Origin of the sequence: Lysobacter sp. cf310 (assembly GCF_900114355.1) — a bacterium.
In the GTDB taxonomy this organism is placed as follows: Bacteria; Pseudomonadota; Gammaproteobacteria; order Xanthomonadales; family Xanthomonadaceae; genus Lysobacter.
This window is the reverse complement of sequence record NZ_FOSS01000001.1, coordinates 442044-499571: the sequence shown is the minus strand read 5'-3', so window position 1 is coordinate 499571 and position 57528 is coordinate 442044. Positions and strand designations below refer to the sequence as shown.

The 57528-nt window shown below is 69.3% G+C and carries 47 protein-coding genes and 1 pseudogene (1 of these 48 cut by a window edge); 17 read left to right on the top strand and 31 right to left on the bottom strand.

Features of this window, described 5'->3' with window-relative positions:
* Nucleotides 1-869: the end of a sulfate adenylyltransferase subunit CysN gene (gene cysN / locus BMZ45_RS02155; RefSeq protein WP_091631889.1), read on the top strand. It extends 1003 nt beyond the left edge of the window; 869 of the gene's 1872 nt are visible here — the last part of the coding sequence; its start codon lies beyond the left edge, outside the window; its stop codon occupies nucleotides 867-869.
* A 408-nt stretch (nucleotides 870-1277) separates the two neighbouring features.
* On the opposite strand, the gene BMZ45_RS02150 is transcribed toward cysN, so the two are convergent.
* Nucleotides 1278-1520 carry a GlsB/YeaQ/YmgE family stress response membrane protein gene (locus BMZ45_RS02150; RefSeq protein ID WP_091631886.1) on the bottom strand — a complete coding sequence of 81 codons (243 nt, stop codon included), beginning with the start codon at nucleotides 1518-1520 and terminating at the stop codon, nucleotides 1278-1280.
* A gap of 339 nt (nucleotides 1521-1859) precedes the next feature.
* Between BMZ45_RS02150 and BMZ45_RS02145 the strand changes: the two genes are divergently transcribed.
* Complete coding sequence (locus tag BMZ45_RS02145) at nucleotides 1860-2234, top strand: VOC family protein (RefSeq protein WP_091631884.1); 375 nt, start codon at nucleotides 1860-1862, stop codon at nucleotides 2232-2234.
* Between the two features lie 157 nt (nucleotides 2235-2391).
* On the opposite strand, the gene BMZ45_RS02140 is transcribed toward BMZ45_RS02145, so the two are convergent.
* A complete protein-coding gene (locus BMZ45_RS02140; RefSeq protein ID WP_091631881.1) occupies nucleotides 2392-3882 on the bottom strand; it encodes a M20 family metallopeptidase in 1491 nt (496 codons plus the stop codon).
* Between the two features lie 199 nt (nucleotides 3883-4081).
* Here BMZ45_RS02140 and BMZ45_RS02135 point away from each other — a divergent pair, with 199 nt between their 5' ends.
* Together BMZ45_RS02135 and BMZ45_RS02130 are read left to right on the top strand one after the other, a co-directional pair.
* The gene (locus BMZ45_RS02135; RefSeq protein WP_254776506.1) at nucleotides 4082-4441 is read left to right on the top strand and encodes a ComEA family DNA-binding protein; all 360 of its coding nucleotides are present in this window, start codon (nucleotides 4082-4084) and stop codon (nucleotides 4439-4441) included.
* 250 nt (nucleotides 4442-4691) lie between these two features.
* Entirely contained in the window at nucleotides 4692-5324 is a 633-nt protein-coding gene (locus BMZ45_RS02130) for a HutD/Ves family protein (protein WP_091633959.1), read from the top strand.
* Nucleotides 5325-5602: 278 nt separating this feature from the next.
* Here BMZ45_RS02130 and BMZ45_RS02125 read toward each other — a convergent pair whose 3' ends face one another.
* The 14 genes from BMZ45_RS02125 to BMZ45_RS02060 form a co-directional block, all read right to left on the bottom strand.
* Nucleotides 5603-7258 carry a sulfite reductase subunit alpha gene (locus BMZ45_RS02125; protein ID WP_091633956.1) on the bottom strand — a complete coding sequence of 552 codons (1656 nt, stop codon included), beginning with the start codon at nucleotides 7256-7258 and terminating at the stop codon, nucleotides 5603-5605.
* Nucleotides 7259-7278: 20 nt separating this feature from the next.
* On the bottom strand, nucleotides 7279-8292 hold the full coding sequence (locus BMZ45_RS02120; RefSeq protein WP_091631877.1) for an FAD:protein FMN transferase: 1014 nt from the start codon (nucleotides 8290-8292) through the stop codon (nucleotides 7279-7281).
* Between the two features lie 10 nt (nucleotides 8293-8302).
* Nucleotides 8303-9112 (bottom strand): DUF4198 domain-containing protein, encoded by an 810-nt coding sequence (locus BMZ45_RS02115; protein ID WP_091631874.1) that lies wholly within the window; start codon nucleotides 9110-9112, stop codon nucleotides 8303-8305.
* Nucleotides 9113-9228: 116 nt separating this feature from the next.
* On the bottom strand, nucleotides 9229-9750 hold the full coding sequence (locus BMZ45_RS02110; RefSeq protein ID WP_091631872.1) for a DUF2271 domain-containing protein: 522 nt from the start codon (nucleotides 9748-9750) through the stop codon (nucleotides 9229-9231).
* Nucleotides 9751-9766: 16 nt separating this feature from the next.
* A complete protein-coding gene (locus BMZ45_RS02105) occupies nucleotides 9767-10429 on the bottom strand; it encodes a PepSY-associated TM helix domain-containing protein (RefSeq protein ID WP_091631869.1) in 663 nt (220 codons plus the stop codon).
* A complete protein-coding gene (locus tag BMZ45_RS02100; protein ID WP_056182921.1) occupies nucleotides 10426-11112 on the bottom strand; it encodes a Fe2+-dependent dioxygenase in 687 nt (228 codons plus the stop codon). The genes BMZ45_RS02105 and BMZ45_RS02100 overlap by 4 nt, the downstream gene beginning before the upstream one ends.
* A 64-nt stretch (nucleotides 11113-11176) precedes the next feature.
* Nucleotides 11177-13498 carry a TonB-dependent receptor gene (locus tag BMZ45_RS02095; protein WP_091631866.1) on the bottom strand — a complete coding sequence of 774 codons (2322 nt, stop codon included), beginning with the start codon at nucleotides 13496-13498 and terminating at the stop codon, nucleotides 11177-11179.
* 291 nt (nucleotides 13499-13789) lie between these two features.
* Nucleotides 13790-14113 carry a non-heme iron oxygenase ferredoxin subunit gene (locus BMZ45_RS02090; protein WP_091631863.1) on the bottom strand — a complete coding sequence of 108 codons (324 nt, stop codon included), beginning with the start codon at nucleotides 14111-14113 and terminating at the stop codon, nucleotides 13790-13792.
* A 46-nt stretch (nucleotides 14114-14159) separates the two neighbouring features.
* Nucleotides 14160-14708: a GNAT family N-acetyltransferase gene (locus BMZ45_RS02085; RefSeq protein ID WP_091631859.1), complete on the bottom strand. Its 549-nt coding sequence runs from the start codon at nucleotides 14706-14708 to the stop codon at nucleotides 14160-14162.
* The gene (locus BMZ45_RS02080; RefSeq protein WP_091631856.1) at nucleotides 14705-15937 is read right to left on the bottom strand and encodes a cysteine desulfurase; all 1233 of its coding nucleotides are present in this window, start codon (nucleotides 15935-15937) and stop codon (nucleotides 14705-14707) included. Before BMZ45_RS02080 ends, BMZ45_RS02085 begins: the two co-directional genes overlap by 4 nt.
* Nucleotides 15934-17142 carry a Fe-S cluster assembly protein SufD gene (gene sufD, locus BMZ45_RS02075; protein WP_254776551.1) on the bottom strand — a complete coding sequence of 403 codons (1209 nt, stop codon included), beginning with the start codon at nucleotides 17140-17142 and terminating at the stop codon, nucleotides 15934-15936. Before sufD ends, BMZ45_RS02080 begins: the two co-directional genes overlap by 4 nt.
* A gap of 88 nt (nucleotides 17143-17230) precedes the next feature.
* The gene (gene sufC / locus BMZ45_RS02070; protein WP_091631851.1) at nucleotides 17231-17995 is read right to left on the bottom strand and encodes a Fe-S cluster assembly ATPase SufC; all 765 of its coding nucleotides are present in this window, start codon (nucleotides 17993-17995) and stop codon (nucleotides 17231-17233) included.
* Nucleotides 17996-18162: 167 nt separating this feature from the next.
* Entirely contained in the window at nucleotides 18163-19647 is a 1485-nt protein-coding gene (sufB, locus tag BMZ45_RS02065; protein ID WP_091631849.1) for a Fe-S cluster assembly protein SufB, read from the bottom strand.
* Nucleotides 19648-19663: 16 nt separating this feature from the next.
* Entirely contained in the window at nucleotides 19664-20134 is a 471-nt protein-coding gene (locus BMZ45_RS02060; protein WP_091631846.1) for an SUF system Fe-S cluster assembly regulator, read from the bottom strand.
* A 429-nt stretch (nucleotides 20135-20563) separates the two neighbouring features.
* On the opposite strand from BMZ45_RS02060, the pseudogene BMZ45_RS02055 reads away from it, so the two are divergent.
* The 4 genes and pseudogenes from BMZ45_RS02055 to BMZ45_RS02040 form a co-directional block, all read left to right on the top strand.
* Nucleotides 20564-21028, top strand: a pseudogene (locus BMZ45_RS02055) (SET domain-containing protein-lysine N-methyltransferase); the annotation flags it as partial.
* Between the two features lie 502 nt (nucleotides 21029-21530).
* On the top strand, nucleotides 21531-22316 hold the full coding sequence (locus BMZ45_RS02050) for a 3-hydroxybutyrate dehydrogenase (RefSeq protein ID WP_057163961.1): 786 nt from the start codon (nucleotides 21531-21533) through the stop codon (nucleotides 22314-22316).
* Nucleotides 22317-22325: 9 nt separating this feature from the next.
* A complete protein-coding gene (locus BMZ45_RS02045; RefSeq protein WP_091631842.1) occupies nucleotides 22326-23525 on the top strand; it encodes a DUF3734 domain-containing protein in 1200 nt (399 codons plus the stop codon).
* A 258-nt stretch (nucleotides 23526-23783) separates the two neighbouring features.
* Entirely contained in the window at nucleotides 23784-26039 is a 2256-nt protein-coding gene (locus BMZ45_RS02040) for a DUF5916 domain-containing protein (protein WP_091631840.1), read from the top strand.
* Between the two features lie 12 nt (nucleotides 26040-26051).
* On the opposite strand, the gene BMZ45_RS02035 is transcribed toward BMZ45_RS02040, so the two are convergent.
* The 11 genes from BMZ45_RS02035 to fusA all read right to left on the bottom strand — a co-directional run bounded on the left by BMZ45_RS02035 (nucleotide 26052) and on the right by fusA (nucleotide 36176).
* Nucleotides 26052-27014, bottom strand: coding sequence for a DMT family transporter (locus BMZ45_RS02035; RefSeq protein WP_091631838.1), 963 nt, complete (start codon nucleotides 27012-27014; stop codon nucleotides 26052-26054).
* 55 nt (nucleotides 27015-27069) lie between these two features.
* The gene (locus tag BMZ45_RS02030) at nucleotides 27070-27894 is read right to left on the bottom strand and encodes an AraC family transcriptional regulator (RefSeq protein WP_091631835.1); all 825 of its coding nucleotides are present in this window, start codon (nucleotides 27892-27894) and stop codon (nucleotides 27070-27072) included.
* Nucleotides 27895-27943: 49 nt separating this feature from the next.
* Nucleotides 27944-28411: a putative toxin-antitoxin system toxin component, PIN family gene (locus BMZ45_RS02025; RefSeq protein WP_091631832.1), complete on the bottom strand. Its 468-nt coding sequence runs from the start codon at nucleotides 28409-28411 to the stop codon at nucleotides 27944-27946.
* A gap of 15 nt (nucleotides 28412-28426) precedes the next feature.
* Nucleotides 28427-29170 (bottom strand): hypothetical protein, encoded by a 744-nt coding sequence (locus BMZ45_RS02020; protein ID WP_091631830.1) that lies wholly within the window; start codon nucleotides 29168-29170, stop codon nucleotides 28427-28429.
* Nucleotides 29167-29874 (bottom strand): hypothetical protein, encoded by a 708-nt coding sequence (locus BMZ45_RS02015; RefSeq protein WP_091631827.1) that lies wholly within the window; start codon nucleotides 29872-29874, stop codon nucleotides 29167-29169. Before BMZ45_RS02015 ends, BMZ45_RS02020 begins: the two co-directional genes overlap by 4 nt.
* A gap of 1 nt (nucleotide 29875) precedes the next feature.
* Entirely contained in the window at nucleotides 29876-30463 is a 588-nt protein-coding gene (locus tag BMZ45_RS02010; RefSeq protein ID WP_091631825.1) for a DUF1439 domain-containing protein, read from the bottom strand.
* A 178-nt stretch (nucleotides 30464-30641) separates the two neighbouring features.
* Nucleotides 30642-31352 carry a tellurite resistance TerB family protein gene (locus BMZ45_RS02005; protein WP_091631822.1) on the bottom strand — a complete coding sequence of 237 codons (711 nt, stop codon included), beginning with the start codon at nucleotides 31350-31352 and terminating at the stop codon, nucleotides 30642-30644.
* 98 nt (nucleotides 31353-31450) lie between these two features.
* A complete protein-coding gene (locus BMZ45_RS02000) occupies nucleotides 31451-32080 on the bottom strand; it encodes a LysE family translocator (protein ID WP_091631819.1) in 630 nt (209 codons plus the stop codon).
* A 241-nt stretch (nucleotides 32081-32321) separates the two neighbouring features.
* A complete protein-coding gene (locus tag BMZ45_RS01995) occupies nucleotides 32322-32708 on the bottom strand; it encodes a thioredoxin family protein (RefSeq protein ID WP_217643135.1) in 387 nt (128 codons plus the stop codon).
* A 41-nt stretch (nucleotides 32709-32749) separates the two neighbouring features.
* Nucleotides 32750-34003: a mechanosensitive ion channel family protein gene (locus tag BMZ45_RS01990; protein ID WP_091631817.1), complete on the bottom strand. Its 1254-nt coding sequence runs from the start codon at nucleotides 34001-34003 to the stop codon at nucleotides 32750-32752.
* Nucleotides 34004-34115: 112 nt separating this feature from the next.
* Nucleotides 34116-36176: an elongation factor G gene (gene fusA, locus BMZ45_RS01985; protein WP_091631814.1), complete on the bottom strand. Its 2061-nt coding sequence runs from the start codon at nucleotides 36174-36176 to the stop codon at nucleotides 34116-34118.
* 470 nt (nucleotides 36177-36646) lie between these two features.
* Here fusA and BMZ45_RS01980 point away from each other — a divergent pair, with 470 nt between their 5' ends.
* The 3 genes from BMZ45_RS01980 (at nucleotide 36647) to BMZ45_RS01970 (ending at nucleotide 38618) form a co-directional block, all read left to right on the top strand.
* Nucleotides 36647-37075, top strand: a complete 429-nt coding sequence (locus BMZ45_RS01980; protein WP_056182992.1) for an OsmC family protein — start codon at nucleotides 36647-36649, stop codon at nucleotides 37073-37075.
* Nucleotides 37076-37115: 40 nt separating this feature from the next.
* Nucleotides 37116-37808, top strand: a complete 693-nt coding sequence (locus BMZ45_RS01975) for an alpha/beta hydrolase (protein ID WP_091631812.1) — start codon at nucleotides 37116-37118, stop codon at nucleotides 37806-37808.
* 102 nt (nucleotides 37809-37910) lie between these two features.
* Nucleotides 37911-38618, top strand: a complete 708-nt coding sequence (locus BMZ45_RS01970) for a glycine zipper 2TM domain-containing protein (RefSeq protein ID WP_091631809.1) — start codon at nucleotides 37911-37913, stop codon at nucleotides 38616-38618.
* An 87-nt stretch (nucleotides 38619-38705) separates the two neighbouring features.
* Here BMZ45_RS01970 and BMZ45_RS01965 read toward each other — a convergent pair whose 3' ends face one another.
* From BMZ45_RS01965 to BMZ45_RS01955, 3 genes are all read right to left on the bottom strand, one after another.
* Nucleotides 38706-39155: a DUF3592 domain-containing protein gene (locus BMZ45_RS01965; RefSeq protein WP_091631806.1), complete on the bottom strand. Its 450-nt coding sequence runs from the start codon at nucleotides 39153-39155 to the stop codon at nucleotides 38706-38708.
* A gap of 328 nt (nucleotides 39156-39483) precedes the next feature.
* A complete protein-coding gene (locus tag BMZ45_RS01960) occupies nucleotides 39484-40359 on the bottom strand; it encodes a PhzF family phenazine biosynthesis protein (protein ID WP_091631803.1) in 876 nt (291 codons plus the stop codon).
* A gap of 43 nt (nucleotides 40360-40402) precedes the next feature.
* The gene (locus tag BMZ45_RS01955) at nucleotides 40403-41290 is read right to left on the bottom strand and encodes a PhzF family phenazine biosynthesis protein (protein WP_091631800.1); all 888 of its coding nucleotides are present in this window, start codon (nucleotides 41288-41290) and stop codon (nucleotides 40403-40405) included.
* Nucleotides 41291-41562: 272 nt separating this feature from the next.
* On the opposite strand from BMZ45_RS01955, the gene BMZ45_RS01950 reads away from it, so the two are divergent.
* From BMZ45_RS01950 to BMZ45_RS01935, 4 genes are all read left to right on the top strand, one after another.
* Nucleotides 41563-44172, top strand: a complete 2610-nt coding sequence (locus BMZ45_RS01950) for a bifunctional aspartate kinase/diaminopimelate decarboxylase (RefSeq protein ID WP_254776505.1) — start codon at nucleotides 41563-41565, stop codon at nucleotides 44170-44172.
* The gene (gene murL / locus BMZ45_RS01945) at nucleotides 44172-45533 is read left to right on the top strand and encodes a UDP-N-acetyl-alpha-D-muramoyl-L-alanyl-L-glutamate epimerase (RefSeq protein WP_091631795.1); all 1362 of its coding nucleotides are present in this window, start codon (nucleotides 44172-44174) and stop codon (nucleotides 45531-45533) included. Before BMZ45_RS01950 ends, murL begins: the two co-directional genes overlap by 1 nt.
* The gene (gene murD / locus BMZ45_RS01940; protein ID WP_091631792.1) at nucleotides 45514-46902 is read left to right on the top strand and encodes a UDP-N-acetylmuramoyl-L-alanine--D-glutamate ligase; all 1389 of its coding nucleotides are present in this window, start codon (nucleotides 45514-45516) and stop codon (nucleotides 46900-46902) included. Before murL ends, murD begins: the two co-directional genes overlap by 20 nt.
* 74 nt (nucleotides 46903-46976) lie before the next feature.
* Nucleotides 46977-47762 (top strand): dienelactone hydrolase family protein, encoded by a 786-nt coding sequence (locus BMZ45_RS01935; protein ID WP_091631790.1) that lies wholly within the window; start codon nucleotides 46977-46979, stop codon nucleotides 47760-47762.
* A 236-nt stretch (nucleotides 47763-47998) separates the two neighbouring features.
* On the opposite strand, the gene BMZ45_RS01930 is transcribed toward BMZ45_RS01935, so the two are convergent.
* A complete protein-coding gene (locus tag BMZ45_RS01930; RefSeq protein ID WP_091631787.1) occupies nucleotides 47999-48997 on the bottom strand; it encodes a polyprenyl synthetase family protein in 999 nt (332 codons plus the stop codon).
* A gap of 567 nt (nucleotides 48998-49564) precedes the next feature.
* On the opposite strand from BMZ45_RS01930, the gene BMZ45_RS01925 reads away from it, so the two are divergent.
* Nucleotides 49565-50896, top strand: coding sequence for a prealbumin-like fold domain-containing protein (locus tag BMZ45_RS01925; RefSeq protein ID WP_175488889.1), 1332 nt, complete (start codon nucleotides 49565-49567; stop codon nucleotides 50894-50896).
* Nucleotides 50897-50914: 18 nt separating this feature from the next.
* The coding region (locus tag BMZ45_RS01920) for a CARDB domain-containing protein (protein ID WP_139215361.1) at nucleotides 50915-57528 on the top strand (6614 nt) is incomplete at its 3' end.

The window sequence follows — 57528 nt, the reverse complement described above, 5'->3', positions numbered from 1 at the left end:
TGGGCGAGAGCCCGCTGCTGCCGGGGCGCCCGTATTGGCTGAAGATCGGCGCGCGCACGGTCAGCGCCACCGTCACCGAGATCAAGCACAAGATCGACGTGAACACGCAGGCCCAGCTCGCCGCCAAACATCTGGAGCTCAACGAGGTCGCCTACTGCAATCTCAACCTCGATCAGCCGGTCGCGTTCGAGCCCTATGCCGACAATCGCGCGCTGGGCGGTTTCATCCTGATCGACCGCGAGGACAACGCCACCGTCGCCGCCGGCACCCTCGACTTCGCCCTGCGCCGCGCCGGCAACATCCATTGGCAGCACGTCGACGTCGACAAGGCCGCGCGCGCGCGCAGCAAGGCGCAGACGCCGCGCTGCGTGTGGTTCACCGGCCTGTCCGGTTCGGGCAAATCGACCATCGCCAATCTGGTCGAGAAGCGCCTGCACGCGCTCGGCCATCACACCTACATCCTCGACGGCGACAACGTGCGCCACGGCCTCAACAAGGACCTGGGCTTCACCGACGAGGACCGCGTCGAGAACATCCGCCGCGTCGCCGAAGTCGCGCGCCTGATGACCGACGCCGGCCTGATCGTGCTGGTCAGCTTCATCTCGCCGTTCCGCGCCGAACGCCGCATGGCGCGCGAACTGTTCGGACCGGACGAGTTCGTCGAGGTCTACGTCGACACGCCGCTGGCGGTGGCCGAGGAACGCGACGTCAAGGGCCTGTACGCCAAGGCGCGCGCGGGCAAGATCCCCAACTTCACCGGCATCGATTCGCCCTACGAGGCGCCGGAAGCGCCGGAACTGGTGTTGAACACGGTGGAGCAGGACGCCGAGGACCTGGCGCAGCGGGTGATCGATCGCTTGTTGGGCTGACGCGCAGCGTTTGCCGGCCATCGGCCTTTCACGCTTAAGCCCCTCTCCCGCCTGCGGGAGGGGGGTTGGGGTGAGGGCCGCGCCACTCCCACTTGATCCTGTTGCCCTCATCCGCGCTGCGGACACCTACTCGGCGTTGCACTTTGGGCTGACGCGCAGCGTTTGCCGGCCATCGGCCTTTCACGCTTAGGCCCCTCTCCCGTCTGCGGGAGAGGGGTTGGGGTGAGGGCCGCCGCGCCACTCCCACTTGATCCCGCCGCCTCATCAGTCCCGTGGGCACCTGCTCGGCGTTGCACTGCCTGCGGTCGCCGCAAGCGGGAGCAGGGGCGTCGAGGATCTGGGCGCTCGCCCCCAAACGCAAACGCCCCAGCCTAAGCCGGGGCGTCCTCTCGCACGACCGAAGCCGGATCAGCGTTTGGCCGTCTTGCTGCGGATGATCTCGTAGAGGAACAACAGCACGATGGCGCAGATGATCGAGACGATGAAGCCGATCATGCCGCCGCCCGCGTACAGCAGGCTGCCGACATAGGCGCCGGCGATGCCGAGCAGGATGGTCAGGATCCAACCCATCGGATCGGCGCCCGGTTTGAAGAAACGAGCCAGCACACCAATGACCGCACCGATGATGATCGTATAAACGATACCGCCCATAGCGTTCCCCTCCTCAGGGTCGTGGTGACGCCCGGGAATCCTAGCAGTCGGGGGAGTGAGCGCCGTGTCGCGGCGCAGCAGGGGGAGGACGCTTGCGGGCGGCCGGCGCTGAGTCGGCGCTCGGCTGCGGCGCCATAGGCGGTGGCGCGGTCCGATGGACGAACGACATTCCCGCGGGGCGTCGCTGCCCCGGCGACGTGGGTAGGCGGGCCGACGACGACGATCCAATGTCGCGCTCGCGGCGTGCGCCGCTCCTGCAGGGGCGGTGGCGGCGCTGCGGGGCGCTCGGCCGGCGCCGCCGATTCGGCGCTAAGCTGCGCGCGAGCACGGGAGACCGTCATGCCACAGCTATATCGCGTCACCCCCTTCCTGCGCGTGCCGGACATCGAAGGGGCGATCGCGTTCTTCTGCGGGACCCTGGACTTCCGGCTCGGCTTCAGCGGCGGCGGCTACGCCTATGTCTGGCGCGATGGCGTGGCGTTCCGGATGGTCCAGGACCGGCCCTTGCCGCCGCGCGGCGAAGGCCGTTACACCTCCTACGTCGACGTCGAGGATGTCGACGGCCTGTACGCGCAGCTCAAGCCCAAGCTGGATCTGCTGCCGGCGGGCTCGGTGTGTGCGCCCTTCGATCAGGCGTACGGCCAACGCGAGTTCACCGTGATCGGCCCGGACGGCGATCTGATCGCGTTCGGCATGGAAATCGCGAGCGGCTAGCGCGCTCGCCCGCGCCCGTTGAGCGCGGTTCGCTTTCCTGTCTTCGATGCGCTCGCCCGCGCATGGGCGGCGCGTGTCTGTTCGAGGCACGGATCGGAGCGTCGAGCTCCGACCCGCGCTGCGCCGACCGATCCGCGATCGGCCGGCGCGTTCGCGATCAGCAGCAGCCGTGATCGCCGTGCTGTTCGCCGCCGGCGACCGCGGCCACGCCGCTGGTTTCGCCGCGCTGGCTGGCGGCGTGATGTTCGGCCACCACGCGCGCGACGCAGGCGGTCACGCGCTTGCCCATCGGGATGTGCAGGAACTCGTTCGGGCCGTGCGCATTGGAGTGCGGGCCGAGCACGCCGGTGATCATGAACTGCGCGCCCGGGAACTTCTCGCCGAGCATGCCCATGAACGGAATCGTGCCGCCTTCGCCCATGTACATCGCCGGCTGGCCGAAGAATTCGCGGCTGGACGCGTCGATCGCGCGGGTCAGCCAGGGCGACTGCGCGGGCGCGTTCCAACCGGTCGAGGCCTTCTCCAGCTCCATCGTCACCTGCGCGCCGCTGGGCGGATCGCGTTCCAGCACTTCCTTCAGCAGTTCGCCGGCGCGCTTGCCGTCCAGGGTCGGCGGCAGACGCAGGCTGAGCTTGACCGAGGTGTGCGGGCGCAGCACGTTGCCGGCCGACGACAGCGGCGGCATGCCGTCCACGCCGGTCACCGACAGCGCCGGGCGCCAGGTGCGGTTGAGCACCAGCTCCGACAGTTCGCTCGCCATCGGCTTCATGCCCGGCAGGAACGGGAACTTGTCGTAGACCGCGTTGCCCAGCACCTTGGCGGCCTGGCGCGCCTGCTCCAGGCGCTCCTCGGGCACGTCCACGTACAGGCCTTCGACCAGGATCTTGCCGCTGGTCTCGTCTTCCAGGCGCGACAGCAGCTGGCGCAGCAGGCGGAAGCTCGAGGGCACGATGCCGGAGGCGTCGCCGGAGTGCACGCCTTCGCTGAGCACCTTGACCGTGAAGTTGCCGCCGGCCAGGCCGCGCAGCGAGGTCGTGCACCACAGCTGCTCGTAGTTGCCGCAGCCCGAATCCAGGCAGACCACCAGCGAGGGCTTGCCGATCCGATCGGCGAGGTGATCGACGTAGGCGGGCAGGTCGTAGCTGCCGGATTCCTCGCAGGCCTCGATCAGGATCACGCAGCGCGCGTGCGGCAGTTGCTGTTCCTGCAGGGCCATGATCGCGGCCAATGAGCCGAAGATCGCGTAGCCGTCGTCGGCGCCGCCGCGGCCGTACAGGCGATCGCCCTTGATGACCGGGGTCCAGGGGCCGAGGTCGGCGTCCCAGCCGGTCATCTCCGGCTGCTTGTCGAGGTGGCCGTACAGCAGCACGCAGTCCTCGTCGCTGCCGCCGTGCGCGGCCGGGATGTCGATGAAGATCAGCGGGGTGCGGCCTTCCAGGCGCACCACCTCGACCTGCATGCCCGGGATGGTCTGGGCGCGCGCCCAGGTCTCCATCAGCTTGACCGCGTCGTCCATGTAGCCGTGCTTGACCCAGTCCGCGTCGAACATCGGCGATTTGTTGGGAATACGAATGTATTCAACCAGTTGCGGGACGATTTCATCGTCCCATTTTTCGCCGACGTAGCGGTCGACCTTGCTGGCGTCCATCGAAGGGCCTCGAGCTGGGGGTAAGACCCGCAAGTTTACGCCTCCCGGCCGTGTAGGACTTTTCCTACCCTGCGACGCGGCGTCCGCTGGCTTTTTCCGCAAGGCCGCGGCGCTACGCTGACCCCATCGAGTCGAGGAGACCGAATCCCCCGGCGAATCCCTCCCCAACGCCCGCCGGCATCGGAACGGAATCCACTCCATGGAGCTGAACAAGATGAACGTCCTCGCGCTTGCCGCCCGCGCGCTGCTGCTGTCGCTGCTGTTCGTGGGCAGCGCCCTGGCCGCCGAGAAGGTCAATATCAACAGCGCCGACGTCGCCACCTTGGACCGCGTCCTGCTCAACGTCGGCGCCTCCAAGGCCGAGGCCATCGTCGCCTACCGCAAGGCCAACGGCGCCTTCCGCAGCCCCGAACAGCTGGCCCTGGTCAAGGGCATCGGCCTGAAGACCGTGGAAAAGAATCGCGACCGCATCGTCATCGGCGAGGCAGCACCGGCGCGCAAGCCCGCTGCGCCGGCCGTCGGCGGCGGCAGCGCCCAGCGCGCGGCCAACCGCCGCTGACAGACCGTCGGTCCCGCAAGGATGCGGTGGCCGACAACGCACGGGCAGGGACGTCCGACGAATGCAGGGGGAGAGCCCTGGACAAGGAAGTGAGCCGCCCGTCCGTGGATGGATCCGCGGGCGGCGGCGCTTTTTTTAGCGCCGGTTCGGTCGCGCCGATAGCCGGCAGCGGGACCGGTGCCCGTGGGGCCGCGCTCGGCCGCCGCGCTGGTTAGACTTTGCGCCATCGGAACGGATCACAGCGATGGCGATGACAGACGAAGCGGGAGCCGCCCAGGGCGGCCGTTGCTGGGCGATCCCGGCCAACGAGTACCGGCGCGAGCGCTGGCGCAACCAGCTGGGCTGGACCCGCGAAATCCTGCGCCTGGACGCGGCCGCGCGGCCGGTGGACGGCGACGATTGGGATTGGCGGTTGTCGATCGCCGAGATCGAGCGCGACGCGGCGTTCTCGGCGTTTCCGGGCATCGATCGCGAACTGGTGCTGCTCAGCGGCAACGGCCTGCGTCTGCGCTTCGACGACGGCGAGCTGCACGAACTGCTGCCCCCGCACGACAAGCTGCGCTTCGCCGGCGAGCGCGTCGTGCACGGCGAACTGATCGACGGCACCACCCACGACTTCAACCTGATGTGGCGGCGCGAGCGCGTGCAGGCGCAGCTCTGGCATCGCCCGCTGGTCGGACCGATGGTGATCTTCGCCGAACCCGGCCAGACCTGGGCCGTGCACCTGATCGCGGGGCAAGCCCGCTTCGCCGACGACACCGGCCTGCCGCCGCTGGCGGCGGGCGATACCGCGGTGCTGGCGGCGGGCGCTGCGCGTTTGCGCGCGGTGCTGGAGGGCGGTGGCGAGGTGTTGCTGGTGCGGGTGGCGCCGGTTGTCGAGTGATGCGTTCGCCTGGTGCGCTGCCCGAGCTGTTCGTGATGGGCTAGTCGAACCGTGAGTGGCGAAGTTGCGCGTTCCTAAGAGCAAATCCCCCTCAATCCCCTTTTTCCAAAGGGGGAAGAAACGCGGGGCGGCGTAATGAGACGAGCCGTGCAACGACACGAGTGGCGCAACGTCACGAGCCGTTCATGGTGAGCTAGTCGAACCATGGCCGGCGACCCGCCCGACCCCAGTAGCCAACAACCGACGCGCCACTCCACCGGGTTAGGCGCCCGAGTGACTCAGTACACGTCGCGCCGATACCGCCCATCCAGCGCCATCGCTTCCAACGCCTCCAATCCCACGATCTCGCGTAGCACCGCATCCACCGCCGGCGCCATGCCTTCCAGGCTGCCGCAGACGTAAACCGCCGCCCCGCCGTCCAGCCATTCGCGCACGCGCGCGCTGTGCTCGCGCAGGCGCTGCTGCACGTACACGCGTTCGCTGCCGTCGCGCGAGAACGCCAGGTCGATGCGTTCGATGGCGCCGTCGCGCAGCCAGGCTTCGAGCTCGTCGCGATAGTGGTAGTCGTGCGCCGCGCTGCGTTCGCCGAACAGCAGCCAGTTGCGCGTATGCCCGGCGGCGGCGCGGGTCTTCAGCAGCGCGCGCAGGCCGGCGATGCCGGTGCCGTTGCCGATCAGGATCATCGGCCGTGCGTCGGCCGGCGCGTGGAAGGAGGGATTGGCGCGGATGCGCAGGTCGATGCGTTCGCCGACGCCTGCGTGGGCGGTCAGCCAGCCGCTGCCGCTGCCCAGGCGTCCGTCGGGCTGGCGCATCTGCCGCACCAGCAACTGCAGGCCGCCGTCGGCGGGCAACGAGGCGATCGAGTACTCGCGATGCGGCAAGGACTGCAGCGCATCGGCGACGGCCTGCGGCGCCAGCGCCTGCATCGCCGTCGCGTCCGGCAAGCGCGAACGCCGCAACAGCGCGGCCAGCGTGTCGGCTTCGCCGTTCGCGTCGACCGTGGCCGTGCCGTCCTGATTCGCGGCGAGCAGCCACGCGGCCACATCGGCCTCGCCGTTGCGCGGACCGATCTCGGCGATATCGCCGGCCTGCCATTGCAGGTCGGCCGCATTCTCGGGCGTGAGCGCGACATGGAACGCCGGGCCGCCAACGCTGCCGGGATTGAGCTGCGCGCGTTCGCTCAGACGCCACGGCCGATATGAAGGCGCGCTCCAGTCGGGCAGTTCGGTATGCCCCGCGAGCAGGCCCAGATGATGCTGCCAATGGCGCAGCGCGCCGGGGTCGCCGTCGTCGACTTCGACCAGGTCGAACATCGGCTCGGCGCCGGCGTGGCGCAGCCAATGGTCGAGGCGGTGGCCGAAGCTGCAGAACCGTTCGTACTGACGGTCGCCCAGCGCCAACACGCCGTAGCGCAAGCCGGGCAGGGCGGCGGAGGCGCCCAACACCACGCGCACGAAGCGCGCCGCCGTGTCCGGCGCATCGCCCTCGCCGGTGGTGCTGACCACGAACAAAACCTGGTGGTAGCGCGCGAGCGCGGACGCGTCCAGCGTGCCCAGCATGCGGATATCGGCGCCGACGCCGCTGTCGGCCAGGGTCTGCCAGCTGCGGCGCGCCAGGAATTCGGCGTGACCGGTCTGGCTGGCGAACGCGACCAGCCAATCGTGGGCGCCGTCCGCGGAGGCGCGCGGCAGGGCCTGCGCACGCGCGCGGCGCGCGCGCACCCAGGCGATGCCGCCGACGAAACCGGCGTAGGCCGTCGCCAGGCCGGCCGCCCACAGCAGGCGCGCGCGCTCCGGCGCGAGCCAACGCACCGGCTCGGCCTGCCAGCGCAGCAGCAGATAGGCCAGCACCATCAGCGCGATCAGCACCAGCGCGTTGCCGAGGGTGCTGGCGCCGAAGCGCCGCGTGCGTAAGGAGGATTCGGACGGATGCATCTGCGACTTCGTATGCGTGTTCAAGCCGCGCGCTGGCGCGCGATGAAGGCCGGCGTCATCCGGGTCAGGAAGCCGTCGCCGTCGTGCAGCACGAACATCGCCGCGAGCTGGCGACGGTTGGCATAGGCCATGCCGGCCTGCGGGCCCAGCACCGCCAGCACGGTGGCCAGGCCGTCGGCCTGCATGCATTGCGGGTGCAGCACGCTGACCGAAGCCAGGGCATGCGTCACGGGTCGGCCGCTGCGCGGATCCACGGTGTGCGAATAACGGCGGCCGTCGTGATCGAAGTAGCGGCGGTAGTCGCCCGAGGTCGCGATCGCGAAACCGTCCAGCGCCAGCACCGCGGTGCCGTCGTCGCCGGTGTCGTCCGAGGGGCGCTCGACCGCGATCCGCCAGGCGCCGCCGTCGGGCTTGCGGCCGCGGCCGTAGAGTTCGCCGCCGACCTCGACCAGGAAGGCGCCGATGCCGCGTTCGCTCAGCCACTCGGCCACGCGATCGACACCGTAGCCTTTGGCGATCGAGGAGAAATCCAGATAACTGCCGCCGGCCTGGGTCGCGGTGCGCGCGTGCGGATCGAAGCCGACCCGCTGCCAGCCCACGCGCGCCTGCGCCTGGGCGATCTCGGCGTCCGACGGCGCGGACTCACGTCCGCCGTCGGGGCCGAAGCCCCACAGATTGACCAGCGGCCCGATCGTGGGGTCGTAGGCACCGCCGCTGTCGGCGGCGAGCTTCAAGGCCGCGTCCAGCACCGCATGGAAACCGTCGGGCAGGGCCTGCACGCTGCCGGCCTCGGCGCGGTTGTAGCGGCTGAGGTCGGAGTCGGCCTCCCAGGTGCTCATCTGGGCCACGACTTCATCCAGACGGGCCTGGATGCCGCGCTCCAGTTCCGGCAGCGCGGCGGCGTCGGCCACCAGCTTCACCGACCATTGCGTGCCCATGCTGTGCCCCGCGAGCGCATGCACGGCGCGCGCGGCCGGGGCGCTGCCGCCCCAGCTCGCGCCGCTCCAGCTCATGCGGATCGGAGGCGGTTGCATGCCGGTCGGTTTACTGCGACAGCACTTCGAACACGGCGACGTAGCTCAGGCGGCGCTGCTTGGCGTCCGGCAGCGTGGTCTTGGCGTCCTCGCTGGCGGTCTCCAGCCAGTACATGCCGGCCTGCGGCCAGTTCACTTCGAACTTGCCGTCGGCGCCGCTGGTCAGGTGGATCTCGTTCTGCTGATCGCGGTAGCGGGTCGCGCCCGGCACCACTTCGATCTTCAGGCCCGCGGCCGGCTTGCCGTCGACGAGCAGCTGGAAGGTGGCCTTCTCGCCGGCGAACAAATCGTTGGGGTGGGTCACCGGCACCAGCTCGATGCCCTTGCCGCTGGCCTTGAACACGCCGGTGGTCGGCGAGCCGACGGTGGCGAAGGTCTCGACCCGGCCCAGGCTTTCCGAGGCGCTGACTTCGGTCGCGCCGGCCGGGATGCCGGCCTTGAAGTCCTCGGCCTTGCCGCGCCAGCGCTTGGCTTCGCCGCCGAGCTTGTAGCTGGCGAACATGCCCTCGTTGACCATCGCGATCTTGTAGGTGCCTTCCTGCGCCAGCTCGACGTCGAACACGCTGCGCAGCTTGCCGGTGGACGCGTTCTGCGCCTGCACCGCGCTGCCGTCCGGCGCGGTGATGCGCAGGCGTTCCAGCGGCAGCGGCACGTGGTTGAAGTAGAACAAGTCGTTGGACACGGCCGCGTCGACCGTGAGCCAGGCGCCCTTGTCGGAGAACACGGTCTGCGACGGCTGCAGCCAGGCCTTGTGCGCCTGCGCCGAGGTGGCGAAGCCGAGCGCGGCGATCGCGGCGGCGGCGATGAGTTTGATTTTCATGGTTGAAATCCGGGATTGGAGAATAGGGATTCGGGATTCGTAACAGCGATGGCGTGGAATGCGGGTCGAAACCGGGAGCGCGATTTAGCGCTTACGCGAATCTCGAATCCCGAATCTCAAGGCTTGACCGCCAGACGCACCGCGCCCAGTTCGGTCTTGCCCTGCGCCGACAGGGTCTGCGCGCCGCCCTTGGCCGGCCACTGGAACGGAATGCTCAGCAGTTCGCGGCCGCCGACTTCGCGCGCGGCCTCGACCACCAGGGTGTACTGGCCCGGCGCGAGGCCGGCCAAGGGCTTGCTGCCGCCCTTGAAATTCAGGGTGTGCTGACCGACCGCGCGGGTCGCGCCGCTGACGCCGTCGACCGGCATCTTCAGGCTGCGGCCGCTGCGCCGCCACCACTGGCGGATGTCCTTCAGCCACTTGGTGCCTTCGCCGTTCTTCATGTCCACGTCGTACCAGACCGCCAGGTCGGCGGCGACGCTGTTGTCGGGACGTTCGATCCAGGCCGCAACGTAGGGACGGTGGTATTCGGCGACCTTCAGGCGCGGGATTTCGATGCTGAGGTCGAGGTCGGCGGCGAACGCCGACACCGGCATCGCCAGGGCGACGATCAGTGCGGTGCGGGGCAACAACTTCATCGCGGTCTCCAGGGGTTCAATGCATGAAAAGGACGATCAGCAGCGCCGGTATCGCCACGCCCGCGGCGACCAGCGGCCAGGTCTTGCCGCGCTGGCGCGCATGCAGCTGCAGCAGCCACAGGCCGGTGAGCGCGAACAGCAGGCAGGCGACCGCGAACAGATCGATGAACCAGCGCCAGACCGCGCCGGTGTTGCGGCCCTTGTGCAGGTCGTTGAGCCAGGCGATCCAGCCGCGGCGGGTGACTTCGTATTCGATCGCGCCGCTTTCGCGGTCGATGCTGAGCCAGGCGTCGCCGCCGGGACGCGGCAACGAGACATAGACCTCGCCGTCCGACCATTCCACGCTGCGGCCTTCCGTATTCACGCCCAGCTGCGCTTCGATCCAGTCGCGCGCGCCGGCCGGCAGCGGCGCATCGGCCGCGCGCTCGCCTTGCAGGCCGCGCAGGGCGCTGGCCGGCAGGGTGTCCTTGACCGTGACCACCTGCGGCTCGGCCTCGATCTGGGCGGCGTGGTTGAGGGTGATGCCGGTGGCCGCGAAGATCAGCAGCGCGAACAGGCTCAGCGCCGCGCTGATCCAGTGCCAGCGGTGCAGGGTCTTGAGCCAGTACGCGCGCCGATTCGGATCGCCGGCCTTGACCGCGGATTCGCGCGCACGCGTGGCGGCGTCGCTGGCGCTCAAGGTTCGCTCCAGCGGCGCAGCAGGTTGTGGTACACGCCGGTCAGTTGCACCAGCGCCGGATGCTCGGGCACGTCGGCGGTCAGGCGGCGGATCGAGACGTCGAGTTCGAACATCAACCGGCGTTGCGCGTCCTCGCGCAGCAGGCTCTGGATCCAGAAGAACGAGGCCAGGCGCGCGCCGCGCGTGACCGGGGTGACCTTGTGCAGGCTGGTGCCGGGGTAGAGCACCAGATCGCCGGCCGCCAGCTTGATGCTGTGGCTGCCGTAGGTGTCCTCGATCACCAGCTCGCCGCCGTCGTATTCCTCCGGCGCGCTCAGGAACAGGGTCGCCGACAGATCGGTGCGCACGGTGTCCATGCCGCCGCGGCTGCGGTCGTAGCGGATCGCGTTGTCGACATGGAAGCCGAAGGCCTGGCCGCCTTCGTAGCGGTTGAACAGCGGCGGGAACACCCGCTGCGGCAGGGCCGCGGAAAAGAAGGTCGGGTTCTTGGCCAGGGCGTCGAGGATGATCGCGCCCAGCTCGCGCGCGACCGGGTCGTTCTCCGGCAGCTGCGCGTTGTCCTTGGCCTTGGCCGACTGGTAGCCGGCGGTGATGCGGCCGTCGGCCCAGCCGGCCTGCGCCAGCCGCTCGCGGCAGTGCGCGACCTGTTCGGGGCTGAGGACTTTGGGCACGTGCAGCAGCATGGTCTTCCTCAATGCGGCCGCCCGGGAGGTCCCGGGCGGCGCGCGCGGACTATGGAAGTCCGGATTAGAACGTGAAGTTGGCGCTCAATACCACCTGGCGCGCCTCGCCCGGCGTGGCCCAGCCGTTGTTGCGGATGCGGGTGTAGTACTCCTCGTCGGCCAGATTGCTGACGTTGAGCTGGAGGGCGGCGTTGCGGTTGATCTTGTAGTTGACCATCGCGCGATGGGTCCAATAGCTGTCCGCGGTCACCAGCGGGCCGTTGAGGTTGGTCGCGCTGTGCTGGGTCAGCCAGATCTTGCCCTGGTAGGTCGCGCCGTAGCCGATCTGCCACTTGGGCGACAGGTCGTAGGTGGTCCACAGGCTGAAGGAGTGCTCCGGCACGTTCAGCAGGCGATCGCCCTTGGTGTAGTCCAGGCCCAGGCCGGCCTGACGGTCGGACACGCCCTGCACCACTTCGCTGTCCAGGTAGGCGTAGTTGGCGTAGACCGCCCAATGGTCGGTCAGCAGGCCGGACACGCCCAGCATCGCGCCGTCGACGCGCGCGCGGCCGTCGAGCTGCTGCGCGCCGGTCGGATTGTTCGGGTTGCCCGGGTCGGAGACCTTGTAGTTCTCGCGATCGTTGCGGAACAGCGAACCGGTCAGCGCCAGACGACCCTCGAACAGATCCCACTTGGCGCCGATTTCGTAGTTGACCGCGGTTTCCGGATCGACCGTGCAGTTGGCGGTGCCGGTGGTGCTGGTCAGCGTGCAGGACCCGTTGACCGAGGCCTTGGACGGCGTCTTGGAGTTGCCGTAGGCGGCATACACGCTGACGTTCTCGACCGGCTTGTAGACCAGGCCGGCGCGGTAGGAGAACAGATCGTCGGTGTTCTTGGCCGGCACGCCGTAGCCGGTGACCGTGCCGATCGGCTGCGCCGGCAGCGGCGCGCCCACGGTGGTCGGCGCCAGCACCACGTTGGCGGTGTTGGTCTTGCCTTCGTTGTGCTCGTAGCGCGCGCCCAGGCTCAGCAGCCACTGTTCGCCGAACTTGATCGTGTCGAAGACGTAGACGGCCTGATTGTCGAGTTCGCCTTCGGTGCGGCCGGTCAGGGTGCGGTTGATCGGGCCGCGGTAGACGTTGTCCGGATGGAACATGTCCATCGTCGGTAGGCCGTTGATGTACGGGTTGGTGCCGTTGGCGTTGCGGAAATCGCTGGTGGTGTCGAGGTCGAAGCTCTCGTGCATCACCGAGAAGCCCGCGACCAGGGTGTGCTGCATCGAACCGGTGTTGAACTCGGTGGTCAGGTCGGTCTGGGTGTAGAGGGTGGTATTGCGCGTGTCGCGACCGAAACCGCGCGGGCCGCTGGGCAGGTAGCGGCCCGGGGCCACGCCGGCCGGGCAGGCGACGCCGAGCGGAGTCAGGCCGTTGGGCATGCACCAGGTGCCCTGCACCGCGTCCACCAGCGAGAACTGGTCGACCTGTTGCCAGCGCGTCAGGTTGCGCACCTTCATGGTGTCGCTGAAGCGGTGCTCCAGGATCGAGGTCAGCGAGTCGTACTCGATTTCCTGCTTGTCGATGTTCTTGTAGCCGTAGTAGGTCGACGGATCGATGCCGGGCAACGGGCCGCCGTTGAAGAACGGCACGCCGTATTCGGGGATGTTGTCGTCTTCCTGGTGGACGTAGTTCAAGGTCCAGGTGGTGTCGCTGCCCAGGCCGAAGCTCAGCGAGGGCGCGATGCCCCAGCGCTCGTTGCGCTCGACGTCGCGGCCCGGGATGTCGTTCTGGTGCGCCATCACGTTGATGCGGAACGCGCTGCTTTCGCCCAGCAGGAAGTTGCTGTCGGCGGTGACGCGGGCGTAGTCGTCGGTGCCGGCGGCGATGCTGGCGCGGTTGAATTCGGTCGCGCCGGCGGACTTGCTGACCAGGTTGATGGTGCCGGCCACCGAGCCCGCGCCGGAGTAGACCGAGTTGGCGCCGTTGATGACTTCCACCGATTCCAGGTTGAACGGATCGGTGCGGCTGTACAGACCGCTGTCGCGCACGCCGTCGACGGTGATGTCGTTGCTGGCGTCGAAGCCGCGCAGGTTGATCTTGTCGCCGAAGCCGCCGCCGCCTTCGCCGGCGCCGAAGGTGATGCCGGGCAGGGTCGCGAGGATGTCCTGCAGCGACAGCAGGTTCTGGCCGTCGATGGTGCTGCGGTCGATCACGGTGATCGTCTGCGTGGTGTCGCGCAGCGGCGCGGTGTACTTGCCCGAACTGGCCTTGAGCACCTTCACGCCATGGACTTCGACGCCGTCCAGATCCTTGGCTTGGGGATCCGGCGCCGGCGCCGCGATGGTGGGAACGCTGAGGGCGAGGGCAAGTGCACCGGCGAGCGGCGACACGACGAACTTCGTGGTCGACATGAGGAATCCAGGAATGACGATGGGGGTGCGGCCGGCTAGGGCTGCGTCAACCGGGAATATTAATGAGAGCGATTCGCATTTGCAACGAAAAGTGAACGCGCAGTTCGCAATTCGCGTGCGAGCTGGGCAAAAAGCGGCGCTGGGGCGCGGCTGGACGACCGCGCAAGCGGACCCAAGCGCGGGCCCGAAGAGGCCGTCAGGATGGCGTGGTGCGCGGGATGCCGCAGTGGCGGCCGGGGATCAGGGCGTTGTGGGACGGGGCTCAGAGCCCGGTGGGCATCCGCTGTCGCCTCAGGCGCGGTCGTCGCGGGTCCAGACCCCGTCGTTCTCGACCTTGACCGGGAACTTGGTCACCGGACTGTAGGCGGGCGCGCACAGCGGGCGCCCGTCGCGGATGTCGAACTTGGCCCCGTGCAGCACGCACTCGACCGTGGCCTCTTCGCCGTCGTAGTTGCCGGCCGAGAGCTCGAAGTCCTCGTGCGAGCACTTGTCCTCCAGCGCGTAGTAGTCGCCGTCGTAGTTGCAGACCAGGATCGGCGTATCGCCGTCCCAGGCCACGGCGGACTCGCCCGGCAGCAGTTGCGAAGTGGCGCAAACGAAAACCCAGTCGCCCATGGCGTGTCTCTCTAGTGGCTGGCCGATGGCCTGGCTGGTGCGGCGCTCAGAACAGTTTTTCCAGAACTTCGAAACGCAGATCGTCGCGCTTGGGGTCGCCGAAGCGCGCGTCGCCGTAGGGGAACGGCTTGATGATGCCGGTGCGGCGGTAGCCACGGCGCACGTAGTACGCGATCAGTTCCTCGCGCACGTCGATCACGGTCATGCGCATGGCCGGCAGCTTCCAGTCCTCGCGCGCGATGCGCTCGGCCTCGTCGATGACGATCTTGCCGATGCCGCCGCCCTGCAGGTTCGGGCGCACCGAGAACAGGCCGAAGTAGCCGGCGCCGTCCTCCACCGCGACATGCGCGCAGGCCAGCAGCTCCGCGGCGCCGCCGTCGGCGCTGGCGCGCTCGGCGATCAGCAGCACGCTCTGCGGGCGGTCGATGCACTCGGAGATGTCGTCGGCGCCGGTGCGGCGGCCGCCGAGCAGGTCGGCCTCGGTGGTCCAGCCGACCCGGCTGCTGTCGCCGCGGTAGGCGGACTCGACCAGCGCGATCAGGGCCTCGGTATCGGCATGGGTGGCGGGGCGGAAACTCAGGGGCGTGTCGTTCATGCGAGCAGCGTGCGTACCTTGGTCAAAGCGGCGACGAAGGCGTCGACCTCGTCGAACGTATTGTAGTAAGCCAGCGAGGCGCGGCAGGTCGCGGGCACCCCGAAATGATGCATCAGCGGGTGCGCGCAGTGGTGGCCGGAGCGGATCGCCACGCCTTCCAGATCCAGCAGGGTGGCCAGGTCGTGCGCGTGCGCGCCCTCGACCAGGAAGCTGATCACCGCCGCCTTCTCCGGCGCGCGGCCGAAGATGCGCAGGCCGGGCACCTCCGACAGCGCGCGGGTGGCGTAGTCGAGCAGGGCCTGTTCGCGCGCTTCGATGTGGCTCATGCCCAGCGCCGACAGATAGTCCACCGCCGCGCCCAGGCCGACGAAGCCGGCGATGTTGGGGGTGCCGGCCTCGAACTTGTGCGGGGCATCGTTGAACACCGTGCCTTCGAAGCGCACTTCCTTGATCATCTCGCCGCCGCCGAGGAAGGGCGGCATCTGCGCCAGGTGCTCGCGGCGCGCCCACAGCGCGCCGGTGCCGGTCGGTCCGTTCATCTTGTGACCGGTGATCGCGTAGAAATCGCAACCGATCGCGGCGATGTCGAGCGCACGGTGCGGCGCGGCCTGCGAGCCGTCGATCAAGCTGACGATGCCGCGCTTGCGCGCCTCGCGGCAGATCTCGCGCACCGGATTGACCGTGCCCAGCACATTGGAGACATGGGTCAGGGCCAGCAGCTTCACTTCCGGGGTCAGCAGCGAATACAGCTGGGGCAGATCGAGCTGGCCGAGCTCGTCGATCTCGGCGACCTTGATGGTGGCGCCGGTGCGTTGGGCCACCAACTGCCAGGGCACGATGTTGGCGTGGTGCTCCATGCGCGTGAGCACGATCGCGTCGCCCGGGCGCAGCCGCGGCAGCGCCCAGGAGTATGCGACCAGATTCAGCGCGAAGGTGGTGCCGCTGCACAGCACCAGCTCGTCGGCGCGCACGTTGAGGAACTTGGCCAGCTTGGTGCGCGCGCCTTCGTAGGCCTCGGTGGCCTCGGTGCCCAGCGCGTGCACGGCGCGGCTGACGTTGGCGTTGTGGCGGCGGTAGAAGTCGTCGACCGCCGCGATCACCGCTTCCGGTTTCTGGCCGGTGTTGGCCGAGTCGAAATAGATCAGCGGCTTGCCGTGGACTTCGCGCGTGAGCAGCGGGAAGTCGGCGCGTACGGCGTTCCAGTCGATGGCGACGGCGGGGGCGTTCATGCGGCAGCGCCCTCGTCCAGGCCGTTCAGGGCCGCGTCCAGACGCGTTTCCAGGGCGGCGCGCAACTCGGCGTCGTCGAACACGGACAGGGTTTCGCGACAGAACGCCGCCGTCAGCAGGGAGCGCGCCTGCTCGGCGGGCACGCCGCGCGAACGCAGGTAGAACAGGGCGTTGGCGTCGAGTTGGCCCACGGTCGCGCCGTGCGCGGCCTGGACCTCGTCGGCGTGGATCTCCAGCACCGGTTGAGTGTCGATCTCGGCGCCCTCGGACAGCAGCAGGTTCTTGTTGGACAGCATCGCGGCGGTGCCGTCGGCGCCTTCGCGGATCAGGATGCCGCCGTGGAAGGCGGCGCGCGAGCGGCCGGCGCCCATGCCGCGCCAGACCAGGTCGCAGCGGCTGTCGCGGCCGACGTGGTCGATGCCCAGACGGGTATCGAGGTGGCGCTTGCCGGTGGCCAGCAGCACGCCGTTGGCATGCAGTTGCGCGGCCTCGCCGTGCAGGGCGACGTTGAGTTCGTGACGCGACAGCGTGGCGCCCAGCTCCAGATCGAGGCGGCGATAGACCGACTCGCGCGAGAGTACGGCGTCGGTGCGCGCGATCGACACGGCGCCAATGGCTTCGTCCTGCACCCGCGCATGCGCGAGCGTCGCGCGCGGCGACAGGTGCACGTGGCTGAGGCTGTTGCCCAGGTGGCTGTGCTCGCCGCCGCCGAGCTGGTGCTCGATCACGGTCAGGGAGGCGCCTTCCTGCAGTTCGATCAGGTTGCGCAGGTGCCAGGCCGCATCACCGCCTTGCGTCGGAGCACCCACGAACACCAAGCGCACCGTGCCGCCTTGCGCGCCGCTGTCGACCTTGAGCACGGCGCCGTCTTCGGCCAGGGCGGCGTTGACGCGGGCGAACACTTCTTCCGGGCGCTCGTAGCGGCGTTCGAGGAAGTTGGAGGCGCGCGCGTCCTCGTCCGCCAGCAGCTGCGACAGCGGCTGCAGGGTGACCCCGGCGGCCAGGCCGCTGAGGTCGGACAGCGCGGCGTCGTAGCGGCCGTTGTTGAACACCAGGCGCGGCGCCGGGATCGTCGCCAGCAGCGCGGCATCGAACACGCCGGGCTGCGGCGCAGCGTAGCGGCGGCGCTCCAGGTTGCGCAGCGGGGTGTACTTCCAGGCTTCGCTGCGCGCATGCGGCAGGCCGGCCTGAAGCGCGGCTTCCATCGCCTGCACGCGGCGCAGGCCGTGGTACTGCTGGCGCTGCAGCAGCGGGTTCAGCGCGTCGGAGAAGGAGTCGAGCAAGGCGCTCATGTCAGGCCACCGCGGTCGGTGCGATGCGGTCCTTGAGCCAGGCGTAGCCGTGCGCTTCCAGCTCCAGCGCCAGCTCCGGCCCACCGCTCTCGACGATGCGGCCGTCGGCGAGCACGTGCACCACGTCGGGCTTGATGTAATCGAGCAGGCGCTGGTAGTGGGTGATCACCAGGAAGGCGCGGTCGGGCGCGCGCAGGGCGTTGACGCCCTCGGCCACGTTCTTGAGGGCGTCGATGTCCAGGCCGGAGTCGGTCTCGTCCAGGATCGCCAGCTTGGGCTCCAGCACCGCCATCTGGAAGATCTCGTTGCGCTTCTTCTCGCCGCCGCTGAAGCCTTCGTTGACGCCGCGGTTGAGCAGTTCGTCCTTCAGATGCAGCACGGCCAGCTTCTGGCGCACCAGCTTGAGGAACTGGATCGAGTCCAGCTCGGTCTCGCCGCGCGCCTTGCGCTGGGCGTTGAGCGCGGCGCGCAGGAAATAGGTGTTGTTCACGCCGGCGATCTCGACCGGGTACTGGAACGCCAGGAACACGCCTGCGGCGGCGCGCTCTTCCGGCTCCAGCGCCAGCAGGTCGCGGCCCTCGAAAGTCACCGAGCCCTCGACCACCTCGTAGCCCTCGCGCCCGGCGATCACATTGCCCAGGGTCGATTTGCCGGCGCCATTGGGGCCCATGACCGCATGCACCTGGCCCGGCTGCAATTCCAGCGAGAGGCCCTTGAGGATGTCCTTGCCGGCGACGCGGACGTGGAGGTTTTCGATCTTCAGCATCTTTTCGTATCCAGTGGTTGAGCGGCGCCCCGATTGCCGAGAGGCCGCTTTTAGCCCCTCTCCCGCGTGCGGGAGAAGGGTTGGGGTGAGGGCTGCGGGGTCCGCTTGCCCTCATCCGTCCTTCGGGCACCTTCTCCCGCGGGCGGGAGAAGGGCAAAGCAACATCGTCAGCCGACCGAGCCTTCCAGGCTCACTTCCAACAACTTCTTGGCTTCCACCGCGAACTCCATCGGCAGTTCCTTGAACACCGACTTGCAGAAGCCGTCGACGATCATCGACACCGCGTCTTCCTGGCCGATGCCGCGGCTGCGGCAATAGAACAGCTGGTCGTCGCTGATCTTGGAGGTGGTGGCCTCGTGCTCGACGGTGGCGTTGGGGTGACGCACCTCGATGTAGGGGAAGGTGTGGGCGCCGCACTTCTTGCCGATCAGCAGGCTGTCGCATTGGGTGTGGTTGCGCGCGCCCTCGGCGCTGCGCTCGACCTTGACCAGGCCGCGGTAGGTGTTCTGGCCGCGGCCGGCGCTGATGCCCTTGCTGACGATCTTGGACTTGGTGCGCTTGCCGACATGGATCATCTTGGTGCCGGTGTCGGCCTGCTGGCGGTGATGGGTCAGCGCGACCGAATAGAACTCGCCGCTGGAGTCGTCGCCCAGCAGCACGCAGGACGGGTACTTCCAGGTGATCGCCGAACCCGTCTCGACCTGGGTCCAGCTGATCTTGCTGCGCGCGCCGCGGCACTCGCCGCGCTTGGTGACGAAGTTGTAGATGCCGCCGACGCCGTTCTCGTCGCCCGGGTACCAGTTCTGCACCGTGGAATACTTGATCTCGGCGTCTTCCAGCGCGACCAGCTCGACCACCGCCGCGTGCAGCTGGTTCTCGTCGCGCATCGGCGCGGTGCAGCCTTCCAGGTAGCTGACGTAGCTCTTGTCCTCGGCCACGATCAGGGTGCGCTCGAACTGGCCGGTGCCCATGGCGTTGATGCGGAAGTAGGTGCTCAGCTCCATCGGGCAGCGCACGCCCTTGGGGATGAACACGAAGCTGCCGTCGGAGAACACCGCCGAGTTGAGCGCGGCGAAATAGTTGTCGTGGGTCGGGACCACGCTGCCCAGGTACTTGCGGACCAGGTCCGGGTACTCGCGGATGGCTTCGGACATCGAGCAGAACACGATGCCCTTGTCGGCCAGTTCCTTGCGGTAGGTGGTGCCGACCGAGACCGAGTCGAACACCGCGTCCACCGCCACGCCGGCCAGCTTGGCGCGCTCGTGCAGCGGCACGCCGAGCTTGTCGTAGGTGTCGATCAGCTCCTGCGGCACCTCGTCCAGCGAGGCGTACTTGGCCTTGGGCGCGGAGTAGTAGCTCACGCCCTGGAAGTCGATCGGGGCGATGTTGAGCTTGGCCCAGTGCGGCATCGGCATGGTCAGCCAATGCCGGTATGCGGCCAGGCGCCATTCGGTCATCCACTCCGGTTCGTCCTTCTTGGCCGAAAGCGCGCGGATGATGTCCTCGTTCAAACCCGGCGGCAGGCTGTCGGATTCGATGTCGGTGACGAAACCGGCCTCGTAGCGGCGGCCCAGCTGCTCGTGGATCTCGCGGTTGGCGAGATCCGCTGCGGCGGGCGCGGCGGAGGTCTGTTCGATGATGTCGGTGGCCATGGGGGCTGCCTACTGTCTATGCGTTGGCCAGGCGCAGAGCGATGCGCCTGGTGTCGGGTTCGGGCGGGGGCGTCGGCGGGCTCAGCATCTGCGCCAGCGTCACGCTGCGCAGGGCCTCGACCACGACGTCGTTGATGCGGCGCCAGTTGGCGCGCACGCCGCACTGCTGTTCGATGCCGCAATTGCCGGCGTGGACGCTGCACTCGGTCATGCCGAGCGGACCTTCCATGGCCTCGACGATTTCGATCAGGCCGATCTGGTCGGCCGGGCGGGCCAGGCGGTAACCGCCGTTGGCGCCGCGGAAGCCTTCGACCAGGCCGGCCTGGGCCAGCGGCTTGAGCAGCTTGCTCACGGTCGGCGTCTCCAGGCCGGCGCGTTCGGCCAGCTCGGAGGCGCTGAGCACGGCATCGGGCACGCCGTCCAATTGGGCGGCGAGCACGGTCAGAACGACCGTCGCGTAGTCGGTGAGCTTGGTGACGCGGAGCATCGGCGTGGGTGTCGGTTTAATCCGTACCGGAATTGTACGGTTTCCGGCCCGACGGAGCCAGCGCCCGCATTCAGGCGGTTCAGGGGCGGGGCCGCGCACCCGCCGGACGGGGCCCTGGGGTGCTCCGACGGGCAATCTGGTTGGGCGCGCGGCGCGCGGCGGGCCGTGGGCGAGGGGCGATGGAGCGGCGGCGCCCGGGCGCAGGTCCGGTCGCGCCAGGCCGGGCGGCAAGCGCGCGTCGAGGCGGCGCAGCCGGCTTGCGGCGGCCTGGGCATCGGCCCGGTCGACGCGGCGCGGCGCGCTGCTCGGGGCGGCGCACGGGGTCGCGCTGTGCGGCTTGCGTCGCGCTCGCGCACGCGTCCACGACCGCGATGGCCGCGGACGCGCGTTTGCGGTCAAAATGCGCGGACGTCTCTTCTGGATTACCGCATGCCGCGCAAGATCGCCGCCCGTCGTTCCGCCATCCACGGTAACGGCGTATTCGCCGTCACCCCGATCGCCAAGGGCGAACGCGTAATCGAATACAAAGGCCGCCGCCGCACCCACGAGGAGGTCGACGCGGGCGATTCCGGCGACACCGACTCCGGCCACACCTTTCTGTTCACGCTCAACGACGAGTACGTGATCGACGCCAACTTCGAAGGCAACAGCGCGCGCTGGATCAACCACAGCTGCGCGCCCAACTGCGAAGCCGTGCTGGACGAGGACGAGGGCGACGACCGCCGCCAGGACCGGGTCTTCATCGAGGCCATCCGCGCGATCGCGCCGGGCGAGGAGCTGTCCTACAACTACGGCATCACCCTGGCCGAGAAGCACACCAAGCGCCTGAAGCAGATCTGGGAATGCCGCTGCGGCTCGGAGAACTGCACCGGCACGATGCTGCAGCCGAAGAAGGATAAGAAAGACAAGAAGGACAAGAAGAAAAAGAAGAAGGACAAGGACAAGAAGAAAAAGAAGGACAAGAAGAAGTCCAAGAAAGATTGAGCGGGCGCGCGTCGGCCGGTATTGCCTGCTTTGGGGTAGGAGCGGCATGAGCCGCGACCGCGCCTCCTGGCCAGCGACGAATGCGCGATGTCGCGCCCGCAGCCATGCCTGCGACGCGTTCGCGGATTCGCGATCGCGGCTCACGCCGCTCCCACAGGAAGCGCGCTCGCCTGGCGCCGCTCCCACAGGAAGCGCGTTCGCCTGACGCCCTCCCGTAGGAAGCGGGCCTCGCTCCTGCGCCGGACACGTCCGTGGCGCGGGCCGGCTGGTACCAATGGCCGATGGCCGCCCGCGCCGCGCTCGCGGGACACTGCGGTCCCGCGCCGCAACGCCGCGATAACGCAGGGCGGCGACAATGGCCGCTCTCGCGTCCGCCGCCGTCGCGCCCCCATCCGCATTCCCAGGAGCCATCATGAGTTCGATCCAAGGCCAGGTCGCCGTCGTCACCGGAGCCGCCAGCGGCATCGGCAAGGAAATCGCCCACGAACTGGCCCGCGCCGGCGCCGCGATCGCGATCGCCGACCTCAACCAGGCCGGTGCCCAGGCCGTGGCCGACGAGATCGTCGCCGCCGGCGGCCGCGCGATCGGCGTGGCCATGGACGTCACCGACGAGGCCGCGGTCGACGCCGGCATCGCGCGCGTGGTCGCTGAACTGGGCGGCGTCGATATCCTGATTTCCAACGCCGGCATCCAGATCGTCAATCCGATCGAGAACTACGCCTTCGGCGACTGGAAGAAGATGCTGGCGATCCACCTTGACGGCGCCTTCCTGACCACCAAGGCGGTGCTGCCGCACATGTACCGGGGCGACAAGGGCGGCACCGTGATCTACATGGGCTCGGTGCATTCGCACGAGGCCTCGCCGCTGAAGTCGGCCTACGTGACCGCCAAGCACGGCCTGCTGGGGCTGGCGCGGGTGCTGGCCAAGGAAGGCGCCAAGCACGGCGTGCGCAGCCACGTGGTCTGCCCCGGCTTCGTGCGCACCCCGCTGGTCGACAAGCAGATCCCCGAACAGGCCAAGGAACTGGGCATCAGCGAGGACGAAGTGATCCGCAAGGTGATGCTGGGCAATACCGTCGACGGCGTGTTCACCACCGTCGAGGACGTGGCCAAGACCGTGCGCTTCCTGTCCGAGTTCCCGAGCGCGGCCCTGACCGGACAGAGCATCGTGGTCAGCCACGGCTGGTACATGCAGTAAGGTCGCCCGATGGCGACCACCCCAGGCAAGCGTTCCTCTTCGGCGCCGCGCAAGCCCGCGGCACAGCCGGCGGTGCCGCCGCCGCAGCGCCGTCCCGAGCGCACCGCCCTGGTGCTGCAGGGCGGGGGCGCGCTGGGCGCCTACCAGGCCGGGGTCTACCAGGGACTGGACGAGGCCGGCATCGCGCCGGACTGGTTGGCCGGCATCTCGATCGGCGCCTTCAACACCGCGATCGTGGCCGGCAATGCGCCCGGGCGCCGGGTCGAGGCGCTGCGCGAGTTCTGGGACACGATCTCGCAGCCGACCCTGCTGCCGGCGACCACCCTGGGCCAGGAGGCGCGCTATGCCGGTCTCGGCGACGACCTGCGCGCCTGGCTGGACACCTGGGAGGCCTGGCGCGCGCTGGTCGAAGGCCAGCGCGGCTTCTACCGGCCACGCGGCTGGAACCCGCTGGCCGCGTCGGGCCCGGACACCGCCAGCTGGTACGACACCACGCCGATGGTCGCGACCCTGGAGCGCATGGTCGATTTCGACCGCCTCAACGACGGCGGCATCCGAGTGTCGGTGGGTGCGGTCAACGTGCGCACCGGCAACCTGGAGTACTTCGACAACACCCAGATGCGCCTGGACGCGCGCCACATCCTCGCCTCCGGCGCGCTGCCGCCGGCGTTTCCGGCGGTGGAGATCGACGGCGAGTACTACTGGGACGGCGGCCTGGTCTCGAACACGCCGCTGTCGCAGGTGCTGGCCAGCGAGCCGCGCCGCGACACCCTGGTGTTCCAGGTCGACCTGTGGAGCGCGCAGGGCGAGCTGCCGCAGACCCTGCTGGACGTGGCCGAGCGCCAGAAAGAGATCCAGTACTCCAGCCGCACCCGCCTGATCACCGACACCCAGCGTGTGCAGCAGCACTACCGCCGGCTGCTGCGCGAGTTGCTGGAAGAGATCCCGGAGGACGTGCGCCTGCGCAATCCGTGGGCGCAGTATGCGACCCAGCTGGCCTGCGACCGCCGCTACAGCGTGATCCACCTGATCTATCGCGAACGCGCGCGCATCGGCCACTTCAAGGACTACCAGTTCGGCCGCGTCGCGATGCGTGAACACTGGCTGTCCGGCCAGGCCGACATCGCGCGCGCTTTGGCGCATCCAGAATGGCTGGAATTGCCGACCGGCGAAGTCGCTTTCGTGTCCCACGACGCCACCGCGCCTTGATCGCAGCGCCCAGCGTGGCGCCCACGGCGACGCGGCAGGATCCGTGCCAACAGCGGATGCGCAAACCCTGCGAAAGGTTGCCATGACTTTTGCCATGCGGTAACCGGACGCGCGAGGTCTAGGCTTCGCCACGCTCGGGCGCCGCGACCGCCTGGGCACGCACTACGCAACCTTTGTGCAGGCCTGCGCATCCCACCGATGCCGCACGTCCGCGCCGCGTCGCGTGGCGGCCAACCCCATCAGTACCGAGGCACCGCAATGCGCGCACCCCTGACCCTGGCCATCCTCGCCGCGCTAGTCGGCGCCGCGCCGCTCGCGCAGGCGGTCGAAATCGACGGTCGCATCGATCCGGCCGAATGGGAGGGCGCGCAGCGCATCACCGATTTCCGCCTGACCCAGCCGCTGTCGCGCGCGCCGGCGCCGCAGCCGACCGAGGCGCTGTTGCTGGCCACGCCCGAGGGCCTGGCGATCGGCTTCCGCAACACCCAGCCCACCAGCATCCCGCGCCGGCGCCAGTTCGCCCAGCGCGACCAGGGCGGGCCGATGGACCGCGTCAACCTCTACGTCGATTTCGACGGCGACGGCCGCAACGGCTACAACTTCACCGTGCTGCTGTCCAACAGCATCATCGACACCACGATCACCAACGAGAACCAGTTCAACGACGACTGGGACGGCGACTGGCGCCACGCCACCAGCGAGGACGAGCAGGGCTGGTACGCCGAGCTGCTGATTCCCTGGCACATCGCGCCGATGCGCGCGGCCAGCGAGGGCAAGCGCACCATCGGCGTGTCGCTGGACCGCGTGATCGGCGCCACCGGCGAACGCGCCTCGTGGCCGGCGGTCGGCTACACCGAAAGCCGCTTCCTGACCGCGTTCGAGCGCGTCGAGGTGCCGGCCTACAGCCAGTCGCTGCTGGCGATCACGCCCTACGTGTCCGGCGTCTACGACGCGGTCGGCAAGGACAACGATTTCGACGGCGGCGTCGACCTGTTCTGGAAGCCCAACGGCCGCTTCCAGCTCAGCGCCACGGTCAATCCGGACTTCGGCCAGGTCGAGAGCGACGAGCTCACGGTCAACTTCAGCGCCACCGAGACCTTCTTCAGCGACAAGCGCCCGTTCTTCACCGAGAACCAGGGCTTCTTCGACGTGCCGTTCGGTTCGCTCAACAACAACAGTCGCCTGATCTACACCCGCCGCGTCGGCGGCCGCAACGACGACGGCGTCGGTTCCGGCGACGTCACCGCCGCGATCAAGGTCAACGGCAGCGCCGCCGGCTTCAACTACGGCGTGTTCGCGGCCAACGAGGCCGACGAGGTCGGGCGCGACTTCTATGCGGTGCGCGCCACCCGCGACTTCGCCGAACAGGGCGTGGGCGCGATGGTCACGCGCGTGAACCGGCCGTTCCTGGACCGCGAGGCCACGGTGTACGAGTTCGACCACCGTTGGACCCCGAATTCGCAGTGGTCGATCCGCAGCACCCTGGTCGGTTCCAGCGTCGATCAGGGCGGCGTCGGCGTGCGCGACAGCGGCGCCCAGCTGCGCATGGATTACGACATGGGCAATAGCTGGCGCCACCAGTTGTACATGGTGCATCTGGGACGCGACCTGCAGCTCAACGACTTCGGCTATCTCGAGCGCAACAACTTCAACTACCTGCGCTACGACCTCGGCCGGCGCGTGACCGACCTGCCGGCCTCGTCGCCGTACGCCGGCCACGACTGGCACTACGCGGTCTCGCGCCGTTACAACGACCAGGGCACGCACATCGCCGACGCCGGCGCGATCAACCGCCGCAGCGACCTGCGCGACGGCGGCAACGAGTTCGTCGAGATCGCGGCCTGGAGCGCCGGCCACGACGACCTGATCACCCGCGGCAACGGCGTGGTCGACGTGCCGTCCAAGCTGTATCTGTACTACGAACGTTTCCGCCCGCGCCAGAACGAGGGGCGCTGGGCCCTCTACGGCGAGGCGCAATACGCGGCCGAGGGCCTGGGCGGCATGGACGAGGGCAAGTCGCGGCTGTACTTCGAGCCGCGCTACCACGTCAGCGACCGCCTGAGCTTCTTCAGCGGCATCGAGATTTCGCACAACCCGGACTGGCTGCTGTGGCGCGGCGGCAATCTGCTCGGCAGTTTCCGCTCCGACATGATTTCGCTGAACGCGGGTTCGGTGTGGCTGATCGACGACAAGCAGGAGCTGCGCGTGCGCCTGGAGGCGATCGGCCTGGACGCGCACAGCCGCCAGGCCTATCGCGTCGCCGCCGACGGCCGTCCGCTCAAGGTCAACGAGTCGATTCCGAACTTCAATCTGCGCAACCTCGGCTTCCAGATCCGCTACCGCTACGAGCTGGCGCCGCTGTCGCACCTGTACATCGCCTACGTGCGCGGCGGCGACCTGTTCGAAGAGGGACTGAACCTGGAAGGCAGCGCCGGCAGCGAGTTCCGCGACGCGTTCGATCTGCGCGACAGCGAGCAGTTGCTGGTCAAGCTGTCGTACCGCTTCGAGATCTGAGCGCGCCCGGCCTCAGGGCGCGGGCGCGGCGACCGGCACCGGTTTCACCCGCAGCGCCCACAGCACGCCGGCGATCAGCAGGCCGATGCCCAGCAGGGTCAGCGGGCGCGGCATCGCGCCGCGCAGGATGAAGGCGTAGGCCAGCGCGAACAGGGTCTCGAACACGATCAGCTGCCCGGCCAGGGCGGTCGGCAGGCGCTGGCTGGCTTCGTTCCAGCACAAGGTGCCGACCCAGGACGCGAGCAGACCGATCGCGACCATCAAGCCGATGAAGAACGCCGGGCGAGGGCCGAACGGCATCGCGAAATCGCTGCCGATGGCCGCGCTGCCGCCCCACAACACGGCGTAGCCCGCCAGCGCCAACGGCAGGGTCGCCAGCCCCTGCGCGGTCGCCCAGGTGCGCGGGTGGCGGCCGGGGTGCGCGCGCAGCCAGTCGGCGTTGCGCAGCGGGTACCAGGTCCAGCAGATCAGCGCGCCGATCGCGAGCAGGCTGCCGCTGAGATAACGCGTGAGGTCGGCGTCCGCATCGTTGAGCAGTGCGTCGAGTTCGACCTGATTGACGCAGGCGATGCCGGCGCCGATCAGCAGCAGCGACGGCGCCAGCCGCGCCCACGGCAGGCGGCCGTCGCGCTGGGCGTTGCGGCGATTGGCGGCGATCGCGATCACCACCGGCAAGGTGCCGATGATCATGGTCGGCAGCGGCCCGCCCGCGCGCTGGATCGCGCTGGCCAGGCACAGGTAATAGAGCAGGTTGCCGACCGCGCACAGCTTGAGCGCCTCGATCCAGTCGGCGCGGCCGAGCTGACGCAGCGCGGCGCGGTCGAACCAGGCCAGGGGCAGGGCGATCAGGCCGAAGGCCAGATAGCGACCGACCGACTGCAGGGCGGCCGGGTACTCCGGCAGCAGCAGCGGGCCGACGAAGACCAGGCCCCAGATCAGGCCGGCCAACAGCGCATAGAGGGTTCCGATCAGCATGGCCGCAGCATGGCGCGGGCGGGGCGGCGATTCTTGTACGAGATTGCGGCCGCGCTCAGCCGCGCAGTTGCCTGCGATAGCGCGCCGGGGTGATGCCGTAGCGGCGCACGAAGGCGCGGGTCAGGTGGGCCTGGTCGGCCAGGCCGGTCTCGGCGGCGACCTGGGCCGGCGCGATGTTCTCGGCCAGCCGGCGCTTGGCCTGATGCAGGCGCAGCGCCATCAGCATCTGCTGCGGGGTGACGTGGTAGTGGTCGCGGAAACGGCGCAGGAAGTGGAAGGGGCTGAGGCCGGCGACGGTGGCCAGTTGTTCCAGGCTCAGGCGTTCGGCCAGATGGCTGCGCAGGTAGTCCAGCACCGGCGCGAAGCGCGGCGCGGCCTCGGCGCGCTCGCGTTGCGGCACGCGCGCATGCACGCGGAACTCGTCCAGCAGCGCCGCCAGCTGGCTGTCGAAGGCCAAAGGCTCGCGTGCCTGCCATAACGCGTCCAGGCGCGCGCCGATGCGGCGCGCGCGGGCGGGGTCGTGGCGCACCGCCTCGTCGAACCACCAGCCGCTCTCGCCGGTGACCTCCGCGGCCAGGTCGGGATCGACATAGGCCATGCGGTAACGCCAGCCGCCTTCGGTTTCGGCGCGGCCGGTGTGCAGCACGTCGGGGTTCATCAGCACCAGCGAATCCGGCGGCGCCAGATGATCGCTGCCGCGGTAGCGGAAACGCTCCACGCCCGATTCGATCGCGCCCAGGCCGTAGGCTTCGTGGGTATGCGGTTCGAAGGCGTGGCGCACGATGTGCGCGCGGTACAGCTCGATGCCGCGGCGATGCGCGGGCTGCCGGAACTCGGCGGCGTCGTGGGCGTGGACGAATTGCTCGGGTACGCCTTGCATGGGCCGAGTATCGCATGCGCCGTCGTGCCGGCGCGTGGCGGTCGCGCGGCTAGGCGCGCGCGCTGCGGAACGCGTCCACGCCGGCCCAGGCCTGCGGCGTCATGATCTCGAACAGGCCGGCGCGGGCGTTGCGGCGGCCGAGCACGGTGAGCGCATGGTCGCGGCTGAGCAGGCAGCTGGCATCGGCGGCGTACGCGAGTTCGAGGAACTTCTGATCGTCCGGATCGGCGCAGCGCGGCAGCGCGCGCTCGGGCGGCGGGCGCCGCTCGCTGTCGGCCAGGACCCGCACCAGCGCGTCGTAGGCGCGCAGCGCGTCGGCCTGCGTCTGCGCATCCAGGCCGAGCTGCGGATAGGCGAGCACACGCTGCCATTCGTCGCGGCAGTCGGCGTCGCTGACCGCCTCGACGCGGCCGCTCGCGAGCGCCTGCGCGAGCGCGGCCGCGTGCGGATCGCGGAACACGAACAGATCGAGGCAGACGTTGGTGTCCAACACCAGCCGCGGTCGCGGTGTCGTCATCGCATGCGCCACCGCTTATAGATCGTCTTCGCCCGGGAACGAGACCGACAGTTCCGAGATCACGATCCACTGGCCCTGCTCGGGGTACTTGGGATCGTCGCTGGAATACGTGCCTTCGCCGACCGGCGTCTTGCCCTGCGGCACGCCCCGATCGCCGTTGTCGCGCAGGCCCAGGCTGGCGCTGCGGCCGACCTGTTCGTCCTTGCGCGCATCGAGCTTGCCGCCGTGGTAATCGACGATGGTGCCGCCGTAGTCCCACTCCAGGCCGTAGAACGAAATCGGTTTGCCGTTGAGGGCGACCATCTCCGGCAGCGGCATGCCCAGGCGCAGGCCGTTGTCCAGCGTCCACTTCGACTGCGTGCCGAACACGCGCACCAGCGACAGGCCCTGCAGGGCCTCTTCGTTCTGGAAGTAGAGGTAGGCGCGACGGTTCGGGTCGTCGGGGAACAGGATCACGCCGGAGAATTCCGCGCCCTCGGCGCCGGGCACCTTGCCCAGGCGCACATTGGCGGCGCCATAGCGCTTGCGCAGTTCGTCGGGGCCGGTGTCGGGCGCGAAATCGCCGGGCAGCACGAAGTCGGCGGCCGTGGCGCTGTCGGCTTGCGCGCTCGTGGCGGGCGCATTCGTGGACGCGGCTGCGGCGGCCGCCGGTTGCGCCCCGGCCTGCGCGGCGGGCGCGTTCGCGGCCGGCGCGGGACGCTCGCAGGCGCTCAGCGCCACCAGCAGCAGGGACGGAACCAGCAAGCGGCGCAGTTTCATGGCTTCACTTCCCTGAGATCGGCGCTGCCGATGCGCCAGGCGTGTTGCTCCGGCGTGGCGCCGTCGACCACGGCGCGGCGCAGCACGTATGCGCCGACGTACTTGCGTTGGCTGCCGTCGCGCTGGCTTGCGGTCAGCGCCACCGGCACTTCCAGATAGCGCGAGCCGGCGGCCGCGTCGACGCGGCCCGGCGGCAGGATCTCGACCGAGACGCCGGTGGTGTCGGCGAAACCGTCGGCGAACTGCTGCGGCGACTGGCCGCTGGCGCGGCCGCCGTCGGACCACAGCGCATAGGCGCGCGCATAGCTGCGCGCGTTGATCGCGGCGTAGTAGTCGCGCACCACCGCGACCGCGTCCTGCGGTGTGGGCTCGCCGGGCACGGCGGTGCCGTCCTCGACCAGCGGCGTGCCGTCGTCGGCGACCGGCAGGCTGCCGTCTTCGGGCGTGGCCGGCAGGATCGGGTTGCCGTTCTCGTCCAGCATCGGCGCTTCGACGATGGCGGCGTTGGGCGGGCCGACCTGGCCCGGTCCCGGCTGCGTGGGCATGCCGGTCACGCCGCCGCTGGCGCCCTGCGGCGCCGGCAACAGCTCGCCGGCTTCGCCGTTGGCGGTGCCGGCCTGGGGATCGTCGTTCTTGCCGCAGGCGCCCAGCGCGAACACGAGCAGGCAGGCGGCGAGCAGGCGGTGAGAGCGGAAGGTTCGCATGTCAGCGGTCGAGGTGGACGACGACGCGGCCGTGTTCGATCTGGGTGCTGCCGATGCGGCGCGAACCCAGCTTGTCGAGCAGGCTGTTGTCGAAGCGGTAGACGGGTTCCTGGCGCGCATAGTCGCCGAGCCAGGCGTTGAGCAGTTCGCGCGAGGCGCCGGTCATCACCCCGCCCAGCTGCGGCACGTCGACGTAGTCGATGCGCGGGTCGCGCAGGTGCAGGCCCTGGGTGGCGGCGTCGTAGCGCAGGGCGCTGGTCAGGGTGAAACGCCCGGACGGGCGCTGCGAGGAACCGCTGCCGAGCGCGGCCAGGCCGATGTCGAAGTCCAGGCGCAGGCGATCGCCGTCGTCGGGGATCGACAGGCGCGGGTTCATCAGGGTCACCGCCACCAGCCCGCCGAGCTTCTCATAGCGCTTGGGAAAGTTGCGGTTCAAGGACTGCTGCAACTGCGGCGCGGTGAACGCGACCTCGTTGCCGAGGTAGGCGCTGACGGCATTGAGGGTGGAGCAGGCCGCCAGCGTCAGCAGCGCGGCGGCCAGCAGCAGGGAGCGCACTAGGGCGGGGCGGAGGCGGGCTCGGGCGGACATCGGCAGGTTCCGTGGGCGATGCGCGCACGATACCCGGACCGCATGAACGGCGACACAGGGGGGAGGCGTGGCCCATCCCCACCCCCGGGTAGGAGCCGCGCAAGCCGGCGCCGCTTGCTTTGGCGACGCGGGCGCTCGGTCGCGGCTTGCGCCGCTCCTACCCCAGGGTTCTCGGGGCTTAGCTCTCGCGTGCGTCCTGCAGCTGCGCTTCCAGGCGCGCCTTGAGGGCGTCGTCGATCTTGAGCTGGCGCGCCAGCTCGTCCAGGTAGGCGCGTTCCATGAAGCTCTGCTCGTCGGCCGCGAGCAGGCTGGCCAGGTACATTTCCGAGGCCATCTCCGGCGTGCTGGCGGCGCGCGCGACTTCGGCCGGGTCCAGCGGCTTTTCGAGCTCGGCGTGCAGCCACTGGCGCAGGCCGGGGTCGTTGTCGATGCGGGTGAACTCACCTTCGATCACTTCGCGTTCGCGCGCGTCGATGTGGCCGTCGGCCTTGGCCGCGGCGACCAGGGCCTGGAGGATGGCCTGACTGTGCAGCTCGGCCTGCGGCGGCGGCAGACGGTCCACCGTCTGCGGTTCGGCGCTGCTGCCGTCCTGTTGCTTGCGGTATTCGCCGTAGGCTTTGTAGGCCAGCACGCCAACCGCGGCCACGCCGCCGTACAGGGCCAGCTTGCCGCCCATCTTGCGCATCTTCTTGTTGCCCAGCAGCAGGCCGAGGGCGCCGCCGGCGAGCGCGCCCTTGCCGAAATCCGCATTCAACAGGCCGCGCTTTTCTTCCTTGCCCTCGTAACGCGCCGGCGCTTTGCCGCCGCCCAGCAGACTCTCGAGCCCGCCGCCGCCGAGGCTGCTCTGGGCGGTCTTCAGCAGCTGGTCGAGCAAGCCCTGGGTCTTCATGCGCGCAACTCCGTCATTGAGGTCGTGAATCAACGACCTGAGGGCGGAGGATGCGGGCTTCAAGCGCGTCGACGGCGGCCGGCGCGGCGCGGTTCACCTCAGCCGCGTTGCTGCACCGCCAGGCGCAGGCCCAGGGCGATGAACACGCTGCCGGTCACGCGCTGTTTCCAGCGCCCGGCGCCGGTGGAGTAGCGTCGGCCGAGGCGGCCGACCGCGACGCTCAGCATCAGACTGTGGCAGAAGCCGATCAGCGACAGCAGCGCGCCCAACACCAGGAACTGCAGCCAGACGTAGCCGCGCTCGGGGTGCACGAACTGCGGCAGGAAGGCCAGGAAGAACAGCGCGACCTTGGGATTGAGCACGCCGGTGATCACCGAGCGCAGGTAGATGTTGGGCTCGGCCGCGGCCGGCGCGTCGCTGGCCGCGGCGGGCGCGGTGTCCGCCGGCGCGCGCCAGGCCTTGATGCCCAACCAGATCAGGTAGGCGGCGCCGGCGTACTTGAGTACCTCGAAGGCCATCGCCGAGGTCGCCAGCAGCGCCGACAGGCCCAGGCTCGCGGCCAGGGCGTGGATCAGGGTGGCGGTTTCCAGCCCGAACGCGGCGCGCACGCCGCGCGCGGTGCCGCCGGACGCTGCCTGGGTCAGGATCCAGGCCGTGCCCGGGCCCGGGATCAGCACCAGTACGGCGGCGGCGACCAGATAGGCGGCGAGGGTGGCGGTATCGAACATGGCGGCGGGGTTGCGGGGGGCGGAATCCGCAGTCTGCGCCGCGTATGCGCGCGCGCCAAGTGCGCGCCCGCGGTCCGGCGCGGGACTCAGCGTTGCACGCGCCGTACGCCTAGCCTTGGGTAGGAGCGGCGTAAGCCGCGACCGCGAAACTACGCCTGCTACCGAATCTGCGCCGGCTCGTATGGTGGCTGGTCGCGGCTTACGCCGCTCCTACCCCAAAGCGAGTGCCCCAAGCGAATGCTTAGCCGGTGGCCGCGCTGGCTTCGGCCGCGCGCTGCTTTTCGATCGCCGCGACGAAGGCGTCGGGGCCGGGCCACTGGCCGATGCGTCCCAGTTTCCTGGCGCCGCGGAACACCAGGAAGGCGGGGATGCCGTGCAGGCCGAAGCGCGTGCCCATCTGCGGGTCTTCGTAGACGTTGTCGTGCAGCCAGTCGACGTCCGGCCAACGGAAACGTTCGGGCGTGAGTAGGATCTGGCCCTTGGCGATGTCGCAGTTCGGACAGTCCTTGCCCCACAGGAACAGGATGCGCAGGCGTTCGTCCTCGGCCAGCACTTCGTCCAGGCGCGCTTCGCGCACCAGCCGCATCGGGAAGGTCCAGAAGAAGCGCGGGATCGTGGTGTCGCTCACGGCTTCATCCTACTCCTGGAACCGGCCTGTGCGCCGGCCGCCTAGGGCACCGCCAGTTCGATGCCCTGGGCGCGGAACTCGGCCAGGGTGGCGTCGTAGATGTCCGACAGCAGGGCATGCTGGCCGTTCTCGATGTCGGCGATCCACAGCTGCGCTTCCAGCACGATGCCCTTGTCGGTGACCGTACTGACGTAGACCCCGGGTTCGGGCGTACGCAGCACGCGCGGCTGGGCGGCGACCGCGCGCAGGAAAATGGTGCGCGCGGCCACGGTGTCGGTATCGCCCTTGACCAGCAGGGTCGAGGTCAGGCGCACGTTGCGGTCCGACCACGACTGATTGAGGATGGTGTTGCCGGTCAGGGTGTCGTTGGGAACGATCGCTTCCAGGCCTTCGCGGGTGCGGATCACCGTATAGCGCACGGTCATGCGCGTGACCTTGCCGGTCACGCCGCCCACCGAGACGTTGTCGCCGACCCGCACCGACTGCTCGAACAGCACGATCAGGCCGCTGACGTAGCTGGCCGCCAGCTTCTGCAGGCCCAGGCCCAGGCCGATGCCGAGCGCGCCGCCGAAGGCGGCCAGCGCGGCCAGGTTGATGCCGCTGGCGCTGAAGATCAGCATCAGCGCGACCAGCCACACCAGCACGCCGGCGATGCGCGACAGCGCCAGGATGTGATTGGGCGCCAGGTGCGGGCTGCGCTGGATGGCCTTATCCAGGGTCCGCGTGGCCCAGTACGAAACGATCACGATGATCACGCCGACCACCAGGCCGCTGACCACGTCCTCGGTGCTCAGCGTGATGTTGCCCAGCGTGAGCTTGGAGGCGAACAGCTTGGCGACCAGCGGGTAGCGCGCACCGAACACCGCCAGCATGGTCATGGCCCAGGCCAGCACCGTGGCCACCCGCATCAGGACCTTGAGCAGGGGCGTCGGCCGGAACAGCAACTCGACCAGGGCGCCGGGGATGCGCACCAGCACGAATACGCCCAGGGCCAGGAACACCAGCGAGATCGCGGCGCGGCCGAATTCGTTGACGATGCCCAGCGGCCCGGGGATGGCCAGCAGCAACAGCGCCAGCGTGGGCGTGAACAGATAGTCCAGCAGGATGCGCAGGCGCGGCCGGTCGCTCAGGCGCGGGCGCAGGCGCTGTTTCAGGTAGTGGGACAGCAGCAGCGCCGCGACCACCAGCGCGAGCGCGATCACCGCCTCGACCGGGTGCGCGGTCACGGACAAAGCCGTGTCCAAGGTCTTTTCGAGCTCTGGATCGACCGCCGCGGCGGGGTTCTCGGGCTTCATGCGCAGGCTCGGCTGGGGGAAAGGCCGCGCCCGAAGCGGCGCGGCCTGCGAAGATTGTGGACATCGCAAGGCTCCCGCGCCAGCGCGCGGGAGCGCCAGGGGGAACGCGCGCTCAGTCCTCCTCGGCCCGCGGCTTGAAGGCCTCGACCAGCTTCTGTTGCACGTTCGCCGGTACCGGCTCGTAGTGGCTGAAATCCAGCGAGTAGCGTCCGCGCCCGGCGGTCACCGATTTCAGTTCGGCCGCATAGCCTTCCAGCTCCGACAGCGGCACCTGCGCCTTGACGATGATCTCCTGGCCGCGCGCGGCGTCGGTGCCGTTGATGCGCGCGCGCTTGCTGGCCAGGCCGCCGCTGATGTCGCCCATGTGCTGCTCGGGCGCGTTGACCTCGAGGTCGACGATGGGCTCCAGCACCTGCGGGCGGGCTTTGCTGATCGCGTCCAGGAAGGCCTTCTTGCCGGCGGCCACGAACGCGACCTCCTTGCTGTCGACCGGATGGTGCTTGCCGTCGTAGACGATCACGCGCACGTCCTGCATCGGATAGCCGGCCAGCGCGCCCTGATGCAGCACCTGGCGCACGCCTTTCTCCACTGCCGGCAGGAACTGGCCGGGGATGGTGCCGCCCTTGACCTCGTCGACGAACTCGAAGCCGCCGCCGCGCGGCAGCGGTTCGACGCGCAGAAACACCTCGCCGAACTGGCCGGCGCCGCCGGTCTGCTTCTTGTGGCGGTGATGGCCCTCGGCCTTGCCGCTGACGGTTTCGCGGTAGGCGATGCGCGGCGGGCGCGACTTCACTTCCACGCCGTATTTGTCCTTCAGGCGATCGATGTTGATGCGCAGGTGCAGGTCGGACAGGCCGCGTATCACGGTTTCGTTGGTTTCGGTCTCGTGCTCGACGTGGAAGCAGGGATCCTCTTCCGACAGCTTGTGCAGCGAGGTCGCCAGCTTCTGCTCCTGGCCCTTGCTGGCCGCTTCCACCGCCAGGCCGAACATGGGCTTGGGGAAGTTCAACGGCGCCAGGTGGATCTGGTCCTCGTCGTGGCTGTCGTGCAGCACCGCGTCGAAATGCAGCTCGTCGACCTTGGCCACCGCGGCGATGTCGCCGGGGATCGCCTGCTCGATCTCGACATGGTCCTTGCCCTTGAGCTTGAACAGATGCCCGACCTTGAACGGCTTCTTGCCGTCGTCGACGAACAGCTGGGTGTCGCGCTTGAGCGTGCCCTGATAGACGCGGAACACGCCGAGCTTGCCGACGAAGGGGTCGTTGACGATCTTGAACACGTCGGCGATCACGTGCGCCTTGGGATCGGGCGCGGCCACGATCGGCTGCGCGTCCTCGCCCACGCCCTTCACGAACGGCGGCGGATTGGCTTCGGCCGGATTCGGGAACAGCGCCTCGGCCGCATCCAGCAGTTCCTTGACCCCGACCCCGCTGCGCGCCGAACAGAACAGCACCGGCACCAGATGGCCTTCGCGCAGGCACTGCTCGAAGGCGTCGTGCAGCTCCGCGCCGCTCAAGCCGCTTTCGCCCAGGTCCAGGTAGTGCTCCATCACGGTCTCGTTGATCTCCACCACCTGGTCGATGATCTTCTGATGCCAGTCGCCGACGCTGCCCAGGTCGCTGGCCTCGGCGCTGCCGGCCGCGGAGGCGGCGTAGCAGTCGACCACGCGCTGGCCGCGGTCGGCGGACAGGTTCAGGGGCAGGCATTCGGGGCCGAAGCTCTCGCGCAGGTCCTCGAGCACGCGCGCCGCGTCGGCGCCCTCGTGGTCGATCTTGTTGACCACCAGCACCCGGCAGAGATTGCGCGCCTTGGCGTGCTCCATCATGCGGCGGGTGCCGTACTCGACCCCGGTATCGGCGTCGACCACGATCGCGACCGTCTCCACCGCCGCCAGCGCCGACAGGGTCGGGCCGCGGAAGTCGGGATAGCCGGGGGTGTCGATCAGGTTGACGTGGATGCCCGCGTGATCGGTGCTGGCGATGGCGGCGTCCAGCGAATGGCCGCGCTGTTTCTCGATCGGATCGAAGTCGGAGACGGTGCTGCCGCGTTCGATGCTGCCTGCCGTCTGGAGTGCGCCGCCGGCCTGCAGCAGGGCTTCGAAGAGCGTTGTTTTGCCGGCGCCGGGGTGGCCTGCCAAGGCCACGTTGCGGATGGATTGAGTGCTGTAGGACATGAGCGGACTTCTCCCTGGGTGAGGGTGGGAAGGCCGTCATGGCTGTCCGCGCTGCGCGCCCGAGCGTGGAGCGCTCGGCGGGCGGTCATGGCGGGTGCCGGCATTCGGGGGGCCGGGAATCAAGACTCCCGCAGGCGAGGGGGCGGGTCAAGCCCGGCTTGGGTTGCGTTGCAACATGGGGCGTGAAAGCAAATCTCCCTCAGTCCGTCCGGCCAGCGGGCACAGCCCGCTGGCGTTCAGTCGCGCACGAACCTGCGGTTCGTAGGCCGCGCGCCCTCACCCTTCTCCAAAGGGGGAAGACCAGCCCTTGGCAGGCGGAAGGACCAGGCCTTTGCGAGGCAGGTCAGTCTCCCCGCTTCGCTGCTTGCTGTTCCCCCTTTGTTGAGGGGGTAGGGGTGCTCTTAGCCGCAATACAGAACTAACACCCCCACGGTTACCCTGACCGCCCCTCATTCCACCGGAGTCGACACATGGGCATCTCGCGTCACGCCACCGCACATTGGGAAGGCGATCTCAAAAGCGGGCAGGGCCGTCTGAGCAGCCAGAGCGGCGTGCTGGACAACACCCGCTACGCCTTCAACACCCGCTTCGGCGACGAGAAGGGCACCAACCCGGAAGAGCTGATCGCGGCCGCGCACGCGGGCTGCTTCACCATGGCGCTGTCGGCCAAGCTGACCGAGGCCGGACATCCGCCGGCGCGCCTGGACACCCGCGCCGAGGTCGATCTGTCGATGGAAGGCGGCCCGAATTTCTCGCAGATCCGGCTCAAGGTCAGCGCCGACGTGCCCGGCATCGACGCCGCCAAGTTCCAGGCCATCGCCGAGGATGCCAAGGCCAACTGCCCGGTGTCGAAGGCCTTGAGCGCGGTGCCGATCAGCCTGGAGGCGACGCTGGCTTGAGGCCGCGCGTGCGACGCCCGCCGATGCGCGGCCCGCGTTGATGGCGGCGCGTGCGCCCATCCGCCACCTGCTGCTGGTTCACGGCGCAGGCGGCGGCGCCTGGGAATGGAGCCGGTGGTGCGAGGTCCTGCGCGCTCGCGGCCTGGCCGCGCAAGCGCTCGAGCTGCACGCCGCCGACGCCGGCCTGGCCGCCACCGGCTTCGACGATTACGTGGTGCAGGTGCGCGCGGTGTTCGAACGCCTGCCGCGGCCGCGTGCGCTGATCGGCGCCAGCCTGGGCGGCCTGCTCGCCTTGCCCTGCGCCGACGCCGCCGACGCGCTGGTGCTGATCAATCCGTTGCCGCCCGCGCCATGGGCGGCGCGCCTGCCTGCGCGCGCATGGCCGCCGATCGTGCCTTGGCATCGCGACGCGCGCCTGGCCTCGACCCGGCGCGCGCTGCCCGACGCCGACGAAGCCGCCGCGCTCTACGCCTACCGGCGCTGGCGCGACGAGTCCGGCGCGGTGCTGCGCGCCGCCCAGGACGGGATCGCGGTCGCCGCGCCGGTCTGCGCGACCTTGTGCGTGGCGTCCGCGCAAGACGAAGACGTGCCGCCCGAGCTCACCGCCGAGCTGGCCGCGGCCTGGGGCGCCGACTGCCTGCAGGCGCCATCGCCCAGCCACGTCGGCCCTCTGCTGGGGCGCGGCGCGTCCGAATTGGCCGGCCGCGTCGCCGACTGGCTGTCGGCCAGGTAAACGCCGCCAGGGCCGGCACCGAAACCACGGCCGGATTCAGCCAGCGTTGACCGCGCCGACCCGACGATGCGATCCACGCCATCCCGGCGTGTGGAGCCCGACATGAAGCGCCTGTCCGTTACCGCCCTTAGCCTGGTCCTCGCCGCCGCCACCGGCGTCGCCTCGGCGCAGTCCTATCCGCAGAACGGTTACGGTTCGGCCTACCCGAACAGCTATCCGGCCTCTTCGGGTTCGCAGGTCGACTACGCGCGCGTGCTGCGCGTCGATCCGGTGTTCGATTCCTACAACAGCGGCCAGTACGGCGCTCAGCGTTGCTACGAGCGTCCGACCTACGTCAACGGCGGCGGCACCTACGACGGCTACGACGATCGCGGTTACGACGACAACTACCGCCGCGACGACGGCTACACCGACCAGTACGGCAACTATCGCCGCTCCGCCGGCACCGAAACCGGGCGCACCGTGGCCACCGTGATCGGCGGCATCCTCGGCGCCGCGGTCGGCAGCCAGGTCGGCGGCGGCAGCGCGCGTTACGCGACCTCGGCGGTCGGCTCGATGGTCGGCGGCATGGCCGGCCGCAGCGTGTACGAGCAGAGCAAGCGCAACAGCAGCCGCGACCGCGTCGGCTCGGTGCGCGTCTGCGATCCGGTCCAGAATACCGGCTACGGCAACAATGGCTACGGCGGCGACGACCGCGCGGTCAGCGCCTACGACGTGACCTACGAGTACGGCGGCCGCAGCTACCGCACGCGCACCAACTACCACCCCGGCGACAAGATCCGCGTGCGCGTGGACGTGCGTCCGGAGTGAGGCGGTCGGGACGGTGGGCGTCGAGATGACGCGCTCCACTGTTCCGATCCGCGCATCGGAGAGGGCCGGCGAACGCCGGCCCATCTTTTATCTCTTCTTCAGCGCGGCGGCGACCACGGTCAATGCCAAGGCCGCCGCGGCCAGCAGAATCAGTATGGCGTCCAGCGTCAGGCCGTACCCGTCGATCTTCGCGGTTCGGGCGGGCGCTGCGCGCAGGTACAGCACAACGACCGATTGACCTTCCGCCAGGCGACGAAAGCCTCGGCCTGTGGTGGATTGGAAACGATGTTCGCCGCCGGACGGGTCGTAGAAACCAATCAGTGGGAACTGCGCGCAGACGGCCCTGTTCAAGAATCGGCTGCGCGCCCGACACTCCGAGCGCAAGGCCAGGACGGTGCCTTCGGCGCGGCTCATCCGCGCCTCCGTCGAGACCCGGTCCGTACGCACCAACCAGGCCGCCGCCGCGAGCGCGACGCTGATGGCCAGCAGGCCGACGACGCGGCGGTTCCTCGATAGCCACGTGGAGCGATTGTTCATGGGGTCTGATCTTAGAGGCACAGGCTATGCATCGAATCGAACGCTTAGGGCCTGAGTCAGCTACCGGTCGATACGCCCGCGATAGATTTCGAGGGAGCGGCCCTGACTTCGCGCCCGATCCATCTTGAAATGCCTTCCAGCTCGAGGGTAATCGTTGTTGTTCACCCAGGCCGCGAATTCCTTTGCGAGTTCGCACACGTCCACGCGGTCGGAAACGTACTCTTCGACGGTCGCAGCCGCGGTCGGCAGGAGCAGGCTGCGACAAGGATGAGAAAGACGGTCGCGTTGCGCATGGCGCCCCGTTCGTTGTGTTGCCTGTTAGGCAACTCTACCAATCGATATGCCCGCTCACGATCGGATGCACCTGGCCGCCCGACCAGACGTCGCCGTCGGCGTCCACGTGCAGTTGCAGGCGCGCGTCGAAACCGACTTCGCGGCCCTGGCTGACGGTGTAGCGGCCGTCGCGGCCGGGCAGGGCGTGGTTGTGCTGCAGCCAGGCCGCGAGGGTGGCGTTGGCGGCGCCGGAGGCGGCGTCTTCGAACTGCGCGGGCGCGCCGACGAAGGCGCGCACCACCAGGTCGTAATCCTTGCCCGCATCGGCGCGCGCGAATGCGCACAGGCCCATGCTCTCGGTGCGTTCGGCGAGCTCGCCGATCGCGTTCCAGTCTGGGGTCGCGGCGCGCAGCGCGGCTTCGTCGCGCAGTTCGGCCAGCCACCAGCGCCGGCCGCCGTCCATCAGCGCCGGCGGCAGCGCGCCCAGGGGCAAGCCGTCGAGGGCGGCGCTCAGGCGTGGATCCTGGGCGCCGGCGGTTTCCAGCACGCGTGCGCGCGGCGTGCGCACCGCGATCGTGCGCGCGGCGCCTTCGCCGTCCACCGCCAAGGGCAGCAGGCCGGCCACGCCTTCCTGCAGCAATCGGCCGTCGACGGGCGCGGCCAGTCCGGCGTCCAGCACCACGTGCGCGGTGCCGACGCTGGGATGGCCCGCGAACGGCACCTCGCGGCGCGGACTGAACATACGGATGCGGTAGCTCGCGCCCGGCGCGGTCGGCGCGAACACGAAGGTGGTCTCGGGCAGGCGGGTCCAGCGCGCGATCGCCTGCATGGCGGCCTCGTCCAGGCCCTCGGCATCCAGCACCACCGCGAGGGGGTTGCCGGCGCCGGGACGGTCGGCGAATACGTCCAATTGCAGGTAGCGGCGTTTCATTGTCGGATCGCGTCGCGGCGTGGGGTCCGCTGGGTCGCGCAGCTTACCAATCGGCGCGGCCGCGGATAACCGCCTGGACCCGGCCGCCGATCCAGATCTCGCCCTGCTCGTCCAGCGCGACCTCGACCCGGCCGTCGCGGCCGAGCTCGCGGCCCTGGCTGGCGACATAGCGCGTGGCGCCGCCCGGGAAGCCGCCGTCGGCGGCGAGCTGGGCGCCGATGGCGGCGTTGACGCTGCCGGTGACCGGGTCCTCGGGGATGTTGTCGGCGGGGCAGAAGGCGCGCACCGCGAGTTGGTGGTCGGGCGCCTCTGCAGGCGCGTAGACCGCCAGGCCGACCGCGGCGCAGGCCCGGGTCAGGGTCGCGATCGCGGGCAGGTCCGGCTGCAGCGCGCGCACCGCGGCGGCGTCGGTCAGCTCCAGCACCCACCAACGCGCGCCGTTGTCCCATAGCGCCGGCCCACGCCCGCCCAAGCTCAGCGGTGCGCTCACCGTGGCCAGCGCGGCCGCGATCGCGTCGGGTTCGGCCAGGCTGGCGATGTCGATGCGCTGCGCGCGCGGCGCCCGCACCGATACCAGCGCACGCGCGCCGCTGCCGGCCACGCGCACCGGCAGCAAGCCCGCCGCGCAGTCCTGGACCAGGGCGCCGTCGCGCGGGCTGGCCAGGCCGGCGTCGATCGCGGCCCAAGCCGCGCCCACACTGGGATGACCCGCGAAGGCCAGTTCCTGGCGCGGGGTGAAGATGCGCACCCGGTAGTCGGCGCCTTCGACCGGCGGCAACAGGAAGATGGTTTCGGACAGGTTGGTCCAGGCCGCGAAGGCCTGCATCGCCGCGGTGTCCAGGCCGTCGGCGTTCAAGACCACACCCAGCGGATTGCCGGCGCCCGGCCGGTCGGCGAACACGTCCAGTTGCAGGTAGCGGCGCAGGGTCATGGCGGTCTCGGGCGCTAGGCGGGCGGGTCAGTAGAACCGTTCCGCCGTGGGCGTTCCAGTGTTGCGCGCGCCAGCGGCCTGCGCCGGGGCTTTCCCGTTTAGAATCGCAGGCTCATGCCCGCGGCGCGGGCGAGCGCGACTCTTCAGACCCGGCTCCGGCACGTCCGCGGGCCCGGTGGTCGCGCCCGACGGCCGCGGCATGGTGCCCGAACACACGCCCGGCCGCAGCCGGGTATCGATCAGAGCGCGACAACAAACCGGAGACAGTGGCGGTGGCGGAAGCATCTCGTTGGGTAGTACTCAAGTTCGGCGGCACCTCGGTGTCCCGCCGCAACCGTTGGGACACCATCGGACGCCTCGCCTCCAAACGCATGCACGAGGACGGCGTACGCGTCGTGGTCGTGGTCTCGGCCTTGTCGGGCGTCACCAACGAACTGCAGGCGATCGCTAGCACGCCCGAAGGCGCGCAGGACGAGATCGGCGCGCGCGTGCAGGCCCTGGTCGAACGCCATCGCGCGTTCTGCGCCGAGCTCGATCTCGACGCCGATGCGGTGCTCGGCGAGCGTCTGGCCGCGCTGCAGGCGCTGGCGGTCGACCCGCGCGTGGCCGACCGCGCGCTGGATTGGCAGGCCGAGGTGCTCGCCCAGGGCGAGCTGCTGTCCTCGACCATCGGCACGGCCTATCTGCGCAGCCAGGGCCACGACTTCGGCTGGTGCGATGCGCGCGATTGGCTGGACGCGGTCTCGCTGCCGAACCAGAGCGCCTGGGCGCGGCGTTTGTCGGTGAACTGCCGGCGCGAACCCGATCCCGAGTTCGCCGCGCGCTTCGCCCGCCAGGCCGCACCCATGCTGCTGACCCAGGGCTTCATCGCGCGTCACGACGACGGCGGCACCGCCATCCTCGGCCGCGGTGGCTCGGATACCTCGGCCGCCTACTTCGGCGCCCTGCTCAAGGCGCAGCGGGTCGAAATCTGGACCGACGTGCCCGGCATGTTCAGCGCCAATCCGCGCGAAGTGCCGGACGCGCGTCTGCTGACCCGTCTGGACTATGCCGAAGCGCAGGAAATCGCGACCACCGGCGCCAAGGTCCTGCACCCGCGTTCGATCGCGCCATGCCGCGACGCCGGGGTGCCGATGGCGATCCTCGACACCGAGCGCTTCGACCTGCCGGGCACCCGCATCGACGCCAGTGCGGCGACCGTGCCGGGCGTCAAGGCGATCAGCCGCCGCAACGGCATCGTGCTGGTGTCGATGGAAAGCATCGGCATGTGGCAGCAGGTCGGCTTCCTCGCCGACGTGTTCGAGCGCTTCAAGCGCCACGGCCTGTCGATCGACTTGATCGGCTCGTCGGAAACCAACGTCACGGTGTCGCTGGATCCCAGCGAGAACCTGGTCAACAGCAACGTGCTGGAGGCGCTGTCGGCCGATCTGGCCGAGGTCTGCCGGGTCAAGGTGATCGCGCCCTGCGCAGCGGTCACCCTGGTCGGGCGCGGCATGCGTTCGCTACTGCATCGCTTGTCGGACATCTGGGCCGCGTTCGGCCGCGAGCGCGTGCACCTGATCTCGCAGTCCTCGAACGATCTCAACCTCACCTTCGTCATCGACGAAGCCGATGCCGATGGCCTGCTGCCGCATCTGCATCACGAGCTGATCCGCGGCGGCGCGATGCCGGTGCGCGACGACAGCGTGTTCGGCCCCAGCTGGCGCGAGATCGCGCACGGCAAGCCCACGCGCGCGCCGGCCTGGTGGCGTGGCGACCGCGCGCGCCTGCTCGACGCCGCCTCCGCCGGCACCCCGCGCTACGTCTACGACCTGGCGACGGTGCGCGAACGCGCTCGCTCGCTGCGCGAGACCCCGTCCATCGATCGCTGCTACTACGCGATCAAGGCCAATTCGCACCCGGACGTGCTGCGCGCGATCGCCGACGAAGGCTTCGGCCTGGAGTGCGTGTCGCTGGGCGAGATCGAACGTGTGTTCGAGACCCTGCCGCAGCTCGATCCGGCCCGCGTGCTGTTCACGCCCAGCTTCGCGCCCAAGCGCGAGTACGTCGCCGCGTTCGCGCGCGGCGTCACCGTCACGCTGGACAACCTCGAAGCTTTGCAGAACTGGCCCGAGGTATTCCGCGATCGTTCGATCTGGCTGCGCATAGACCTGGGCCACGGCGAAGGCCACCACGAGAAGGTGCGCACCGGCGGCGTCGCGGCCAAGTTCGGCCTGCCGATGTCGCGTTTCGACGCCTTCGTCGAGCAGGCGCGCCGTCTCGGCGTGCGCATCGCCGGCCTGCATGCGCATCTGGGCAGCGGCATCGACGATCCGCGCCACTGGCGCGGCGTGTACGCGCAGCTGGCCGGCCTGGCCGACGGCATCGGCACCATCGAGACCATCGACATCGGCGGCGGCCTGCCCATCGCCTATACCCCGGAAGCGCGGGAGTTCGACCTCGCCGCCTGGCGCGCCGGACTGGCCGAGATCAAGGCCGCGTACCCGCGCTACGGCCTGATCGTCGAGCCCGGCCGCTACCTGGTCGCCGAGAGCGGCGTGCTGCTGCTGACCGTCACCCAGGTGGTCGAGAAGGACGGCGTGCGCCGGGTCGGCGGCGACGCCGGCATGAACGCGCTGATGCGTCCGGCCATGTACGAGGCCTACCACGGCATCCACAACCTCAGCCGCCTGGACGACGCCGACAGCGTCGCCTGCGACGTGGTCGGGCCGATCTGCGAGAGCAGCGACGTGCTCGGCCGCGGCCGCCCGCTGCCGCGCGCGACCGCCGAGGGCGACGTGCTGCTGGTCGCCGACGCCGGCGCCTACGGCATGGCGATGGCGCATACCTACAACCTGCGGGCGCTGCCCGCCGAGCAAGTACTGCAAGAAGGTGATCTGTAATGACTGACTGGCGTTTCCAGCGCGATGCGATCCGCGCGTTCCGTTTCGTGCGTTGCGGTTTCGACGCGGCGAGCGGCGTGGCGCAGCTGGTCTACGCGTTCGACGACGGCCCGGAGCTGATCGAAACGATCACCGTGCCGGGCGCGCCGTTCGACCTGGATGCGCAGCGTACGGCCGCGGTCGAGCGCGCGCTGCGGCTGCTGCACCTGATCGCGGGCGTGAGCTACTACAAGGCGGCGGTGCCCGAAGAGATCCGCATCGACGCCTATCAGATCGATGCCGACACCGCGGCCCTGCTGGAGCTGATCTACGTCAACGGCCTGGGCGAGTTCGCCTACCGCAACGGTCTGAACCTGCACGGCCGCATCCGCTTCCCGCACGCCGCGGCGGCGACCGCGCAGGCGCCGGCCCTGGGGTTGCGCGAGCACGCCCTGGTCGCGATCGGCGGCGGCAAGGATTCGCTGGTCAGCATCGAAGCCCTGCGCAGTCTGGGCGTGGAGCAGACCGTGACCTGGATCGGCGGTTCCCAGCTGATCGCCGCCTGCGCGCAGCGCACCGGTTTGCCGACGCTCAACCTGGGCCGCGCGCTCGCGCCGCAGTTGTTCGACTACAACCGCGAAGGCGCCTGGAACGGCCACATCCCGGTGACGGTGGTGAACTCGGCGATCATGGTGCTGGCGGCGCTGCTGCACGGCGTCGATCAGGTCGTGTTCTCCAACGAACGCTCGGCCAGCTACGGCAGCCTGATCGAGGGCACCGGCGAGGTGAATCACCAGTGGTCCAAAGGCTGGGCCTGCGAGCAGGCCTTCGGCGACCACGTGCAGCGCCAGGTCGCGGCCGATCTGCACTACTACTCGCTGCTGCGCCCGCTCAGCGAACTCGCGGTGGCGCGGCAGTTCGCGCGCAGCGACCGTTACGACGCGCACTTCAGCAGCTGCAACCGCAATTTCCATATCCTCGGCGAGCGCCCAGCCAATCGCTGGTGCGGCGTGTGCCCGAAATGCCACTTCGTGTTCCTGGCGCTGGCGCCCTTCATGCCCAAGCCGCGCCTGGTCGGCATCTTCGGCCGCAACCTGCTCGACGACGTCGGCCAGATCGGCGGCTACGACGCGCTGCTGGAGTATCAGGACCACAAGCCCTTCGAATGCGTGGGCGAGGGCCGCGAATCGCGCGCCGCGATGGCCGCGCTGAGTGAGCGCCCCGAGTGGCGCGAGGACACCTTGGTCGAACGTTTCGCGCGCGAGATCCGGCCGCAGTTGAGCGCCGAGGATCTGCGCATCGAACCGCTGCTGGTGCTGGACGAGGAACAGCGGCTGCCGCCCGCCTTGTGGGAGCGCCTGCGTGCGCATTTCGCAGCTTGACGGACGCCGCGTAGCGCTCTGGGGCTGGGGCCGCGAAGGCCGCGCCGCCTACCGGGTGCTGCGCGATCGCCTGCCCGGGCAGACCCTGACCCTGTTCTGTTCGCAGGACGAGGCCGCCGATGCGCGCGCGCTAGGCGATGCGCGTCTGCTGATCGAAACCGCGGCCAGCGCCGAACGTCTGGGCGCGTTCGAGTACGTGATCAAGTCGCCCGGCATCAGTCCCTATCGCACCGAGGCGGTGGCGGCGACGGAGCAGGGCGCGCGTCTGCTGGGCGGCACCGCGCTGTGGTTCGGCGAGCATCCCGAGGCGCGCACGATCTGCGTGACCGGAACCAAGGGCAAAAGCACCACCACGTCGCTGCTGGCCCATCTGCTGCGCGCGGCCGGTCGTCGCACCGCTTTGGCCGGCAACATAGGCCTGCCGCTGCTGGAACTGATGGCGCCGACGCCGGCGCCGGAATTCTGGGCGATCGAGCTGTCCAGCTACCAGACCGGCGACGTCGCCGGCGGCGGCGTGCGGCCCGAGGTCGCGATCGCGCTCAACGTGTTCCCCGAACACCTGGACTGGCATGGTTCGCATGCGCGCTATGTCGAGGACAAGCTGCGCCTGCTGACCGAGGCCAAGCCGCGCATCGCCGTGCTCAACGCCAACGACGCCACCCTGGCCGCATTGGCGCTGCCCGACAGCGACGTGCGCTGGTTCGGGCGCGAGGACGGCTGGCATCTGCGCGGCGATGCGCTGTATCGCGGCGATGTCGAGATCATGGATACCTCGGCGCTGCCGTTGCCGGGGCGCCACAACCGCGGCAACCTGTGCGCGGTGCTGACCGCGATAGAAGCGCTGGGCCTGGACGCGGCGCCGCTGGCCGCGCACGCGGCGAGCTTCCGTCCGCTGCCGCACCGTCTGCAGCCGATCGGCACGCGCGACGGCATCGCCTACGTCAACGATTCGATCAGCACCACGCCGCACGCCAGTCTGGCCGCGCTGGACTGCTACGACGGCCGTCGCATCGCGATCCTGGTCGGCGGTCACGACCGCGGGGTGGAGTGGGGCGTGTTCGCCGATGCGATGCGGCGCAAGGCGCCGGTCGCGATCGTGACCATGGGCGAGAACGGCCCGCGCATCCATGCCTTGCTGTCGCCGCTGGCGGCGCAGTCGGATTTCCGCCTGAGCGCGGCGCAGGACCTGGCCGAGGCCATGACGCAGGCGCGTGCCGCCCTCGGCGACGACGGCGTGATTCTGCTGTCGCCGGGTGCGCCCAGCTTCGGCCCGTATCGCGACTATGTGGCGCGCGGCCGGCATTTCGCCGAGCTCGCGGGCTTCGACCCCGACGCGATCAGCTCGATCCCGGGCCTGGGCGTCGCCTGAGCCGCGGACCGATTTCACATCTCGGCGTCATGCCGCGGAGGTAGGCTGCGCGCTTACCTCAGGGAGAATCCGCCATGCGCCGTCTCGTAGCCGCGATCGTCCTCGTTCTTTGCGCCTCGCCGGCGCTGGCCGCGATGCAGGCCAAGCCGGTGAAGTGGAAGGTCGGCAAGGATTCCTTCACCGGGGTGCTGGTCTACGACGACGTCAACGCGATCAAGCGCCCGGGCCTGGTGATGGTGCCGAACTGGAAGGGCGTGACCCCGGCCGCGATCGAACGCGCCAAGCTCATCGCCGGCGACGACTATGTGGTGCTGGTCGCCGACGTCTACGGCAGCAAGATCCGTCCCAAGGACGACAAGGAAGCCGGCAAGGTCGCCGGCCCGCTGCGTGCGGACCGACCTAAGCTTCGCGCGCGCATCCAGGAAGCGGTGAAGGTGCTCAAGGCCCAGGCCGGCAAGGCGCCGGTGGACGCGGGCAAGATCGGCGCGCTGGGCTACTGCTTCGGCGGCAGCACCGTGCTGGAACTGGTGCGCGGCGGCAGCGAACTGGCCGGCGTGGTCAGTTTCCACGGCGGCCTGTCCACCGATCTGCCGGCCCAGGACGACGGCGCGCGCACGCCGGTGCTGGTGCTCAACGGCGCCGACGACCGCGGCATCACCGATCAGGACATCGCCAGCTTCGAGAAGGAAATGGACGCGGCCGGCGCCGACTGGCAGTTCGTCAATTTCAGCGGCGCGGTGCATTGCTTCGCCGAGCCGGAAGCCAACAATCCGCCGGGCTGCGTCTACAACGAACGCGCCGCCAAGCGCGCCGAGCGCATGATGCGCGACTTCTTCGCCGAGCGTTTCGCGGCGGAGTGAGCGGTGTGCGGGTAAGTGGGGCTGTGTCCTTCGAGCGGAACGCAAATCTCCCCTAACCCCTCTTTTGCAAAGAGGGGGACTGCATTCGAAAGGGGGGCGCACTCGAAAGAGGGCTGCATTCAAAGCGGGACTGCGTTCGAAGCGAGAGCCGCGCGCGACGGCATCGAAGCGCGCCGCTCTTAACCTCCCCCTTTGAAAAAGGGGGATTGAGGGGGATTTGCTTTCCCCGCCGGAACTCAGTGATCCCGACTGACCGCGTACCTCGCCAGCCCGCGCAGCGCCGCCGTGTAGTCGTTCTCGTCCAAACCTTCCAGCGCGTTTTCGGCCGCATCGGCGTAATCGCGCGCACGCTGGCGGCTGTAGTCCAGCCCGCCGGTGGCGTGGATCGCGGCCATGACGTCGGGCATGGCGTCGGTGTCGCCGTGTTCGACCGCCGCGCGCAGGCGCGCGCGCACCGCATCGTCGCTGTGCGCGATGGCGTGGATCAGCGGCAGGGTGGCCTTGCCCTCGGCGAGATCGTCGCCAAGGTTCTTGCCCAGGGTCTGCGCGTCGGAGGCGTAGTCGAGTACGTCGTCGGCGATCTGGAAGGCATAGCCCAGGGCCATGCCGTAGTCGTGCAGGCGTTGCTGAGTGGCCGCATCGGCGCCGGACAGCAGCGCGCCCAGGCGGGTCGCGGCCGCGAACAGCACCGCGGTCTTGCGCTCGATCACGCGCAGGTAGGCGCCTTCGTCGGTGTCCGGGTTGCGCACGTGCAGCAGCTGCAGCACCTCGCCCTCGGCGATGGCGTTGGTGGTGTCGGCCAGGATCTTCATCACTTCCATGCGGTCCAGTTCGACCATCAGCTGGAAGCTGCGCGAATACAGGAAGTCGCCGACCAGCACGCTGGCGGCGTTGCCCCAGACCGCGTTGGCGGTCTTGCGGCCGCGGCGTAGATCCGATTCGTCGACCACATCGTCGTGGAGCAGGGTGGCGGTATGGATGAACTCGACCACCGCCGCCAGTTGGTGCGCGTCCGGGCCTCGGTGGCCCAGTGCGCCGGCCGCCAACAGCAGCAGCATCGGGCGCAGGCGCTTGCCGCCGGCGCCGACGATGTACTCGGCGACCTGGTTGATCAGGACCACGTCCGAGGCCAGCCGGCGCCGGATCAGGGCATCGACCGCCGCCATGTCGTCTCGGGCCAGGGATTGGATGGTCGCCAGGTCGGGGACGGACAGGGACGGTGCGCTGGAGGGCATGGGACGGCCGATGCAGTGGGGACGGAAAGTATAGGGCGCGGCCGTGTTCAGCCGAATCCTCGGCGTTTCGCCGCGGCGGCGGAGCCGGCGCCCCCGGCGTCGGGCCCGTCGTGGCAATTGCGCATGAAAATCACACTTTGTATGTGTGTTTTAAGCCACGCACTTTGCGTAATCAGTGGCTTATGGGGGATTTCCCTATTCAATAGGTCACAAAAGTGACGTACAACGGCCGCATCTGACCTGTGGGTCTGGCACGCATGTCGCGGATTCCATCTGAGCGTTAGTGTGCGGTTGGTTGCAGGTGTTGTGTGATGGATGGCACACTATTTGCAACGTACTCCCGGAAGCCAAGGCGGACGGGGACGCGTAGTGCGGAAGGGGATACAGGGAAAGGTCGCTAATTGCGTCCGCGCGAACCGGGGCTCAGGCAAAGGGCTGAGCACGGCATTGGCACAAGTTGGGTACCTATTTGGTACCTGGGGGCTTCAACCAAAGTCACGCAGCTCGAGCACGCACGACCAGGAGTCGGGCGCGGTCGGCGCGATGGCGCGCAGCGCAAGAAATCTCATGACCGAAGCAATGCCTACTTGCGTCGTAACGCGCGACAGCGCCCGCCGCACCCTCCGTTCGCTCGCGCTGTTGGCGTCGTGGGCCTTGCTGTTCGTCGCCGGTTCGGTGTCCGCCGCGACCACCGGCACCTGGGCCACCCCCGGCAATTCGGCCAACGCGACCGCCGTGGGCGTCACGGTGAACTGGGCCGGTGCGATCGGTGGCGGCAGCCCCTACGGCAACGACACCTTCAACACCACCAACTTCTGGAACAACCCCTATACCGGCACGGTCGCCGGCGCCAACGCGCTGGTCATGACGATCCCGCCCAACACCTACACCATCACCGTCACCTTCAGCAAAGCCGTGGACAACCCGGTCTTGCACATGGACCGCATCGGCGGTTCCTCGGGCGGTCTGAACAACTCCTCGCTGTGGACCCTGAGCAGCAGCGTGTCCACCGGCGGCACCGTCGGCCTGACCCGGCTCAGCGGCAACTCGGTCTTCACCGTCACCGGCAATACCTTCCAGCGCACCACGGGCGGCGTCGCCGCCGGCAGCACCGAATGCAGCACCACCGCCGCCAACGGCACCGGTTGCGGTTCGATCCGCTTCGACGGCACCGGCATCACCAGCCTGACCTTCACCGTTTCGGCCATCGATCCGGGCGGCGGCAGCGCTGGCGACGGCCTCGAAGTGATCTGGTCGATCGCCGGTTCCGACCTGCGCATCGTCAAGCAGACCTTGGCCAACACCGGCAGCTTCCCCTTCACCGGCACCAATGGCGTGGGCTCGCCGACGCTCAACACCGCGACGCTCAATCCGCAGACCTCGGCGGTGTTTCCGATCACCAATCACGCCGCGGCGATCGGCGTCACCGAAACCGCCGTGACCGGCTTCGCGCTGCAGTCGGCGACGTGCCGCGATCAGAGCAACGCCGTGGTGACCTCGTCGCTGGCCGGCAACGCGCTGACCATCGCCGCGGCCAACTACCGCGCCAACCAGAACATCACTTGCACCTTCGTCAATGCGACCGCGTCCGATCTGACGATCGCCAAGAGCGATGTCGCCACCAGCTACACGCCGGGCGGCACCTCCAGCTACACGCTGGTCGCGCGCAACTTCGGCGCGCTGACGATCACCGCCGCACAGATCGCCGACACGCTGCCTGCCGGCGCGACCTTGTCGGGTCCGTGGAGCTGCGCCGCCAGCGCGGGTTCCAGTTGCAGCGTCGCCAACGGCGGCGCCATCGGCGGCAACACCGTTTCGCTCACCGTGAACCTGCTTGCCAACGGCACGGCCACCATCACCGTACCGGTGGCGTTCAACGCCAACGCCGGCGCTTACTGACCCTGTCTGGGCCTACGCATGAAGACTGCCAACACCCGCCCGCTCGCTCGCCCGCTGCATAACCGCCGCGAGGAGGGCGCCGGAACGCGTCTGTCCCGGACCGTGTCGCGTATCGCGCTCGCCGCGATGCTGCTGCTCGCGGCCCCGCTGGCGTTGGCGCAAGTCTTCCCGCCGTCGCTGAGCAACACCGCGTCGATTTCGCCGCCCAGCGGCGTCACCAACAGCGGCGCTTCGTGCACCGGCGCCGGCCGCAGCTTCAGCGCCGGCGTCTGCTCTTCCACCGATACCAACACCCTGGCGGCCTCGTCCGACCTGGCGATCAGCAAGACCGGCACCGCCACCGTCAATCAGGGCGGCACCGTCACTTACACCATCCGCGTTTGGAACAACGGCCTCAGCAGTTCGCTGGGCGCGACCATCGCCGACACCGTGCCGGCCAACCTGACCTCGGTCAGCTGGACCTGCGCCGGCACCGGCGCGGGCTCGACCTGCAGCGCGGCCAGCGGCACCGGCAACAACATCAGCCTGACCGCGAACCTGCCGGTCGACACCGGCGCGACCACCACGCCGGACACCGCTTTCGTCACCGTCACCGTCACCGGCACCGCGACCACGCCGGGCGCGATCGCCAACACCGCGACGGTCGCCGCGCCGGCCGGCGCCACCGATCCGACCCCGGGCAACAACAGCAGCACCGCCAACACCACGATCACCGCGCTGACCGACCTGGCGATCAGCAAGACCGGTACCGCCACCGTCAATCAGGGCGGCGCGGTCAGCTACACCATCCGCGTTTGGAATAACGGCCCTGGCGCGGCCACCGGCGCGGCCATCACCGACACCGTGCCGGCCAACCTGACTTCGGTCAGCTGGACCTGTGCCGGCACCGGCGCGGGCTCGACCTGCAGCGCGGCCAGCGGCACCGGCAACAGCATCAGCCTGACCGCGAACCTGCCGGTCGATACCGGTGCGGCGACGTCGGCCGACACCAGCTTCGTCACCATCACCGTCACCGGCACCGCGACCACTCCGGGCGCGATCACCAACACGGCGACCGTTGCGGCGCCGGCGGGTGCTTCCGACCCGACCCCGGGCAACAACAGCAGCGCCGCCAACACCACGATCACCGCGCTCAACGATCTGGCGATCAACAAGACCGGTACCGCCAGCGCGAACCAGGGCGGGGCGGTCAGCTACACCATCCGCGTCTGGAACAACGGCCCGAGCGCCGTCACCGGCGCCAGCATCACCGACACCGTGCCGGCCAACCTGACCTCGGTCAGCTGGACCTGCGCCGGCACCGGCGCGGGCTCGACCTGCAGCGCGGCCAGCGGCACCGGCAACAGCATCAGCCTGACCGCGAACCTGCCGGTCGATACCGGTGCGGCCACGTCGGCCGACACCAGCTTCGTCACCATCACCGTGACTGGCACGGCGACCACGCCGGGCGCGATCACCAACACCGCCAACGTGGCGGCGCCGGCCGGCACCAGCGATCCGACCGCGGGCAACAACAGCAGCACGGCGAACACCACTATCGTCGCGCTCGCGGATCTGGCGATCACCAAGGGCGTGTCGAACAGCGCGCCGATCGTCGGCACCAACGTCACCTTCACGCTGACGGTCACCAACAACGGTCCGTCGGCCGCGGCCGCGGTCTCCGTCGCCGACCTGCTGCCGGCCGGCTACACCTATGTGTCCGACAACGGCGCGGGCGCCTACGTGTCCGGCACCGGCGTGTGGACCATCGGCTCCCTGGCCAACGGCGCCAGCGTTTCGCTGCAGATCGTCGCGACCGTGCGCGCGACCGGTCCGTACGCCAACACGGCCACGGTCAGCTCGACCACCACCGATCCGACCCCGGGCAACAACACCAGCACCTCGACGCCGACCCCGGTGGCTTCGGCCGACCTGTCCATCGTCAAGGGCGTGTCGAACAGCACGCCGGCCGTGGGCACCAACGTCACCTTCACCCTGACGGTCACCAACAGCGGCCCGTCCGCCGCGGCCGCCGTGTCGGTCGCCGATCTGCTGCCGGCCGGCTACACCTATGTGTCCGACAACGGCGCGGGTGCTTACGTGCCGGGTACCGGCGCTTGGACCGTCGGCAGCCTGGCCAACGGCGCTTCCACTTCGTTGCAGATCGTCGCGACCGTGCGCGCGACAGGTCCGTACGCCAACACGGCCACGGTCAGCTCGACGACCAACGATCCGACCCCGGGCAACAACACCAGCACCTCGACGCCGACCCCGGTGGCTTCGGCCGACCTGTCCATCGTCAAGGGCGTGTCGAACAGCGCGCCGGCCGTGGGCACCAATGTCACCTTCACGCTGACGGTCACCAACAACGGTCCGTCGGCCGCGGCCGCGGTCTCCGTCGCCGACCTGCTGCCGGCCGGCTACACCTACGTGTCGGACAACGGCGCGGGTGCTTACGTGCCGGGTACCGGCGCTTGGACCATCGGCAGCCTGGCCAACGGCGCTTCCACTTCGTTGCAGATCGTCGCGACCGTGCGCGCGACGGGTCCGTACGCCAACACGGCCACGGTCAGCTCGACCACCACCGATCCGACCCCGGGCAACAACACCAGCACTTCGACGCCGGTGCCGGTGGTCTCGTCCGACCTGTCCATCGTCAAGGGCGTGTCCAACAGCACCCCGGCGGTGGGGACCAACGTCACCTTCACCTTGACGGTCACCAATAACGGTCCGTCGCCCGCAACGGGCGTGTCGGTCGCCGACCTGCTGCCCAACGGCTACACCTATGTGTCCGACAACGGCGCGGGCGCCTACGTCTCCGGCACCGGCGTGTGGACCATCGGCAACCTGGCCAACGCCGCATCGACCTCGCTGCAGATCGTCGCGACCGTGCGCGCGACGGGCACCTATGCCAATACGGCGACAGTGTCCTCGACCTCCAACGATCCGACCCCGGGCAACAACACCAGCACCTCGACGCCGACTCCGGTCGCTTCGGCCGACCTGTCCATCGTCAAGGGCGTGTCGAACAGCACGCCGGTCGTGGGCACCAACGTCACCTTCACCCTGACGGTCACCAACAACGGCCCGTCGGCCGCGGCAGCCGTGTCGGTCGCCGACCTGCTGCCGGACGGCTACACCTACGTGTCGGACAACGGCGCGGGCGCTTATGTGCCCGGTACCGGCGCCTGGACCATCGGTGCGCTCGCCAACGGCGCCAGCACCTCGCTGCAGATCGTCGCGACCGTGCGCGCGGCCGGTCCTTACGCCAACACGGCCACGGTCAGCTCGACCACCAACGACCCGACCCCGAGCAACAACACCAGCACCTCGACGCCGGTGCCGGTGGCTTCGGCCGACCTGTCCATCGTCAAGGGCGTGTCGAACAGCACGCCGGTGGTGGGTAGCAACGTCACCTTCACCCTGACCGTCACCAACAACGGTCCGTCGGCCGCCGCGGCGGTTGCCGTCGCCGATCTGCTGCCCAGCGGTTACACCTACGTCTCCGACAACGGTGCGGGCGCCTACGTGCCGGGCACCGGCGTGTGGACCATCGGTACTCTGGCCAACGCGGCCTCCGCTTCGCTGCAGATCACCGCGACCGTCAATCCGGCCGGCACCTACGCCAATACCGCCACGGTCAGCTCGACCACGGGCGACCCGACCCCGGGCAACAACACCTCGACCTCGACCCCGGCACCGGTGGCGTCCACCGACGTGGCGGTCAGCAAGGCCGGCCCGGCGAACGTCAATCAGGGCGGTATCGTCACTTACCAGATCTACGTCTGGAACAACGGTCCCAGCGTGGCGACCGGTGCGAGCATCACCGACACCGTCCCGGCCAACCTGACCGGCGTCAGCTGGACCTGTGCGGGCACCGGTGCGGGCGCGACCTGCGGCACGCCCAGCGGCACGGGCAACAACATCAGCCTGAGCGCTAACCTGCCGCTCGACACCGGTGTGGCGAGCGAGCCCAACAGCGTGTTCGTCACCGTCACCGTGACCGGCACGGCGACCACGCCGGGCACGATCACCAACACCGCGACCGTCGCGCCGCCGCCTGGTTCCAACGACGCGAACCCGGGCAACAACAGCAGCTCGGCCAGCACCGACATCGCGGCCCAGGCCGATCTGTCGATCACCAAGGGCGTGTCCAACGCAGCCCCGATCATCGGCACCAACGTCGTCTTCACCCTGACCGTCACCAACAACGGTCCGTCGGCTGCCGCGGCGGTTGCCGTCGCCGATCTGCTGCCCAGCGGTTACACCTACGTCTCCGACAACGGTGCGGGCGCCTACGTGCCGGGCACCGGCGTGTGGACCATCGGTACTCTGGCCAACGCGGCCTCCGCTTCGCTGCAGATCACCGCGACCGTCAATCCGGCCGGCACCTACGCCAATACCGCCACGGTCAGCTCGACCACGGGCGATCCGACCCCGGGCAACAACACGTCGACCTCGACCCCGGTGCCGGTGGCTTCGGCCGACCTGGTCATGGCCAAGTCGGTCGACAATGCCTCGCCGGTCGTGGGCGCCAACGTCGTCTTCACCCTGACCGTCACCAACAACGGTCCGTCCGCGGCGGCGGCGGTGTCGGTCGCCGACCTGCTGCCCAGCGGCTACACCTACGTCTCCGACAACGGTGCGGGCGCCTACGTGTCCGGTACCGGTGTGTGGACCATCGGCAGCCTCGCCAATGGCGCCAGTGCCTCGTTGCAGATCGCGGCTACCGTGAACGCGACGGGCACCTACCTCAACAGCGCCACGGTCAGCTCGACCACGAACGATCCGACCACGGGCAACAACACCGATACCGAGACCACCACTCCGACCGCCTCGGCCGATCTGGCGATCCGCAAGACCGGCCCGGCGACCGTCAATCAGGGCGACTCCGTCAGCTACACGATCCAGGTCTGGAACAACGGCCTCAGCGACATCGCCAACGCGACCGTCGAAGACACCGTGCCGACCAACCTGACCTCGGTCAGCTGGACCTGCGTCGGCACCGGCGGTGCGGTCTGCGTCAGCCCCTCGGGCACGGGCGACCTAAACACCAACGTCGACCTGCCGGTCGACACCGGCGCGGCGAGCAGCGCCGACACCCGCTACGTCACCTTCACCGTGACCGGCACCGCGACCACGCCGGGCGCGATCACCAACACCGCGACGGTGGCCGTGCCGGCTGGCGCGATCGACCCGACCCCGGGCAACGACAGCAGCTCGGCCAGCACCACCATCGTGGCGCAGGCCGATCTGGCGATCGTCAAGGGCGTGTCGAACGCGACTCCGGTCGTCGGCAGCAACGTCGTGTTCACCCTGACGGTCACCAACAACGGCCCGTCGGCTGCGGCGGCGGTCTCGGTCGCCGATCTGCTGCCGAACGGCTACACCTACGTCTCCGACGACGGCGCGGGCGCTTACGTGCCGGGCACCGGCGTGTGGACCATCGGCAACCTGGCCGACGCGGCTTCGGTCTCCTTGCAGATCACCGCCACCGTCAACGCCACCGGCACCTACGCCAACACGGCGACGGTCAGCTCGACCACGACCGATCCGACCCCGGGCAACAACACCTCGACCTCGACCCCGACGCCGGTGGCTTCGGCCGATCTGGCGATCGTCAAGGGCGTGTCGAACGCCAACCCCAACGTCGGCGACAGCGTCACCTTCACCCTGACCGTCACCAATAACGGTCCGTCCGCCGCCGCCAGCGCGTCGGTGACCGACCTGCTGCCGGCCGGCTACACCTACGTGTCCGACGACAGCGCGGGCGCGTACGTGCCGGGCACCGGCGCCTGGACCATCGGCAACCTCGCCAACGGCGCCAGCGTCGCGCTGAACATCGTGGTCACCGTCAACGCCGCCGGCCCGTACGCGAACACCGCGACGGTGACCTCGGCCACCAACGATCCGACCCCGGGCAACAACACCAGCACCTCGACGCCGGGCCCGGTCCCGACCGCCGACCTCGCCATCGTCAAGGGCGTGTCGAATGCGAACCCGGTCGTGGGCACGAATGTCGTGTTCACGCTGACGGTCACCAACAACGGCCCGTCGCCGGCGACGGCGGTGTCGGTCGCGGATCTGCTGCCGAACGGCTACACCTACGTCTCCGACAACGGCGCGGGCGCTTACGTCTCCGGCACCGGTGTGTGGACCATCGGCAGCCTCGCAAACGCGGCCTCGACCTCGCTGCAGATCACCGCCACGGTCAACGCCACGGGTACTTACCTCAACAGCGCGACCGTTTCGTCGACGACCAACGATCCGACTCCGACCAACAACACCGGCACGGCCACCACGACGCCGGTCGCCTCGGCCGATCTGGTCATGGCGAAGTCGGTGGACAATGCGACTCCGACGGTCGGTACGAATGTTGTGTTTACCCTGACCGTCACCAATAACGGTCCGTCGGCCTCGGCCGGCGTCTCGGTCGCTGACTTGCTGCCGAACGGCTACACCTACGTTTCCGACAACGGGGCGGGCGCCTATGTGTCCGGTACCGGCGTGTGGACCATCGGCAATCTGGCCAACGGTGCGTCGACCTCGCTGCAGATCACTGCAACGGTCAACGCCACGGGCACCTACGCCAACACCGCGACGGTGACCTCGACCACGAACGATCCGACCACGACCAACAACACCGGTACGGC

Coding starts and splice junctions, on each gene's coding strand:
- BMZ45_RS02150 (WP_091631886.1), bottom strand. CDS start 1,520: ATGGGCGGTATCGTTTATACGATCATCATCGGTGCGGTCATTGGTGTG.
- BMZ45_RS02145 (WP_091631884.1), top strand. CDS start 1,860: ATGCCACAGCTATATCGCGTCACCCCCTTCCTGCGCGTGCCGGACATC.
- BMZ45_RS02140 (WP_091631881.1), bottom strand. CDS start 3,882: ATGGACGCCAGCAAGGTCGACCGCTACGTCGGCGAAAAATGGGACGAT.
- BMZ45_RS02135 (WP_254776506.1), top strand. CDS start 4,082: ATGGAGCTGAACAAGATGAACGTCCTCGCGCTTGCCGCCCGCGCGCTG.
- BMZ45_RS02130 (WP_091633959.1), top strand. CDS start 4,692: ATGACAGACGAAGCGGGAGCCGCCCAGGGCGGCCGTTGCTGGGCGATC.
- BMZ45_RS02125 (WP_091633956.1), bottom strand. CDS start 7,258: ATGCATCCGTCCGAATCCTCCTTACGCACGCGGCGCTTCGGCGCCAGC.
- BMZ45_RS02120 (WP_091631877.1), bottom strand. CDS start 8,292: ATGCAACCGCCTCCGATCCGCATGAGCTGGAGCGGCGCGAGCTGGGGC.
- BMZ45_RS02115 (WP_091631874.1), bottom strand. CDS start 9,112: ATGAAAATCAAACTCATCGCCGCCGCCGCGATCGCCGCGCTCGGCTTC.
- BMZ45_RS02110 (WP_091631872.1), bottom strand. CDS start 9,750: ATGAAGTTGTTGCCCCGCACCGCACTGATCGTCGCCCTGGCGATGCCG.
- BMZ45_RS02100 (WP_056182921.1), bottom strand. CDS start 11,112: ATGCTGCTGCACGTGCCCAAAGTCCTCAGCCCCGAACAGGTCGCGCAC.
- BMZ45_RS02095 (WP_091631866.1), bottom strand. CDS start 13,498: ATGTCGACCACGAAGTTCGTCGTGTCGCCGCTCGCCGGTGCACTTGCC.
- BMZ45_RS02090 (WP_091631863.1), bottom strand. CDS start 14,113: ATGGGCGACTGGGTTTTCGTTTGCGCCACTTCGCAACTGCTGCCGGGC.
- BMZ45_RS02085 (WP_091631859.1), bottom strand. CDS start 14,708: ATGAACGACACGCCCCTGAGTTTCCGCCCCGCCACCCATGCCGATACC.
- BMZ45_RS02080 (WP_091631856.1), bottom strand. CDS start 15,937: ATGAACGCCCCCGCCGTCGCCATCGACTGGAACGCCGTACGCGCCGAC.
- sufD (WP_254776551.1), bottom strand. CDS start 17,142: ATGGAAGCCGCGCTTCAGGCCGGCCTGCCGCATGCGCGCAGCGAAGCC.
- sufC (WP_091631851.1), bottom strand. CDS start 17,995: ATGCTGAAGATCGAAAACCTCCACGTCCGCGTCGCCGGCAAGGACATC.
- sufB (WP_091631849.1), bottom strand. CDS start 19,647: ATGGCCACCGACATCATCGAACAGACCTCCGCCGCGCCCGCCGCAGCG.
- BMZ45_RS02060 (WP_091631846.1), bottom strand. CDS start 20,134: ATGCTCCGCGTCACCAAGCTCACCGACTACGCGACGGTCGTTCTGACC.
- BMZ45_RS02050 (WP_057163961.1), top strand. CDS start 21,531: ATGAGTTCGATCCAAGGCCAGGTCGCCGTCGTCACCGGAGCCGCCAGC.
- BMZ45_RS02045 (WP_091631842.1), top strand. CDS start 22,326: ATGGCGACCACCCCAGGCAAGCGTTCCTCTTCGGCGCCGCGCAAGCCC.
- BMZ45_RS02040 (WP_091631840.1), top strand. CDS start 23,784: ATGCGCGCACCCCTGACCCTGGCCATCCTCGCCGCGCTAGTCGGCGCC.
- BMZ45_RS02035 (WP_091631838.1), bottom strand. CDS start 27,014: ATGCTGATCGGAACCCTCTATGCGCTGTTGGCCGGCCTGATCTGGGGC.
- BMZ45_RS02030 (WP_091631835.1), bottom strand. CDS start 27,894: ATGCAAGGCGTACCCGAGCAATTCGTCCACGCCCACGACGCCGCCGAG.
- BMZ45_RS02025 (WP_091631832.1), bottom strand. CDS start 28,411: ATGACGACACCGCGACCGCGGCTGGTGTTGGACACCAACGTCTGCCTC.
- BMZ45_RS02020 (WP_091631830.1), bottom strand. CDS start 29,170: ATGAAACTGCGCCGCTTGCTGGTTCCGTCCCTGCTGCTGGTGGCGCTG.
- BMZ45_RS02015 (WP_091631827.1), bottom strand. CDS start 29,874: ATGCGAACCTTCCGCTCTCACCGCCTGCTCGCCGCCTGCCTGCTCGTG.
- BMZ45_RS02010 (WP_091631825.1), bottom strand. CDS start 30,463: ATGTCCGCCCGAGCCCGCCTCCGCCCCGCCCTAGTGCGCTCCCTGCTG.
- BMZ45_RS02005 (WP_091631822.1), bottom strand. CDS start 31,352: ATGAAGACCCAGGGCTTGCTCGACCAGCTGCTGAAGACCGCCCAGAGC.
- BMZ45_RS02000 (WP_091631819.1), bottom strand. CDS start 32,080: ATGTTCGATACCGCCACCCTCGCCGCCTATCTGGTCGCCGCCGCCGTA.
- BMZ45_RS01990 (WP_091631817.1), bottom strand. CDS start 34,003: ATGAAGCCCGAGAACCCCGCCGCGGCGGTCGATCCAGAGCTCGAAAAG.
- fusA (WP_091631814.1), bottom strand. CDS start 36,176: ATGTCCTACAGCACTCAATCCATCCGCAACGTGGCCTTGGCAGGCCAC.
- BMZ45_RS01980 (WP_056182992.1), top strand. CDS start 36,647: ATGGGCATCTCGCGTCACGCCACCGCACATTGGGAAGGCGATCTCAAA.
- BMZ45_RS01975 (WP_091631812.1), top strand. CDS start 37,116: ATGGCGGCGCGTGCGCCCATCCGCCACCTGCTGCTGGTTCACGGCGCA.
- BMZ45_RS01970 (WP_091631809.1), top strand. CDS start 37,911: ATGAAGCGCCTGTCCGTTACCGCCCTTAGCCTGGTCCTCGCCGCCGCC.
- BMZ45_RS01965 (WP_091631806.1), bottom strand. CDS start 39,155: ATGAACAATCGCTCCACGTGGCTATCGAGGAACCGCCGCGTCGTCGGC.
- BMZ45_RS01960 (WP_091631803.1), bottom strand. CDS start 40,359: ATGAAACGCCGCTACCTGCAATTGGACGTATTCGCCGACCGTCCCGGC.
- BMZ45_RS01955 (WP_091631800.1), bottom strand. CDS start 41,290: ATGACCCTGCGCCGCTACCTGCAACTGGACGTGTTCGCCGACCGGCCG.
- murL (WP_091631795.1), top strand. CDS start 44,172: ATGACTGACTGGCGTTTCCAGCGCGATGCGATCCGCGCGTTCCGTTTC.
- BMZ45_RS01935 (WP_091631790.1), top strand. CDS start 46,977: ATGCGCCGTCTCGTAGCCGCGATCGTCCTCGTTCTTTGCGCCTCGCCG.
- BMZ45_RS01930 (WP_091631787.1), bottom strand. CDS start 48,997: ATGCCCTCCAGCGCACCGTCCCTGTCCGTCCCCGACCTGGCGACCATC.
- BMZ45_RS01925 (WP_175488889.1), top strand. CDS start 49,565: ATGACCGAAGCAATGCCTACTTGCGTCGTAACGCGCGACAGCGCCCGC.